54 protein-coding genes (2 of these 54 running past the window's edge) are annotated in these 55,320 nt (G+C 69.1%); 29 read left to right on the top strand and 25 right to left on the bottom strand.

Features of this window, described 5'->3' with window-relative positions:
- The 5 genes from QTI51_RS33505 to QTI51_RS33525 all read left to right on the top strand — a co-directional run.
- Positions 1 to 743, top strand: partial view of an ABC transporter permease gene (locus tag QTI51_RS33505; protein ID WP_116912758.1) — the 3' portion only. 136 nt of this gene lie to the left of the window's left edge; the window shows 743 of its 879 coding nt (coding positions 137-879); the start codon falls outside the window, past its left edge; its stop codon occupies positions 741 to 743.
- Between the two features lie 16 nt (positions 744 to 759).
- Positions 760 to 1,860, top strand: a complete 1,101-nt coding sequence (locus QTI51_RS33510; protein WP_116912910.1) for an ABC transporter ATP-binding protein — start codon at positions 760 to 762, stop codon at positions 1,858 to 1,860.
- Positions 1,861 to 1,865: 5 nt separating this feature from the next.
- The gene (locus QTI51_RS33515) at positions 1,866 to 2,912 is read left to right on the top strand and encodes an oligopeptide/dipeptide ABC transporter ATP-binding protein (protein WP_116912911.1); all 1,047 of its coding nucleotides are present in this window, start codon (positions 1,866 to 1,868) and stop codon (positions 2,910 to 2,912) included.
- Positions 2,913 to 2,965: 53 nt separating this feature from the next.
- Complete coding sequence (locus QTI51_RS33520) at positions 2,966 to 4,411, top strand: amidase (protein ID WP_116912759.1); 1,446 nt, start codon at positions 2,966 to 2,968, stop codon at positions 4,409 to 4,411.
- Between the two features lie 103 nt (positions 4,412 to 4,514).
- Positions 4,515 to 6,233 carry a thiamine pyrophosphate-dependent enzyme gene (locus QTI51_RS33525; RefSeq protein ID WP_116912760.1) on the top strand — a complete coding sequence of 573 codons (1,719 nt, stop codon included), beginning with the start codon at positions 4,515 to 4,517 and terminating at the stop codon, positions 6,231 to 6,233.
- Positions 6,234 to 6,258: 25 nt separating this feature from the next.
- Here QTI51_RS33525 and QTI51_RS33530 read toward each other — a convergent pair whose 3' ends face one another.
- Together QTI51_RS33530 and QTI51_RS33535 are read right to left on the bottom strand one after the other, a co-directional pair.
- Positions 6,259 to 7,902, bottom strand: a complete 1,644-nt coding sequence (locus QTI51_RS33530) for a class I adenylate-forming enzyme family protein (RefSeq protein ID WP_116912761.1) — start codon at positions 7,900 to 7,902, stop codon at positions 6,259 to 6,261.
- A gap of 126 nt (positions 7,903 to 8,028) precedes the next feature.
- A complete protein-coding gene (locus tag QTI51_RS33535; protein WP_116912762.1) occupies positions 8,029 to 8,874 on the bottom strand; it encodes a hypothetical protein in 846 nt (281 codons plus the stop codon).
- 252 nt (positions 8,875 to 9,126) lie between these two features.
- Between QTI51_RS33535 and QTI51_RS33540 the strand changes: the two genes are divergently transcribed.
- Positions 9,127 to 9,789, top strand: coding sequence for a DUF1345 domain-containing protein (locus QTI51_RS33540; RefSeq protein ID WP_116912763.1), 663 nt, complete (start codon positions 9,127 to 9,129; stop codon positions 9,787 to 9,789).
- A gap of 55 nt (positions 9,790 to 9,844) precedes the next feature.
- On the opposite strand, the gene QTI51_RS33545 is transcribed toward QTI51_RS33540, so the two are convergent.
- Positions 9,845 to 10,603, bottom strand: a complete 759-nt coding sequence (locus QTI51_RS33545; protein WP_116912764.1) for an SDR family oxidoreductase — start codon at positions 10,601 to 10,603, stop codon at positions 9,845 to 9,847.
- A 139-nt stretch (positions 10,604 to 10,742) separates the two neighbouring features.
- Between QTI51_RS33545 and QTI51_RS33550 the strand changes: the two genes are divergently transcribed.
- Positions 10,743 to 11,714, top strand: a complete 972-nt coding sequence (locus QTI51_RS33550; protein ID WP_116912765.1) for a LysR family transcriptional regulator — start codon at positions 10,743 to 10,745, stop codon at positions 11,712 to 11,714.
- Between the two features lie 66 nt (positions 11,715 to 11,780).
- On the opposite strand, the gene QTI51_RS33555 is transcribed toward QTI51_RS33550, so the two are convergent.
- The 3 genes from QTI51_RS33555 to QTI51_RS33565 all read right to left on the bottom strand — a co-directional run bounded on the left by QTI51_RS33555 (position 11,781) and on the right by QTI51_RS33565 (position 14,933).
- Positions 11,781 to 12,722, bottom strand: coding sequence for a DMT family transporter (locus QTI51_RS33555; RefSeq protein WP_116912766.1), 942 nt, complete (start codon positions 12,720 to 12,722; stop codon positions 11,781 to 11,783).
- 69 nt (positions 12,723 to 12,791) lie between these two features.
- On the bottom strand, positions 12,792 to 13,289 hold the full coding sequence (locus QTI51_RS33560; RefSeq protein WP_116912767.1) for a methylated-DNA--[protein]-cysteine S-methyltransferase: 498 nt from the start codon (positions 13,287 to 13,289) through the stop codon (positions 12,792 to 12,794).
- Between the two features lie 6 nt (positions 13,290 to 13,295).
- Positions 13,296 to 14,933 carry a DNA-3-methyladenine glycosylase 2 family protein gene (locus QTI51_RS33565; protein ID WP_116912768.1) on the bottom strand — a complete coding sequence of 546 codons (1,638 nt, stop codon included), beginning with the start codon at positions 14,931 to 14,933 and terminating at the stop codon, positions 13,296 to 13,298.
- A gap of 110 nt (positions 14,934 to 15,043) precedes the next feature.
- Between QTI51_RS33565 and QTI51_RS33570 the strand changes: the two genes are divergently transcribed.
- Both QTI51_RS33570 and QTI51_RS33575 read left to right on the top strand, forming a co-directional pair.
- Entirely contained in the window at positions 15,044 to 16,426 is a 1,383-nt protein-coding gene (locus QTI51_RS33570) for a phosphomannomutase/phosphoglucomutase (protein WP_116912912.1), read from the top strand.
- A gap of 19 nt (positions 16,427 to 16,445) precedes the next feature.
- A complete protein-coding gene (locus tag QTI51_RS33575; protein ID WP_116912769.1) occupies positions 16,446 to 17,831 on the top strand; it encodes a 3-deoxy-D-manno-octulosonic acid transferase in 1,386 nt (461 codons plus the stop codon).
- A 43-nt stretch (positions 17,832 to 17,874) separates the two neighbouring features.
- Here QTI51_RS33575 and QTI51_RS33580 read toward each other — a convergent pair whose 3' ends face one another.
- From QTI51_RS33580 to QTI51_RS33595, 4 genes are read right to left on the bottom strand one after another with little or no spacing between them, the layout of a single operon-like run.
- Entirely contained in the window at positions 17,875 to 19,428 is a 1,554-nt protein-coding gene (locus QTI51_RS33580) for a TolC family outer membrane protein (protein WP_116912770.1), read from the bottom strand.
- 14 nt (positions 19,429 to 19,442) lie between these two features.
- The gene (locus tag QTI51_RS33585) at positions 19,443 to 19,778 is read right to left on the bottom strand and encodes a rhodanese-like domain-containing protein (RefSeq protein ID WP_116912913.1); all 336 of its coding nucleotides are present in this window, start codon (positions 19,776 to 19,778) and stop codon (positions 19,443 to 19,445) included.
- Between the two features lie 16 nt (positions 19,779 to 19,794).
- Positions 19,795 to 20,472, bottom strand: coding sequence for a protein-L-isoaspartate O-methyltransferase family protein (locus QTI51_RS33590; protein WP_116912771.1), 678 nt, complete (start codon positions 20,470 to 20,472; stop codon positions 19,795 to 19,797).
- Between the two features lie 21 nt (positions 20,473 to 20,493).
- A complete protein-coding gene (locus QTI51_RS33595; RefSeq protein WP_116912772.1) occupies positions 20,494 to 21,216 on the bottom strand; it encodes a TetR/AcrR family transcriptional regulator in 723 nt (240 codons plus the stop codon).
- A gap of 139 nt (positions 21,217 to 21,355) precedes the next feature.
- On the opposite strand from QTI51_RS33595, the gene msrA reads away from it, so the two are divergent.
- The 6 genes from msrA to QTI51_RS33625 all read left to right on the top strand — a co-directional run bounded on the left by msrA (position 21,356) and on the right by QTI51_RS33625 (position 28,360).
- Positions 21,356 to 21,910, top strand: a complete 555-nt coding sequence (gene msrA, locus QTI51_RS33600) for a peptide-methionine (S)-S-oxide reductase MsrA (protein ID WP_116912773.1) — start codon at positions 21,356 to 21,358, stop codon at positions 21,908 to 21,910.
- 42 nt (positions 21,911 to 21,952) lie between these two features.
- Positions 21,953 to 22,372 (top strand): hypothetical protein, encoded by a 420-nt coding sequence (locus QTI51_RS33605; RefSeq protein ID WP_116912774.1) that lies wholly within the window; start codon positions 21,953 to 21,955, stop codon positions 22,370 to 22,372.
- Between the two features lie 80 nt (positions 22,373 to 22,452).
- A complete protein-coding gene (locus tag QTI51_RS33610; protein ID WP_116912775.1) occupies positions 22,453 to 24,630 on the top strand; it encodes a TonB-dependent receptor in 2,178 nt (725 codons plus the stop codon).
- 17 nt (positions 24,631 to 24,647) lie between these two features.
- The gene (locus QTI51_RS33615; protein ID WP_116912776.1) at positions 24,648 to 25,064 is read left to right on the top strand and encodes a hypothetical protein; all 417 of its coding nucleotides are present in this window, start codon (positions 24,648 to 24,650) and stop codon (positions 25,062 to 25,064) included.
- Positions 25,065 to 25,144: 80 nt separating this feature from the next.
- Complete coding sequence (locus tag QTI51_RS33620; RefSeq protein WP_116912777.1) at positions 25,145 to 27,256, top strand: TonB-dependent receptor; 2,112 nt, start codon at positions 25,145 to 25,147, stop codon at positions 27,254 to 27,256.
- Positions 27,257 to 27,409: 153 nt separating this feature from the next.
- A complete protein-coding gene (locus QTI51_RS33625) occupies positions 27,410 to 28,360 on the top strand; it encodes an AEC family transporter (protein ID WP_116912778.1) in 951 nt (316 codons plus the stop codon).
- 16 nt (positions 28,361 to 28,376) lie between these two features.
- Here QTI51_RS33625 and pdxH read toward each other — a convergent pair whose 3' ends face one another.
- Entirely contained in the window at positions 28,377 to 29,072 is a 696-nt protein-coding gene (pdxH, locus tag QTI51_RS33630) for a pyridoxamine 5'-phosphate oxidase (RefSeq protein ID WP_116912914.1), read from the bottom strand.
- Between the two features lie 29 nt (positions 29,073 to 29,101).
- On the opposite strand from pdxH, the gene QTI51_RS33635 reads away from it, so the two are divergent.
- Entirely contained in the window at positions 29,102 to 29,668 is a 567-nt protein-coding gene (locus tag QTI51_RS33635; protein ID WP_116912779.1) for a nucleotidyltransferase family protein, read from the top strand.
- 12 nt (positions 29,669 to 29,680) lie between these two features.
- Here QTI51_RS33635 and QTI51_RS33640 read toward each other — a convergent pair whose 3' ends face one another.
- The gene (locus QTI51_RS33640; protein ID WP_116912780.1) at positions 29,681 to 30,220 is read right to left on the bottom strand and encodes a superoxide dismutase family protein; all 540 of its coding nucleotides are present in this window, start codon (positions 30,218 to 30,220) and stop codon (positions 29,681 to 29,683) included.
- Positions 30,217 to 30,966, bottom strand: a complete 750-nt coding sequence (locus tag QTI51_RS33645) for a gamma-glutamylcyclotransferase (protein ID WP_116912781.1) — start codon at positions 30,964 to 30,966, stop codon at positions 30,217 to 30,219. The genes QTI51_RS33640 and QTI51_RS33645 overlap by 4 nt, the downstream gene beginning before the upstream one ends.
- A gap of 135 nt (positions 30,967 to 31,101) precedes the next feature.
- Between QTI51_RS33645 and QTI51_RS33650 the strand changes: the two genes are divergently transcribed.
- The 4 genes from QTI51_RS33650 (at position 31,102) to QTI51_RS33665 (ending at position 35,129) form a co-directional block, all read left to right on the top strand.
- Positions 31,102 to 31,662 carry an OmpA family protein gene (locus tag QTI51_RS33650; RefSeq protein ID WP_116912782.1) on the top strand — a complete coding sequence of 187 codons (561 nt, stop codon included), beginning with the start codon at positions 31,102 to 31,104 and terminating at the stop codon, positions 31,660 to 31,662.
- 207 nt (positions 31,663 to 31,869) lie between these two features.
- Positions 31,870 to 33,720: a phosphogluconate dehydratase gene (gene edd / locus QTI51_RS33655; RefSeq protein WP_286517446.1), complete on the top strand. Its 1,851-nt coding sequence runs from the start codon at positions 31,870 to 31,872 to the stop codon at positions 33,718 to 33,720.
- Between the two features lie 42 nt (positions 33,721 to 33,762).
- The gene (gene eda, locus QTI51_RS33660; RefSeq protein WP_116912784.1) at positions 33,763 to 34,398 is read left to right on the top strand and encodes a bifunctional 4-hydroxy-2-oxoglutarate aldolase/2-dehydro-3-deoxy-phosphogluconate aldolase; all 636 of its coding nucleotides are present in this window, start codon (positions 33,763 to 33,765) and stop codon (positions 34,396 to 34,398) included.
- 2 nt (positions 34,399 to 34,400) lie between these two features.
- Entirely contained in the window at positions 34,401 to 35,129 is a 729-nt protein-coding gene (locus QTI51_RS33665; RefSeq protein WP_116912785.1) for a haloacid dehalogenase type II, read from the top strand.
- A gap of 23 nt (positions 35,130 to 35,152) precedes the next feature.
- Here QTI51_RS33665 and QTI51_RS33670 read toward each other — a convergent pair whose 3' ends face one another.
- The 7 genes from QTI51_RS33670 to QTI51_RS33700 form a co-directional block, all read right to left on the bottom strand.
- Complete coding sequence (locus QTI51_RS33670) at positions 35,153 to 35,710, bottom strand: DUF1697 domain-containing protein (RefSeq protein ID WP_116912786.1); 558 nt, start codon at positions 35,708 to 35,710, stop codon at positions 35,153 to 35,155.
- 64 nt (positions 35,711 to 35,774) lie between these two features.
- Positions 35,775 to 36,188 carry a lactoylglutathione lyase gene (gloA, locus tag QTI51_RS33675; protein ID WP_116912787.1) on the bottom strand — a complete coding sequence of 138 codons (414 nt, stop codon included), beginning with the start codon at positions 36,186 to 36,188 and terminating at the stop codon, positions 35,775 to 35,777.
- Between the two features lie 72 nt (positions 36,189 to 36,260).
- Entirely contained in the window at positions 36,261 to 36,941 is a 681-nt protein-coding gene (locus tag QTI51_RS33680; protein WP_116912788.1) for a glutathione S-transferase family protein, read from the bottom strand.
- A gap of 119 nt (positions 36,942 to 37,060) precedes the next feature.
- A complete protein-coding gene (locus QTI51_RS33685; protein ID WP_116912789.1) occupies positions 37,061 to 37,744 on the bottom strand; it encodes an ABC transporter ATP-binding protein in 684 nt (227 codons plus the stop codon).
- Positions 37,741 to 39,420 (bottom strand): ABC transporter permease, encoded by a 1,680-nt coding sequence (locus QTI51_RS33690; RefSeq protein WP_116912790.1) that lies wholly within the window; start codon positions 39,418 to 39,420, stop codon positions 37,741 to 37,743. Before QTI51_RS33690 ends, QTI51_RS33685 begins: the two co-directional genes overlap by 4 nt.
- 34 nt (positions 39,421 to 39,454) lie before the next feature.
- The gene (locus tag QTI51_RS33695) at positions 39,455 to 40,432 is read right to left on the bottom strand and encodes a Fe(3+) ABC transporter substrate-binding protein (protein ID WP_286517469.1); all 978 of its coding nucleotides are present in this window, start codon (positions 40,430 to 40,432) and stop codon (positions 39,455 to 39,457) included.
- 283 nt (positions 40,433 to 40,715) lie between these two features.
- Complete coding sequence (locus QTI51_RS33700; protein WP_116912792.1) at positions 40,716 to 41,273, bottom strand: PaaI family thioesterase; 558 nt, start codon at positions 41,271 to 41,273, stop codon at positions 40,716 to 40,718.
- Between the two features lie 75 nt (positions 41,274 to 41,348).
- Here QTI51_RS33700 and QTI51_RS33705 point away from each other — a divergent pair, with 75 nt between their 5' ends.
- The 4 genes from QTI51_RS33705 to QTI51_RS33720 all read left to right on the top strand — a co-directional run bounded on the left by QTI51_RS33705 (position 41,349) and on the right by QTI51_RS33720 (position 45,546).
- Positions 41,349 to 41,840, top strand: coding sequence for a MarR family winged helix-turn-helix transcriptional regulator (locus QTI51_RS33705; protein ID WP_116912793.1), 492 nt, complete (start codon positions 41,349 to 41,351; stop codon positions 41,838 to 41,840).
- Between the two features lie 139 nt (positions 41,841 to 41,979).
- Positions 41,980 to 43,302: an MFS transporter gene (locus tag QTI51_RS33710; protein WP_116912794.1), complete on the top strand. Its 1,323-nt coding sequence runs from the start codon at positions 41,980 to 41,982 to the stop codon at positions 43,300 to 43,302.
- A 21-nt stretch (positions 43,303 to 43,323) separates the two neighbouring features.
- On the top strand, positions 43,324 to 44,799 hold the full coding sequence (locus QTI51_RS33715) for an MATE family efflux transporter (protein ID WP_286517447.1): 1,476 nt from the start codon (positions 43,324 to 43,326) through the stop codon (positions 44,797 to 44,799).
- 39 nt (positions 44,800 to 44,838) lie between these two features.
- Positions 44,839 to 45,546, top strand: a complete 708-nt coding sequence (locus QTI51_RS33720; protein WP_116912795.1) for an SDR family oxidoreductase — start codon at positions 44,839 to 44,841, stop codon at positions 45,544 to 45,546.
- 69 nt (positions 45,547 to 45,615) lie between these two features.
- On the opposite strand, the gene QTI51_RS33725 is transcribed toward QTI51_RS33720, so the two are convergent.
- The 5 genes from QTI51_RS33725 to QTI51_RS33745 all read right to left on the bottom strand — a co-directional run bounded on the left by QTI51_RS33725 (position 45,616) and on the right by QTI51_RS33745 (position 50,348).
- Positions 45,616 to 45,927: a hypothetical protein gene (locus tag QTI51_RS33725; RefSeq protein ID WP_116912796.1), complete on the bottom strand. Its 312-nt coding sequence runs from the start codon at positions 45,925 to 45,927 to the stop codon at positions 45,616 to 45,618.
- Between the two features lie 207 nt (positions 45,928 to 46,134).
- A complete protein-coding gene (locus QTI51_RS33730) occupies positions 46,135 to 46,962 on the bottom strand; it encodes an aldolase (RefSeq protein ID WP_286517448.1) in 828 nt (275 codons plus the stop codon).
- A complete protein-coding gene (locus QTI51_RS33735) occupies positions 46,955 to 47,596 on the bottom strand; it encodes a 2-dehydro-3-deoxy-6-phosphogalactonate aldolase (protein ID WP_116912798.1) in 642 nt (213 codons plus the stop codon). Before QTI51_RS33735 ends, QTI51_RS33730 begins: the two co-directional genes overlap by 8 nt.
- Positions 47,593 to 48,510: a 2-dehydro-3-deoxygalactonokinase gene (locus tag QTI51_RS33740; RefSeq protein WP_116912799.1), complete on the bottom strand. Its 918-nt coding sequence runs from the start codon at positions 48,508 to 48,510 to the stop codon at positions 47,593 to 47,595. The genes QTI51_RS33735 and QTI51_RS33740 overlap by 4 nt, the downstream gene beginning before the upstream one ends.
- Positions 48,511 to 48,611: 101 nt before the next feature.
- Entirely contained in the window at positions 48,612 to 50,348 is a 1,737-nt protein-coding gene (locus QTI51_RS33745; protein WP_116912800.1) for an IlvD/Edd family dehydratase, read from the bottom strand.
- 149 nt (positions 50,349 to 50,497) lie between these two features.
- Here QTI51_RS33745 and QTI51_RS33750 point away from each other — a divergent pair, with 149 nt between their 5' ends.
- The 5 genes from QTI51_RS33750 to QTI51_RS33770 all read left to right on the top strand — a co-directional run.
- On the top strand, positions 50,498 to 51,241 hold the full coding sequence (locus QTI51_RS33750) for a FadR/GntR family transcriptional regulator (protein WP_116912801.1): 744 nt from the start codon (positions 50,498 to 50,500) through the stop codon (positions 51,239 to 51,241).
- Between the two features lie 114 nt (positions 51,242 to 51,355).
- Entirely contained in the window at positions 51,356 to 52,738 is a 1,383-nt protein-coding gene (locus QTI51_RS33755) for an ABC transporter substrate-binding protein (RefSeq protein ID WP_108136454.1), read from the top strand.
- A 36-nt stretch (positions 52,739 to 52,774) separates the two neighbouring features.
- Entirely contained in the window at positions 52,775 to 53,674 is a 900-nt protein-coding gene (locus QTI51_RS33760) for a carbohydrate ABC transporter permease (RefSeq protein WP_116912802.1), read from the top strand.
- Positions 53,671 to 54,522: a carbohydrate ABC transporter permease gene (locus QTI51_RS33765; protein ID WP_116912803.1), complete on the top strand. Its 852-nt coding sequence runs from the start codon at positions 53,671 to 53,673 to the stop codon at positions 54,520 to 54,522. Before QTI51_RS33760 ends, QTI51_RS33765 begins: the two co-directional genes overlap by 4 nt.
- A gap of 19 nt (positions 54,523 to 54,541) precedes the next feature.
- Positions 54,542 to 55,320: the 5' portion of an ABC transporter ATP-binding protein gene (locus QTI51_RS33770; RefSeq protein WP_116912804.1), read on the top strand. It continues 292 nt past the right edge of the window; 779 of the gene's 1,071 nt are visible here — the first part of the coding sequence; it begins with the start codon at positions 54,542 to 54,544; its stop codon lies beyond the right edge, outside the window.

Here is a 55,320-nt window from a genome sequence, read left to right on the forward strand (position 1 = left end):
CGCCCTGGATCGCGACGCACGACCCGCAGGCCATCAACCCCATCGCGCGCATGAAGGCGCCTTCGGGCGAGCACCTCTTTGGCACCGACGCGCTCGGGCGCGACACCTTCAGCCGCGCGGTGTGGGGCGCGCGCGTGTCGCTCATGACGGGCGCCTCGGTCGCGCTGCTGGCCACGCTGCTCGGCGTGGCGCTGGGCCTGCTGGCGGGTTTCGTGCGCTGGACCGACGGGCCGATCATGCGGGTGATGGACGGGCTCATGGCCATCCCCGGCATCCTGCTGGCCATCGCGCTGATGGCGCTCACCAAGGCCAGCCTCACCACGGTGATCGTGGCGATCACGGTGCCCGAGATACCGCGCATGGTGCGGCTGGTGCGCGCGCTGGCGCTGTCGCTGCGCGAGCGCCTGTACGTGGAGGCGGCGCATGCGCTGGGCACGCCGCTGTGCACCATCCTGCGTCGCCATGTGCTGCCCAACATCCTGGCGCCGCTGCTGGTGCAGGCGACCTTCATCGCGGCTTCCGCGGTGCTGGCGGAGGCCGCGCTCTCATTCCTCGGCGTGGGCGTGCCGCCGCAGGTGCCGAGCTGGGGCAACATGATTTCGGAAGGCCGCAACCTGATCGCGATCGTGTTCTACCCGATCGTTTTCCCCGGCGTGCTGCTGGGCCTGACGGTGCTGGCCATCAACCTGCTGGGCGACGGGCTGCGCGACGCGCTCGACCCGCACGTGGCGCGGCAGCTGTGAGCGTACGGACATGAACATGACGACACCTCACGTGCCTTCGAACTCTGCCCCCGGTTCTGCCCCCGGCGCCGCGACCGCGCCGCTGCTCGAAATCGACGGCCTGCGCACGTACTTCGACACCCTGCAGGGCGAGGTCCGCTCGGTCAACGGCGTGTCCTACCGCGTGGAGGTCGGCCAGACCGTGGGCGTGGTGGGCGAGTCGGGCTGCGGCAAGAGCGTGACGGCGCTGTCCGTGATGCGGCTGATTCCGACGCCGCCCGGGCGCTATGCCGGCGGGGCCATCCGCTATCGCGGCACCGACCTGCTCAAGCTCTCGGAGCCCGAGATGCGCAAGATCCGCGGCAACCGCATCTCCATGATCTTCCAGGAGCCGATGACCTCGCTGAACCCGGTGCTCACCGTGGGCCGGCAGATTGCCGAGACCGTGATGCTCCACCAGCAGGTCGGCCGCAAGGAGGCGCTGGAGCGTGCGACCGACATGCTGCGCCTGGTGCAGATACCGGAGCCGCACCGCCGGGTGAACGAGTACCCGCACCAGCTCTCGGGCGGCATGCGCCAGCGCGTGATGATCGCCCTGGCGCTGGTGTGCCACCCCGAGGTGCTGATTGCCGACGAGCCCACCACCGCGCTCGACGTCACCATCCAGGCGCAGATCCTCGCGTTGCTGCGCGGCCTGCAGAAGCAGCTGGGCATGGGCATCGTGATGATCACGCACGACCTGGGCGTGGTGGCCGAGTGCTGCGACCGCGTGGTCGTCATGTATGCGGGGCGCAAGGTGGAGGAGGCCGACGTGATCGACCTGTTCGACCGCCCGTTGCACCCGTACACCCGCGCGCTGATGGCCTCGATGCCGTCGATGAACACGCACACCGCGCGGCTCACCGAAATTCCGGGCATCGTGCCCGCGCCCCATGAGCCCGAGGGCGGCTGCCCGTTCGCGCCGCGCTGCGGCTTCGCCACCGAGCGCTGCCGCAACGAGATGCCCATGCTCGAAGACCACGGCAGCGAGGGGTCGCCGCACGTGGTCGCCTGCTTCGAGGTCGACGAGGTGGTGCGCCGCACGCCGGTGCCGGTGGCGCAGGTCGAGCTCGAAGCGTTGCACGGGGAGGGCGCATGAACGGCATGAACGCCACGACGGCAACGACAGCAGCGGCAACAACGGCAGCGACTGCAGCGACTGCAGCCAAGGCCCCGCTGATCGAGGTGCGCGACCTGCGCAAGCACTACGAGTCGCCGGGCTCGTGGCTGGGCCGGCGCAAGGCCTCCAAGGTGTATGCGGTGGACGGCGTTTCGTTCTCCGTGGCGCCGGGCGAGACGCTGGCGCTGGTGGGCGAGTCGGGCTGCGGCAAGACCACCACGGGCAAGTCGATCCTGCGGCTGATCGAGCCGACCTCGGGTTCGGTGCGGCTCGAAGGCCGGGAGCTGCTGGCGCTTGACGCGCAGGCCATGCGCCAGCAGCGCAGGGCGCTGCAGATCATCTTCCAGGACCCGTACGCCTCGCTGAACCCGCGCATGCAGGCGGGCGAACTGGTGGCCGAGCCGCTGCGCAACTTTGCGCAGTCGGACCAGGCGGGCGTGTCCAGCGCCGCCGAGCGGCGCGAGCGCGTGGCGTGGCTGTTCTCCAAGGTGGGCCTGCGCCCCGAGGCGATGAAAAAGTTTCCGCACGAGTTCTCGGGCGGCCAGCGCCAGCGCCTGGGCATTGCGCGCGCACTGGCGCTGAACCCCAGGCTCATCGTGTGCGACGAGCCGGTGTCCGCGCTCGACGTGTCGGTGCAGGCGCAGGTGATCAACCTGCTGACCGACCTGCAGGCCGAGTTCGGCATTGCGTACCTGTTCGTGGCGCACGACCTGGCGGTGGTGCGCCACATCAGCCACCGCGTGGCCGTGATGTACCTCGGCAAGATCGTCGAGGTGGCAACGCGCGACGTGCTGTTCAGGAAGCCGCTGCATCCGTACACCGAGATCCTGCTGTCGGCGGTGCCCATTCCCAACCCGCGCGTGCGGGCCGAACGCATCCTGCTCAAGGGCGACCCGCCCAACCCGGCCGCCCCGCCCAGCGGCTGCCGCTTTCACACGCGCTGCCCCATGGCGCAGCCGCGCTGCAGCGCCGAAGAGCCGCTGCTGGCCGAAAAGACGACGGGCCAGTGGGTGGCCTGTCATTTCCGTTGAACGCTCCGCAGGGCGTTCTGTTGAACCGCACAACCAAGAGGAAACCGATACCGATGATTGCCGAATACGACAAGCTCGACGCAGTGGCCATGGCCGACCTGGTGCGCCGCAAGGAAGTGAAGGCCGAGGAACTGCTGGACGAGGCCATCGCCCGCACCGAGGCGCGCGACACCGTGCTCAACGCGGTGACCACGCGCTTCTTCGAGCATGCGCACGCGCGCATCGCTCAGGGTCTGCCAGACGGGCCGCTGCGCGGCGTGCCCTTTCTGCTGAAGGACCTGGGCGTGTACTACGCGGGCCTGCCGACCACCAATGCCTCGCGCCTGTTCGCGGATTTCAGCTCCCCCATCGACAGCACATTGGCCGAGCGCTATGTGCGCGCGGGCCTGGTCATCTTCGGCAAGTCGAGCCTGTCGGAGTTCGGCATCAGCGCCACCAACGAGCCCGAGATGTTCGGCCCCTGCAGAAACCCCTGGAGCCTGGAACACACCACGGGCGGCTCCAGCGGCGGTGCCTGCGCGGCGGTGGCCGGCGGCGTCATTCCCAGCGCGCACGCAGCGGACGGCGGCGGCTCCATCCGCATTCCCGCGGCGCACACCGGCCTGTTCGGCCTGAAGCCCACGCGCGGGCGCATTCCACTGGGCCCGCACATCAGCGAGAGCTGGGCCGGCATGACCATTCACCACGTCGTGACACGTTCGGTGCGCGACAGCGCCGTGCTGCTCGACGTGACGCAGGGAGCGGCACCCGGCGACCCCTACTGCGCGCCGCCGGCGGCCGCGTCGTACCTCGACCTGGTGGGGCGCGACCCGAAGAAGCTGCGCATCGCCGTGTCGCTCAAGTCCTTCGAGGGCGTGGCGCTCGACGCGCAGGTGCGCGCGGGCGTGGAGAACGCGGCCAAGCTGTGCGAGTCGCTGGGCCACCAGGTGGAGTGGGTGGACCCGGTGTTCGACGACGTGATCTCGGACGCGGAATACATCCAGTGCCGCTCCGACATCATCCACGCGAGCATGTACACCTCGCTGCTGCGCCGCAACCAGCAGCTGGGCCGCGAGTTCAGCGGGCGCGACCTGCAGCGCGTGACCGCCATGTTCGGCGAGGCCGGCAAGTCGGTCACGGCGCAGCAGTACCTGAACGCCATCCAGACGCTGCAGCGCGTGAGCCGCAACCTCGGCCAGAAGTTCGAGAACTGGGACATGCTGCTGGGCCCGGTGACCGCCACGCCGCCTCACAAGCTTGGCAAGGTGGACATGGAAGCCACCGACCTCGAGGCCTACAAGGCCAAGGCGCGCGAGCACACGGGCTACACATCGATCTGGAACGTGACCGGGCACCCGGGCATGTCGGTGCCGCTGCACGAGACCAAGGAAGGGCTGCCGGTGGGCGTGCAGTTCGTCGGCCGCTTCGGCGACGAGGCCACCATGTTCCAGCTGGCCGGCCAGCTGGAGCGCGCGGCACCGTGGGACGGGCGGCGCGCCAAGGCATTCTTGCAGGCCTGAAAGCCGCGCGCGGCGAACTCCTACCGGCGCTTCCGAAGCCCGCCCACGGGCTTCGGCCAGGCGGTGCTTAGCCTTTGCGATTTGCAGCAAAGGAAAGCACCGCATGGCCCACCGCAAAGTCGCAGACCTCGTCATCGAAACCCTGCAGCACGCAGGCGTCAAGCGCTGCTACGGCATCGTGGGCGATACCCTGAACCACGTGACCGACGCGATCCGCCGCAGCGACATCGAATGGGTGCACGTGCGCCACGAAGAAGCCGCCGCCTTCGCCGCGGGCGCGGAGTCGTACCTTTCGGGCGAGCTCACGGCCTGCGCGGGCTCTTGCGGGCCGGGCGGGCTGCACTTCATCAACGGCGTGTTCGAGGCCAACCGCAACCGCGCGCCGATGGTGCTCATCGCGAGCCAGATCGTGACGAGCGAGCTCGGCATGGACTTTCCGCAGGAGGTGGACTTCAAGTCGCTGTATGCGGGCTGCAGCGTGTTCTGCGCGCAGGTGCATTCGGCCGACCAGGCGCAGCGGGTGACGGCGCTGGCGGCGCAGGCAGCGCTGTCGCGCGGCGGCGTGGCCGTGGTGATCCTGCCGAGCGACATCGCGCAGACCGAAGTGAAAGAAGGCCTGACCTTCGCCGTGCACCGCACCGCGCCGGTGGTGCGCCCGAACGACGCCGAGCTGGCGCAGCTGGCCGCGCTGCTCGCCAAGGGAAAGAAGATTGCCATCTACGCCGGCCACGGCTGCGAAGGCGCGCACGAGATGCTGCTGGCGCTGGGCCAGTGCCTGAAGGCGCCCATTGCGCACACCTCGCGCGCGAAGGATTTCGTGGAGTACGACAACCCCTTCAACATGGGCATGACGGGCATCTTCGGCGTGGAGTCGGGCTACCGCGCGCTGCAGGAATGCGACACGCTGCTGCTGCTGGGCGCGGACTTCGCGTGGAGCCAGTTCTATCCGTCGAAGGCCACCATCCTGCAGATAGACACCGACGGCAGCCACCTGGGGCGGCGCCATCCGGTGGCGCTGGGGCTGGTGGGCGACGTGGCGCACACCATCGAGGCGCTGATTCCGCTGCTTGAAGAGCGCAGCGACCGCGCCTTCCTGGACGAGTGCCTGCGCCACCGCAAGGACGCGGTCGACACCCTTCGGCGCGACGAGCGACCCGGCAAGGAAGGGCTGATCCACCCGCAGCACCTCACGCACGTGATCGACGAGCTGGCCGCCGACGATGCGATCTTCACCGCCGACGGCGGCAGCCCGATGGTGTGGTCGTTGCGCCACCTGCACATGAACGGGCGGCGCCGCACGCTGGTGAGCCTGCTGCACGGCACCATGGCCAACGCGATGCCGCAGGCGCTGGGCGCGCAGAAGGCGTACCCGGGGCGGCAGGTGATTTCTCTCTCGGGCGACGGCGGCATCGCGATGCTGCTGGGCGACCTGATGACGGCGGTGCAGGAGAAGCTGCCGATCAAGGTGGTGGTCTACAACAACGCGAGCCTGAACTTCGTGGAGCTGGAGCAGAAGGTCGAAGGCCTGCTCGACAACTACACCGATTTGCTGAACCCCGACTTCGCGCGGCTGGCCGAGGTGATCGGCTTCTACGGCCAGAAGGTGGAGCGCGCCGAGCAGCTGCCCGACGCGGTGCGCGCCTTTCTTGCGCACCCGGGGCCGGCGCTGCTCGACGTGAAGGTCAACCGCACCGAGCTGGTGATGCCGCCGAAGGTGGAGTTCAGCCAGGTGGCGGGCACGATGCTGTATTCCGCCAAGGCGGTGCTCAGCGGTCGCGGGTCGGACGTGGTGGACCTGATCAAGGACAACTTCACGCAGTGATCCGGAGTTGTAGCGATAGGCCTCGTTACCGCTGGTACAGGTCCTGGTGCGCCTTGCGCAGCTCGAACTTCTGGATCTTGCCGGTGGACGTCATCGGCAGCGCGGGCAGGAACACGATCTCCTTCGGCACCTCGAAGCCGCCCAGGTGTTCCTTGCAGTGCGCGGTGAGCGCGGCCTCGGTGAAGTCGGCGGGCGCATCGGGCCGGCGCGTGACGAAGGCGGTGATGGCCTCGCCCCAGTGCGCATGCGGCAGGCCCACGACGGCGGCGTTCATCACGCCGGGGTGGCGCAGAAGCACCTCCTCGACCTTGATGGACGGCACGTTCTCGCCGCCGGACTTCACCATGTCCTTCAGGCGGTCGAGAAAGATGAGCTGGCCGTCGTCGTCCATCTTGCCGAGGTCGCCCGAGTGGTGCCAGCCGAAGCGCTGGGCGCTGGCGGTAGCCTCCGGGTCCTTGTAGTAGCCGAGCATCACGTTGGGGCCGCGAAAGACGATTTCGCCGACCTGGTTGGGCGCGAGCAGTTCGCCGTCGTCGCCCATGATGGCGACCTCGTTCACCAGCGTGCCCACGCCCCAGTAGGAGCCGAAGCGCTTGCGCTGCTCGTGCGCCTCGAAGATGGTGGCGCCGGGGTACATCTCGGTCTGGCCCGAGACCAGCGCGAAGTGGGGGCAGAACTCGTCGAGCAGGCGCAGCAGCAGGGTGCGCGACATGGGGGCCATCGCATACACGCACAGTCGCAGGCTCGACAGGTCGCGCGACGCGCGCTGCGGGTGCGCCAGCAGCGCGCCGTACATCATGGGCAGGCCGACCATCACGGTGATCTTGTGGCGCTCGATGGCGCCCAGCACCGCGCCGGGGTCGAAGCCGCGCAGCACCACCAGCGCGCCGCCCACCGCCAGCGCCGACATCAGCACCGTGTGCTGGCCGCAGTGGAACAGCGGCAGCACGCTGCTCCACACGTCGGCGCGCTCGGGGCTGCTAGCCCACTCGACCATGTTGCTGAGCAGCACCGAGTGCACCGACGCGTGCGAATGCATCACGCCCTTCTGGCGGCCGGTGGTGCCGCTGGTGTACATGATGAGCGCGAGCTGCGTGCTGTCGATGGGCACGTCGGGCAGCGTCTGCGGGCCGTGCGAGATGGCCTGCGGCACGGTCGCGATGCCGGGCGGCGGCGTGTCGCCGTCGAGCACGCACAGCAGCGGCGCGACGCCGGTGTCTTGCAGCAGCGCGCCCAGTTCGGGCCTGGCATGCAGCGCGGTGTCGATCACCAGGTGGCGCACCTCGGCATGCGCGAGGATGTAGCCGATGGCGTCCACCGCCAGCGCGGTGTTGATCGGCACCCACACCAGCCCCGCCTTCTGGATGCCCAGCAGCGCGACCACCATCTGGATGGAGTTGTTGCACAGCATGCCCACGCGCTCGCCGGCGAGCAGGCCGAGGCCCAGCAGGTGGTGCGCGAAGCGGTTCGACGCGGCGTCGAGCTCGCTGTACGACATGCGGTGCTCGCCCTCGATCAGCGCGGTGCGCGTGCCGAAGCGGCGTGCGCTGCGATGGATCACGTCGCCCAGTGCGACGCGCGAGATGCGCGGGTGGAAGCCCGGCGCTGCAGGGGAGGGCGAGGGGCTGGTGGGCTGGGAGGGCGCGAGGCCCGTGGCGGCTGCAGGCATGCTGGTGTCTCCGGTCTTCTGTGGTTGGAGCGCAGCCTAAGGCTGGCCCCGCACCACGTCTTGCGAAGACTGGCTACACCGGGCGCCGCGGCGCGCCCCGTGCCTTTGGCACCCGATGCGTCGGCTTTAGAAGCGTGCCTTCAGGAAAGCCGACGGACCTTGCAGCCGAACCTTCAGCCGCGAATCCGCGAAGTTGGCTTCGCGCGTCAGGTCGATGTTGGTCACGCCATAGGAGAGCACCACGCCGATGTTCTTCACCGGGAACCACTCCACGCCGGCCGAGGCGTTGTAGATGTTGCCGTGGAAGCGGCCACCGTTCTTCCACACGCCCGAGGCGTCCGCGAACAGGCGCAGGTCGGGCGTGATGGCATGGCGCACGCCAATTTCGAGCAGCGGCGCGATGGCGTTGTCGCTGGAGCTGTCGCTCACGGTGCCGACCTGGCCGTTCACCGAAGCCAGGGCCGACGCGCCCAGCGTGGCGCGGTAGTAGGCGGCACCCGCGCCCAGGCCGAGCACGGTGTTGCCCGAGCCGATCCACCACTTGTAGGACAGCTTGGCGAAGTCGAGCTTGGTGTTGACGCTGGCGTTGCCGAAGGTGTTCAGCGTGCCGAAGTTGCCGAAGGACGTGGTGTTCGCCACACCGCCCGAGTAGTCGCGCTTGTACTGGTAGTAGTCGAACGAAATGCCCTGGCTGTCGCCCAGCAGCACGTCGGCCGTGACGCGCGGCATGGTCACGCGGCCGGGCTTGATGTCACCCGACTGCAGCGTGCCGTAGGGCGTGTTCACCGAGGCATTGAACTTGGGGTCGGCGTTGAACGCCCCCACGGAAAAGCTGAAGCGGTCGAGCGCGGGCGAGGGGTCGGCCAGGGCGGGCGTGGCGGCCATGAGAAAGCCGGTGCCGACCATGGCGCCCAACGTGCCGAGCTTGCCGAGTCTTGCGGTCCGATCGAAGGGGCGGGTGCGAAGCAGCATGGAAGAAGTCCTTGATGACCTGAAGAGGGTTGGAAAAACGTGACCGCCGCGGCATGTAATGAAAATGAACGCAAGCCGTTCGGCCCTGCGTGGCGCCTGTGGGCGGAGCTCCCTGAGACGAGTGCAACGATAGGCGCGTCGCACGCGTGCTTGCATGCGCGGAATGCCGTTGTGCATGTAGGACTTTGTCGATGGCTGAACAGGCGCGAACACGCGAGTGGTCTGGCAAGGCCAGCGGCTAAAGTGGCGCGCATGCTCAGACACCTTTCCACCACCACCGGCCGCCAGCGTCTTCTCTACGGCGGCATCGCGGCCGCGGCCACCGCGGCCGCGTTGATGCCGGTGCCGCTGAGCAGCATGGCGCGCGGGCTGGCCGGCTGGTGCGTCGGCGTGCTGGTGTACCAGGTGCTCACGTGGTGGCTGGCCGACACCTTCGATGCCAGGCGCACGCGCGAACGCGCGCAGCAGCTCGACCAGCCCAACATCGTGATCCTGGTGTCGATGCTGGTGGTCGTGGCCGTCAGCGTGGTGGCCATCGCCATGATGCTGCAGCAGGTGAAGCAGCTGAGCGGCTGGGAGCGCGCCGCGCACGTCGCGCTGGGGCTGGTGGCGCTGGCGGGCTCGTGGCTGATGATGCACACCATCTATGCCTTTCACTACGCGCACCGCTACTACATCGACCAGAAGGGCGGCACGCCCGACGGCGGGCTGGACTTTCCGGGCAAGGACGACGCGCCCGAGTACTTCGACTTTCTCTACTACTCGTTCGTGATCGGCATGACCTCGCAGGTGTCCGACGTGCAGGCCACCTCGAAGGAAATGCGGCGCATCACCCTGTTCCACAGCGTGCTGGCCTTCGCGTTCAACATGCTGGTGCTGGCGCTGTCGGTCAACGTGGTGGCGGGCGCCATCTAGGGCTCATCCACAGGCCACCCACGGGCCTACGCAGTCGGTGCTCGACGCCCGGCGCTCAGGGCACCTGGCGCGTCGGGCGGAACACGATCTCGTTCACGTCCATGTCCTCGGGCTGGTCGATGGCGAAGGCGACGGCGCGCGCGAAGGCGTCGGCCGGAATGGCGACGGCCTGGTAGAAGTCCTTCATGCCGCGCGCGATGTCGGGCTCGGTGACGCTGGCCTTCAGCTCGCTGTCGACCGCGCCCGGCGACACGATGGTGGTGCGGATGTTCCAGGGTTTTGTCTCCTGCCGCAGGCCTTCGGACAGGGCCCGCACCGCATGCTTGGTCGCGCTGTAGACCGCCCCGTTGACCAGCACCTTGTGCCCCGCCACCGACGCCACGTTGACGAACTGGCCGCCCATCTGGCGCTGCATGTGCGGCAGCGCCGCGGCCACGCCGTACAGCACGCCCTTCAGGTTCACGTCGATCATGCGGTCCCAGTCGCCGATCTTCAGCCGCTCCAGCGGCGACAGCGGCATGAGCCCCGCGTTGTTCACCATGACGTCGATGCGCCCGAAGGCCTGCACGGCGGTGTCGACCAGGTGCTTGACCTGTTCGGGCACGGTGACGTCGGTGGCGACGGCCAATGCACGAGATTGTTCGGCCCCTCGTGGCCCGTTCAGCGTGTCGACCAATTCCTGCAGGCGGTCGATGCGCCGCGCGCCGAGCACGACGCGCGCGCCCTGCGCGCTCAGCAGGCGTGCCGCCGCTTCGCCCAGGCCGCTGCTGGCGCCGGTGATGACGATGACCTTGCCTTCGATGTGACTGCTCATGAATTGCTCCGGGTGTTGATGGAGCGCCCGACTGTAGGCAGCGCACTGTCAACCGACTAGAAGGCCGTTTCTTGCACCACTCGCAAGCACAGGTTGATACTGTCGGGCTCGTATATCCAGCAAATCAGGGGAGCACCACGTGGCCATCAGCGACTTTCGCGCCATCGAGACCTTCACCAAGGCGATCGAGCTCGGCAGCATCCGGCGTGCGGCGGCGGCCCAGGGCGTGAGCCCGCAGGCCGCGAGCCAGGCGCTCGCGGCGCTGGAGGCGCGTCTGGGCGTGCGCCTGCTGCACCGCACGACGCGCAGCATCGCGCTCACGTTCGAGGGGCAGCAGTTTCTCGAGGCCACCCAGCCTGCCCTGGCGGCGCTGGAACGCGCGGTGGACCGCGCGCGCACCGCCAAGGACGAGATCGCGGGGCCGCTGCGCATCGTGGCCCCCAGGTACGCGTTCTTGCCGCTGCTGTGGCCGCTGATCGAGGAGTTCTGCAGGCGCCACCCCGGCGTGCAGCCCGACCTGAAGCTCGACGACCGCATCGGCAACTGGGTGCAGGACCGCGCCGACGTCGGCTTTCGCATCGGCTCCGCGCCGCAGGACGGCGTGGCGGCGCGCCGGCTGTTCGCGATGCAGCTCATCGTCTGCGCGGCGCCGGCCTATATCGCTGCGCATGGCGCGCCGAATTCCATAGAGCAGCTGGCCTCGCACCGGTGCAGCGTGTTCCGCCAATCCGCCACCGGGCGCGTGCTGCCCTGGCTCTTCAAGGTCGGCGGCGAGGTGGTTTCGCACGACCTGCCGCCCACCTTGTCGACGAACGACGCGCAACTGGAGACCGAGGCGGTGCTCTCGGGCCAGGTGATCGGCATGTTGTCGAACCTGTCGGCCGCGCCGCTGATTCGTTCAGGGCGGCTGGTGCCGCTGCTGGTCGACCACGTCAGCGACCACATGGGCGTGCACGTTTACTACGGCAGCCGCACGGCGTTGCCGTCGCGGGTGCGTGCCTTCATCGACCTGGCGGTGGAACGGCTGGCGCAGTCGCGCGAGTACGTGCTGGACGCCAGGGAGCTCGCCGCGGCGGAGGCCAAGGGGCGCAGGAAGCCGCGCCGGCGATGAATGAACGGCACGGGCACGGCACAGGGCGCCGCACGCCGCGTTGCCGCAATGTCCGTTACCGCAAGCTCAGGCCGAAGCCTTGCGCGGCAGCCCCAGTTTGACGATGCCGGTCGACAGCGCCACGCCGCACACGATGACGGCGGCGCACATCAGCATCCACTGCGTGATGCTTTCGCCGAGGAACACCGCGCCGTAGAAGAGCGCGAACACCGGCACCAGGAAGGTCACGGTCAGCGCGCGCGCAGGGCCGGCGCGTTCGATCAGCCGAAAGAACAGGATGTACGCGACGCCGGTGCAGGCGATGCCCAGCGCCAGCAGCGCGAGCCAGGCGCGCAGGCTGGGCATTTGCGCGGGCCAGAGCCAGAGCGCCGGAATGGCCAGGAACAGGGTGGCGCCGATCTGGCTGCCGGTGGCCGTGGTGAGCGCGGGCACGCCGCCCAGGTGCGCCCGCGTGGCGCTGGCCGAAATGCCGTAGCACAGGCACGCGCCCAGGCAGGCCAGCACCGCGAAGAGCGCGGCATTGCCGCTGGCGCCCGCATGCAGGCCGGCGCTGCGGCTGGCCAGCATGGCGACGCCGGCAAAGCCGATCACCAGCCCCACGATGCGCGAGCCTGCCGGGCGCTCGCGAAACCACGCCCACGCCACCAGCGCGCCGAACATCGGCGTGGTCGCGTTGAGCACGGCGGCCAGGCCGGTGTTGATGGTCAGCAGCGCGAAGCAGAAGAGCGCGAAGGGCATGCCCGAGTTGAAGACGCCGACCGCGAAGCTGGCCTTCCAGTGCTTCGCCAGGCTGGGGCCCTGGCCGCGCAGCAGCGCGATGGGCAGCAGGAACAGCGCGGCGATCGCCACGCGCACCGCGGCCGCCGGCAGCGCGCCGAACTCGGCCGCGCCGATGCGCATGAACAGGAAGGAGGCGCCCCAGAGCGCGCCGAGCAGCACGAGGTCGACGAGCCAGGCCTTGGGGGCGAGGGGTTTGGCGGGGGTGGTGTTGTTGGTCGTGGCGGTCATGCGTCCTCTGTTTTTATGGGGTGCCCTGCACTTGCGAGCTGGTGAGCCGGTGCGCGCGAGCGTGTGAACTCAGCGCGCCTTCTCCAGCTCGAGCAGGGCGGTCTTGCGCTCCAGCCCGCCAGCGTAACCGGTCAGCGAACCGTCGGCGCCCAGCACGCGGTGGCAGGGCACGATCACGCTGATCGGGTTGCGCCCCACGGCCGCGCCCACCGCGCGCACGGCGCTCGGGTTGCCCACGTTCGCGCTGAGCGCGCCGTAGCTCACGGTGGCGCCGGCCGGAATGGCCAGCAGCTGCTGCCACACGCTCTGCTGGAAGGCAGTGCCGTGCGACAGGTCGAGCTTCATGTCGAAGCTGTCGCGCTTGCCGGCGAAGTAGTCGCGCAGCTGCGCGGCCGCCTCGACCAGCGCCGGGTGGTCGTCCCGGGTGATCCAGCCCGTGGTGTCGGGCCAGTGGCGTTGCTGGTCGAACCAGACGCCGGCCAGGCCCTGGTCGGTGGCCGCCATCGTCATGCCGCCCAGCGGCGTGTCGAGGTGCGAGCTGTAGATGACTTTGCTCTTGAACTTCATGGCGTTTCAGGCGGCAAGGCCTGCCGTGGTGACGAGGGGGAGTGCCGTGGCGGTTGCGTCCGCACCCGGCAACGAGGAAGAAGGAGAAGAAAGGGAAGGGGAGGCCGTGGGCGCATGCCACGCGCGCAGCACCGCATAGCTGCGCCACGGCCGCCAGGCCTGCGAGGCCTCGCTGGCGGCGCGCGCCGTGCTCACGCCCAGCGCCTTCTGCAGCGCGACGTCGCCGGCCGGAAAGGCGTCGGGCCAGCGCAGCGCGCGCATGGCGATGTACTGCGCGGTCCAGGCGCCGATGCCCGGCAGCTCTTGCAGGGCCGCGATGGTCGAGGGCACGTCGGCACCCGCATGCAGCGCCAGCTTGCCGTCCAGCACCTGCTGGGCAATGGCGTGCAGCGCGGTCTGCCGCTGCCGCACGATGCCGAGCTGGCCCAGCGCGTCACCGCTGGCCGCCGCGATGGCGGCGGGCGTGGGAAACAGCCGGGCCAGGCCGTCGATGGGCGTGGCCAGCGGCTCGCCGAAGGCCTCGACCAGCCGCGAGCCCAGCGTGCGCGCCGCGGCCACCGTGACCTGCTGGCCCAGCACCGCGCGCACCGCCAGCTCGAAGCCGTCGACCGCGCCGGGCACGCGCAGCCCGTCGCCGTGCGGAAACGCCGCGTGCAGCGCCGCGTTGATGGCCATCGGCTCGGCGTCGAGGTCGAACAGCGCCCGCGCGCGGCTGATGACGATCGGCAGCACGGGCGCGAGCGAGTCGCTGACCGACAGCAGCACCTGCTCGCGCTCCAGGTCGAAGCGCAGCTGCAGCCAGCCGGCATGCGCCTGCGCGCCCTGCTGGATGCGCAGCGTGCGCGACAGCTTCACATAGGTGGGCGTGCTGCCCTTGGCGGGCTCCTTGCCGTCCGCCGTCGACACGGCTTCGATGCCCCGCAGCGCGCGGCGCGCGAAGAAGCCGAGCATGGCGTTGGCGTCGTAGGGCGGCCGAAAACCCAGCCGCACCTCGATGGGCCTGGCGGGGCCGCCTTCACCGTCGGCCGCGGTGCCGCCGGCGCGGCGCAGGGCGCTGGGGTTCAGACCGTAGTGTTCGAGAAAGGCCGCGTTGAAGCGCCGCACGCTCGCGAAGCCGCTGGCCAGCGCCACCTGCGTCATCGGCAGGCGCGTGTCGGCGATGAGCTGTTTGGCGGCCAGCAGGCGGCGCGTCTGCAGGTACTGCAGCGGCGACACGCCGAACTGCACCTCGAAGATGCGCCGCAGGTGGCGGTCGCTCACGCCCAGCCGCGCGGCGATCTGCGCGGCGCCGGGGCCGTCTTCGGCCCATGCGTCGGGCTCGTCGATGAGCCGTGCCGCCTGCAGCGCGAGGATGCGCGAGGCGTCTTCGGTCGACCAGCTGGCCGCGCCGTTCGCGCGGGGGGCCAGCTCGGGCCGGCAGCGCAGGCAGGGGCGAAAGCCCGCGGCCTCGGCCTGCGCCGCGTGGCGGAAGAAGCGGCAGTTCTCGCGCCGCGGCAGCTTCACGCGGCACACCGGGCGGCAGTAGATGCCGGTGGAGGTCACCGCGGTGAAGAACGACCCGTCGAAGCGCGCGTCGTGCGTCTTCATCGCCAGGTAGCAGGCGTCGCTCTCGAGCGCTTCGGTGGGGGCGTGGGTGGTAGGCATGGGGAAATCATAAGGTTTCGAGTCGTTTCAACTGGCCGTTTTCGGACATGTGCCTGCCCGGTGCCTTGCCTACAATGCCCCGTTCGCAAAACCAACGGGAATCGCACTTCATGCAGCTCAGCGCGTCGATCTTCAAGGCCTATGACATCCGCGGCGTGGTGCCCACAACCCTCGATGCCGACGTGGCCGAAGCGCTCGGCCGGGCCTTCGGCAGCGCCGCGCGCGCCGCCGGCGAGAAGTCGGTGGCGGTGGGGCGCGACGGACGCCTGTCGGGCCCCGCGCTGGCCGAGGCGCTGATCAAGGGCCTGGTGGCCACCGGCGTCGAGGTGATCGACGTGGGCGCGGTCACCACCCCCATGCTGTACTTCGCGGCCCACACGCTGTGCACGAGCGGCATCCAGGTCACGGGCAGCCACAACCCCAAGGACTACAACGGCTTCAAGATGGTGCTGGCCGGCCGCGCGATCTACGGCGAAGAAATCCAGGGCCTGCGCAAGACCATGGAAGCCGGCAGCGCCCAGCTAGCGCCCGGCGGCAGCGTGCGCAGGGTCGACGTGACCGAGGCCTACGTGAAGCGCATTGCCGGCGACATCAAGCTGGCGCGCCCCATGAAGATCGTGGTCGATTCGGGCAACGGCATTGCCGGCGCCTCGGCCCCGGCCATCTTCCGCGCCATCGGCTGCGACGTGACCGAGCTGTACAGCGAGGTCGACGGCAACTTCCCCAACCACCATCCCGACCCGAGCAAGCCCGAGAACCTGAAGGACCTGATGGCCGCGCTGGCCGCCGGCGACGCCGAACTGGGCCTGGCCTTCGACGGCGACGGCGACCGCCTGGGCATCGTCACCAAGGACGGCCAGAACATCTTCCCCGACCGCCAGATGCAGCTCTTCGCGCAGGACGTGCTGTCGCGCGTGCCGGGCGGCACCATCATCTTCGACGTGAAGTGCTCGCAGCGGCTGGCGCCGGCCATCGAGGCGGCCGGCGGCAAGGCCATGATCTACAAGACCGGCCACTCGCTCATCAAGGCGAAGATGAAGGAAATCGATTCGCCGCTGGGCGGCGAAATGAGCGGCCACATCTTCTTCAAGGAGCGCTGGTTCGGCTTCGACGACGGCACCTACGCGGGCTGCCGCCTGCTCGAGATACTGAGCAAGAGCCCCGACGCCAACGCCGTGCTCAACGGGCTGCCCACCAGCTTCTCTACGCCCGAGCTGAACGTGGCCTGCGCCGAAGGCGAGCCGCACACCGTGGTCGAGCAGCTCGTGAAGGGCGCCAGCTTCGCGGCGCCCGCGAAGGTCTCGACCATCGACGGCCTGCGCGTGGACTGGCCCGATGGCTTCGGGCTGATTCGCGCATCCAACACCACCCCCGTGCTCGTGCTTCGCTTCGAAGGCCAGACCGATGCCGCGCTGAAGCGCATCGAAGCCGAGATGCTCGCGCTGCTGCGCACGGCCAAGCCCGACGCCAGGCTGGCCGAAGCCAGCCACTGAACTGAAACGAACCGACCCTGTGCGTTCCTTGTTGCTGCGCCTGTACGGCGTCTTCACCACCGTTGTGCAACCGCTGGTGCGCCGCAAGCTGCGGCGCCGTGCGCAGGCCGAGCCGGGCTATGGCGTGGCCGTGGAGGAGCGCTTCGGCCACTACGACGCGGCCACCACCGGCCAGGCGCAGTGCTGGGTGCACGCCGTGTCGCTCGGCGAGACGCGTGCCGCCGCCATCCTGATCGCCGAGCTGCGCCGCCAGTACCCGGGCGTGCCCATTCTGCTGACGCACGGCACCGCCACCGGCCGCGAAGAGGGCGCCAAGCTGCTCGAACCCGGCGACACGCAGGTGTGGCAGCCCTGGGACACGCCGGGCGCCGTGAAGCGTTTCCTGGACAAGTTCGAGCCGCGCATCGGCGTGCTGATGGAAACCGAGGTCTGGCCCGTGATGGCCGCCGCCTGCGCCGAGCGCCGCATTCCGCTGGTGCTGGCTAATGCGCGGCTCAGCGAAAAGTCGCTGGCCGCGGCCGAGCGCCTGGCCTGGCTGTCGCGCCCCGCGTATTCGGCGCTGACGGCCGTGTGGGCGCAAACAGAGGCCGACGCGCACCGGCTGGTGTCGCTGGGCGCCAAGGTGGCCGGCGTGTACGGCAACCTGAAGTTCGACGCCACGCCCGACGAGCGCCAGCTCACCGCGGCCGTGTCGCTGCGCGAGCGGCTGCCCAAGCCGATGGTGGTGCTCGCGAGCTCGCGCGACGGCGAGGAGCGCATGCTGCTCGAAGTGCTCAAGCGCTTCGGCGCCACGCAGCCGGTGCCGCCGGAGCAGGGCGCGATCCGCTCGATTGCCAAGCGCGTGCACGACGTGCAATGGATGATCGTGCCGCGCCACCCGCAGCGCTTCGACGAAGTGGCCGCGCTGATCGAGGCCGAGGGCTTCGCCGTGGCGCGCCGCAGCGCCGCGGGGCAGCCGGCCGAGGCCGAGATCTGGCTGGGCGATTCGCTCGGTGAAATGGCGCTGTACTACGGCCTGGCCGACGTGGCGCTGCTGGGCGGCAGCTTCGAGCCGCTGGGCGGGCAGAACCTGATCGAGCCGGCCGCCTGCGGCTGCCCGGTGGTGATGGGCCCGTCGACCTTCAATTTCGCCGAGGCTTCGCAGCTGTCGCTGCAGGCGGGTGCGTCGCTGCGTGTCGAGGGCATGGAGCAGGCGGTGACGGCGGCGCTGAAGCTGGTCGAGAACCCCGAGCGCCGCGCCGTGATGGCACAGGCCGCGCTGGGCTTTTCGTCGTCGAACCGCGGGGCCGCCGAGCGCACGGCGACGGCGGTGCTGGCGATTGCGCAGGCCGCGGAACCGGTCGCGACCGCGGCCGCGCCGCTGGACGACACCGAACCGCCGCGCGCGGAACCCACGCTGGACTGAGTTTTGTATTTGCTCCTTCCCCCTCCGGGGGAAGGAAAACACCTCAGCGCACCGGCGGATTCAGGATCACAGGCGGCACGGGCGCCGTCGGCATCACCGGCGCCGGCGGATTGAACGGCTGCACCGGCACCGGCGGAATCACCGGAATGCTGCGCGGCGCGACCGGCACCGCCGACGAGGGGGTGCTGCTGCTACCCCGGTCCGGCGCCGTGGCCGCCGGCACCGCGGGCACGCTGCCGTTGCTCGCCAGCGTCGCGTTGATCGCATTCATGTCGTCCGTCGTCAGCGTGCCGTTGGCCTGGCGCAGCTTCAGGTTGCCCAGCAGCACGTTGTAGCGCGCCTGTGCCAGATCGCGCTTGGTCTGGAACAGCTGGCTCTGCGAGTTCAGCACGTCGATGTTGATGCGCACGCCCACCTGGTAGCCCAGGCGGTTGGCGTCCAGCGCGCTCTGGCTCGACGACTCGGCCGCCTCCAGCGCCTTCACCTGGCCCGCGCCCGACACCAGCCCCAGGTACGCCGCGCGCGTCGACTGCGCCACGTTGCGGCGCGTGCCTTCGAGCACGCTGCGCGACTGGTCTTCGAGCGCCAGCGTTTCCTTGATGCGGTTCTCGGTCGCGAAGCCGGCGAACAGCGGCAGGTTGAAGACCACGCCCACCGTGGCCGCGTTGGCCCGCGTGCCCACCGTGCTGGTGGTGGTGCCGGTCGGGTTTCGCGTCACGTTGTAGCCCAGGTTGGCGTCCAGCGTGGGCTTGTGGCCGGCCTTGGCCTTCTCGACCTCGAGCCCGGCCACGTCCACGCCCAGGCGGGCCTGCTGGATGGCGGGGTGCACGTTGTCGGCCTGCGCGACCCAGGCGTTGATGTCCGCGGGCATGGCCACGGGCAGCACCACCGGCACCTGCAGCGGCACCGGCACGCTGCCCGGCCGGCCGACCAGCTGGTCGAGCACCACCTTCTTCACCTGCAGGTCGTTCTCGGCCGCGATTTCCTGCGCGATCACCAGGTCGTAGCGGGCCTGGGCCTCGCGCGAGTCGGTGATGGTCGAGGTGCCGACCTCGAAGTTGCGCTTGGCCGAGGCCAGCTGCTCGGCCACGGCCACCTTCTGCGCGCGCACCAGCGCCAGGCTGTCCTGGCTGGCGAGCACGTCGAAGTAGGCCTGGCTCACGCGCACGATCAGGTCCTGCTCGGCGATGGTGAACACCGCCTGCGCGATGTCGGCCTGGCGCTTGCCCTGCTCGTAGGTGGCCCAGTTGGCGGGCCGGTACAGCGGCTGCGTGGCGTTGATGCCCACGTTCTGCGTGTTGAAGTCGCGCGGCGTGGTGGTGCCGCGGCCGGCACCGGTGAGGGTGTCGATCTCGATGTCGCTGCGCGTCACGCCGGCCGTGAGGCCCACCGCCGGCAGGATGCCCGCCTTGGCCTGCGCGGCGCGCGCCACGTTGGCGTCGTACTGGGCCCGGGCCCCCTGGTACGTGGCGTCGTAGCCGCGGGCGGCGTCGTAGAGTTCGTTCAGTGTCTGGCCCTGGGCCGGCAATGCGAGCAGGGCTGCGAAGGTGCTTGCGAGCGCTGCGGTAAGGGGCGAAAGCCGGGGCCTGGGAGGCATTGAACGTCCTTGAATCAGTAGCGTGGGACCGTGGGGTCGTGGGAAGACCAGGCGTCGATGCCGCCCGCCACGTTGGCGAGCTCGGCAAAGCCGTTCTGGTTCAGGAAGGCGGCCACGCGCTGGCTGCGCGCGCCGTGATGGCAAAGGCAGGCGATGCGATGGTCCTCGCCCAGCTCGGCGAGCCGGCCGGGGATTTCGTTCATCGGAATCGCCAGCAGGGTGAAGCCCTGGGGCGTCACGCTCGCCGTCTGCAGTTCCCACGGCTCGCGCACGTCGAGCAGCACCGGAATGGCCGCGGGGTCCTGGGCGAACCAGGCGGCGAGGTCGGCGGGGCGGACTTGGTCGATCATGTCGGTCAACCGCCGCTCAGAACGAGAAGCGCGAAGGCTCGGGAAAGTTCAGCAGGCGCGGCGCCACGATGTCCCAGGGCTGGATGGTGTCCCACTTGCTTTCGCTGGTGCGGGTGACGAAATGGGCACGCATCATCGGCTCTTCGCCCACGATGGCCGCGAGGCGACCGCCGACCTTCAGCGAACCCAGCAGGTTCTGCGGAATGCGGGCCACCGAGCCGCTGAGCACGATCACGTCGAAGCTCGGGCCGCTGGCCAGGGGCACGGCGCCGTCGGCGTGGCGCACTTCGACGTTGGTCACGCCGTTCTGGCGCAGCGTTTGCGCGGCGCGGGCGGCCAGCACGGGGTTGATCTCGAGCGACAGCACCTGGGCGGCACGGGCGCCGAGCAGGGCGGCCATGAAGCCGGAGCCGGTGCCGATCTCGAGCACCGATTCGTGCTTCTGCACATGCAGGTCCTGCAAGGTGCGGGCCTCGACCTTGGGCGACAGCATGAATTCGCCGGGCACCGAGCCGTCCAGCAGCGGCAGTTCCATGTCGAAGAACGACAGGGTGCGGTGCTCTTCGGGCACGTAGTCTTCGCGGTGGATCTGGGCCAGCAGTTCGAGGATGTCGGTTTCAAGCACATCCCAGGGGCGGATCTGCTGTTCGATCATGTTGAAGCGCAAGCGCTCGAGGGTGGGGGTGGGGTTCATGGCGTGGTTTTCCTAGTGGGCTCAGGACAAACCTTCAATTTTAGGTGGCACCGGTGACGCCAGCGGCGCGCTCGGCCTTCCGGGGTGCGCGCTGAGCCCGTTGATGACCACGTCGGCCTGGATCGCGACGTATTTTTCGGGGTCGAGCGTCGACACGCCGTCGACGCAGACCATGGCCGAATGCTTCCAGAGCATGAGGAAGACCATGGGCGCCACCACCGAATAAATGGCGTGGTCGACGTCCATGGGCGCGAACTCGCCGCTGTCGATGCCGCGCTGGAAAATGCGTCGCAGCAGGTCGTGGCCGGGGCGCACCACCTCGCGGCGGTAGAACTCCGCCAGCTCGGGAAAGTTGGCACCTTCGCCCATCATGAGCTTGGTGAGGCCCGAGGCCTGGGTGTTGCCCACGCGCTCCCACCACACGTTCATGCAATAGCGCAGCATGTCGGACGTGGTGCCCTCAAAGGCCTCGAACTCGGCGTTCCACTCGGTGAAGCGGCCGCCGAGGTTCTCGATGACCACGGCCTTGAACAGCTCTTCCTTGCTCGGAAAGTAGAGAAAAAGCGTGCCCTTGGACACCCCGGCGCGCACCGCCACTTCTTCGGAGCGGGTGGCGGCGAAGCCTTTTTCCACGAACAGGTCGAGCGCAGCGGCCAGCAGTTCGCCGGGGCGCGCTTCTTTCCGGCGCTCGCGCTTGGAGCGCACCGGGCAGATCTTGTCGACGAAGGAACGGGGGGTTGGCATGGGGTTAATGACTCGCGGGTTAGTAATGTAGTGACCGGCATCCGTCACGTCAAGCCGCGACAATATCGGGTTCGTCTTTTGCCAACCTGCCGGAACAGTGCCCTTGTCTTCCTCTGCGCCTTCTTCCTTTCCACCGTCTTTGCCGCCTTCGCCCCCTTCCACCGACACCATCGTCCTCGGCGGTGGCTGCTTCTGGTGCACCGAAGCGGTGTTCGACCGGGTGCAGGGCGTGCTGGACGTGGAGTCGGGTTATTGCAACGGCCAGGTCGTGAACCCGACCTACGAGCAGGTCTGCACCGGCCGCACCGGGCACAACGAGGTGGTGAAGCTGCAGTTCGACCCGGCGCAGATCGGCCTGCGCGAGCTGCTGGAGATCTTCTTCGTGGTGCACGACCCGACCACGCCCGACCGCCAGGGCAACGATGTCGGCACCCAGTACCGCAGCGGCATCTACGTGACGAGCGACGCGCAGAAGCAGGTGGCGCAGGCGGTCATCGCCGAGCTCGAGGCGAGCAAGGCCTACCGCGCTCCCGTGGTCACCGAGGTGGCCACGCTGGCCAACTACTCGGCGGCCGAGGCCTACCACCAGGACTACTTCCTGAACCATCCCAGGCAGGGCTACTGCGCGTTCGTGGTCGGCCCGAAGGTCGAGAAATTCCAAAAGACCTTCGCCTCGCGCGTCAAGAAGGCCTGACCGAGGCCCGAGCCGAGACCTGAGCCCACCGCCCTGCGCACCATGCTGACAGCCCGCCGTTCCCCTTCCCGTTCCGCCCGCGCGATCCTCGTCGCGCTGGCGTTCGCGTTGTGGATCGCCGGCACGCTGGGCGTGATGCACCGTTCGCTGCACGTGCCCGGCCTGGCCGAAGCCGCGACCGCCTCGGCCCCCCTCGTCGGTGCCACTGCCACTGCCACCGCGGCACAGGCCCAGGGCGACGTGCACAAGCACGCCCACGGCCTGGGCAGCCTCTTCGGCGAGCACACCGACGCCGAGTGCCGCCTGTACGACCAGCTCGGCGACGGCAGCGCCACGCCGAACGTGCCGCTGGTGGTGCTGCCGATCTTGCTGCCGGCGGCCACCTTCGCCTGGCTGCAGGGCGAGGCCATCGCCCGATGGGTCGCGCTGTTCGACGCGCGCGGCCCGCCTTCCTCTCGCTGAATCCCCCTGTGTTCCGGCTGCCGCCACCCGCCTTGCGCGGGCGGCGGCGGACGTTCATTGATTCAACGAGTGCCCCATCCATGATTCCCAATTTCCGTCGCAACGCCATCGGCGTCGCCGTTCTTTCCCTTTTGTCCTGGCCCGCGCTGGCGCAGGACGCCACCGTCACCGTGTCGCCCGACGCGGCCAGCACGCCGCCCGGCACCTTGTCCACGGTCGAGATCCAGTCCCAGTCCGAGCGCCTGAAGAAGGCGCGCATGGAGCTCTCGCCCGAGGTCGGCGCCACCGTCTACCGCATCGACCGCGCCGCCATCGACGCGCTCGGCAAGGGCGACGCCACCCCGCTGGACGACGTGCTGCTCACCCTGCCGGGCGTCGCCAAGGACTCCAAGGCCTCCGGCTCCCTGCACGTGCGCGACGACCACGGCAACGTGCAGTACCGCATCAACGGCGTGCAGCTGCCCGAGGGCATCTCTGGCTTCGGCCAGTCGCTGGACACGCGCTACATCGACTCGGTCGACTTCCTCACCGGCGCCTTGCCCGCGCAGTACGGCCTGCGCACCGCCGGCGTGGTCGACATCCAGACCAAGCAGGGCCTGGGCAAGCCGGGCGGCTCGCTCGGCTTCACCTTCGGCAGCCACAACACGCTGGAGGAAAGCGCCTCGGTCTACGGCACCACCGGCAACCTGAGCTACTACCTGTCGGGCAGCCTGGTGTCGAACACCAACGGCATCGAGAACCCGCAGCCCACGCTCACCGCGCAGAACGACCGCACGCGCCAGGGCAAGACCTTCGGCAACCTGTCTTACTACCTGGACGCCGACACCCGCCTGGGCCTGATGTTCGGCACGTACAACGGCAAGTTCCAGATCCCGACCAACCCGAACCAGGCGCCGGCCTTCTCGCTGGCGGGCTACAGCGACCTGGGCAGCGGTTACAACGGGCTGCCTTCGTCGGACGTGCGCGAGCGCCAGACCGAGGCCACGCGCTTCGTGGCGTTGTCGTTCCAGAAGACGCTGGGCGCGCTCGACTTCCAGGTCTCGGCCTTTCACCAGTACTCCAACCTGCACTACGTGCCGGACGCCGTCGGCGACCTGGTCTACAACGGCGTGGCCTCCGACACCCTGCGCTCCAACAGCTCGAACGGCCTGCAGGCCGATGCCTCGTACAAGCTGAGCGACGCCCACACGCTGCGCTTCGGCGGGGCCTACACGCGGCAGAGCACGCGCAGCATCAATGCGGTGAACGTGTTTCCGGTGGACGACAGCGGCGCGCAGGCCGGCAATACGCCGGTGCTGATCAACGACAACTCCGGCAAGGTCGGCCAGCTCGCCAGCCTGTACGTGCAGGACGAATGGCGCATCGACCCCCAACTGACCTTCAACTACGGCCTGCGCTACGACAGCGTCGACGCGTTCACCAAGGAGCACCAGTGGAGCCCGCGCCTGAACCTGGCGTACAAGCTCACCGGCGACACCGCGCTGCACGCGGGCTATGCCCGCTACTTCACGCCGCCGCCGCAGGAGCTGGCCTCGCAGCAGAGCATCGACCTGTATGCGGGCACCACCAACCAGCCGGAGATCGCCAACTCCGACCCGGTGAAGGCCGAGCGCACGCACTACTTCGACCTGGGCCTGGACCACAAGGTGAACGACAACCTGTCGCTGTCGGCCGACGTGTACTACAAGAACATCACCAACCTGCTCGACGAAGGGCAGTTCGGCCAGGCGCTGATCCTGTCGCCCTTCAACTACGCCAAGGGCTTCGCGCGCGGGCTGGAAATGTCGGCGCGCTACAACGACGAGCACTGGTCGGCCTACGCCAACTTCGCTTACCAGAAGGCGATGGGCAGGAACATCGTGTCGAGCCAGTCGCTGTTCGGCGCCGACGAGCTGAGCTACATCGCCAACCACTACGTGTACCTGGACCATGACCAGACGTACACGCTGTCGGGCGGCGCGAGCTACCGCTTCGGCGACAACCAGGTCAGCGGCGACCTGGTCTTCGGCAGCGGCCTGCGCCGCACGCCCGACGACGGCGCGCCCAACAGCGCCGCGCTGCCGCACTACGCGGTGGTGAACGCCGCCTACTCGCACACGTGGAAGGAGGCCTCGGGCGGCGACATCGTCGGCCGCGTCGCCATCCTGAACCTGTTCGACAAGGGCTACCTGCTGCGCGACGGCACGGGCGTGGGCGTGGGCGCGCCGCAGTACGGCACCCGGCGCAGCCTGTACGTCAGCATGACCACGCACTTCTGAAGCACCGAGGCCTGACGATGCACACGAGGCTGTTGCGCTCCGTCGCTTCCACACTGCTGCTTGCGGTGTGGCTGGCGTCGACGCTCGGCCTCGTGCATGCCACGCTGCATGTGCCGGGCGACCAGGCGCGCGCGCTCGCCGAAGTGCGCGCCGTGCTGGCCACGGCCGGCCAGGGCAATGTGCAGGCCCAGGCCCAGGCCGAAGCCAGCCCCGCGTTATCTCGGCACGGCTGGATCCACGCGCTGTTCGGCGACAAGACCGATGCGCAATGCCGCCTGTACGACCAGCTCGCGCACGGCGCCAGCGCGCCGGGCGTGCCGCTGGTCGTGCTGCCGATGCTGCTGCCGGCAGCCACCTTCGCTTTCCTGGAGGGCGAGGCCGTCGCCCGCTGGGTCTCGCTGTTCGAGGCGCGCGGGCCGCCTCCTGTTCGCTGAATTTCCTGAGTGCCGGTTGCTTTCCCTCGCATCACGCGGGGCGCGGCCGGTCGTTCCTCGATTCAACGAATGTTTTTTTCATGACCCCCAATTTCCGCCGCAACGCCGTGGGCGCTGCCATTCTTTCGCTCGCTTCGTTCGCGGGTATCGCGCACGCGCAAGCCCAGGCCCAGGTTCCAACCCAGGTCCAAGCCGTCCCTGCCGACCCCGCCAGCCTGCGCGAAGTCACCGTCACCGGCAACCCGCTCGGCGCCTCCGACCTCATCGCGCCCACCACCACGCTGTCGGGCGACAGGCTGCTGCTGCGTTCCGAATCGACGCTGGGCGAAACGCTCAACAACGTGCCCGGCGTGAGCAGCAGCTACTTCGGCCCCAACGCGAGCCGACCGATCATTCGCGGCCAGGACGGCGACCGCATCCGCATCCTGCAGAACGGCGGCGGCGCGCCCGACGCCTCGGCGCTCAGCTACGACCATGCGGTGCCGGTCGACGCGCTGGTCACCGAGCGCATCGAGGTGCTGCGCGGCCCGTCGGCGCTGCAGTACGGCGGCAGCGCCGTGGGCGGCGTGGTGAACGTGATCGACAACCGCATTCCCACCGAACCCCTCAACGGCTTCGGCGGCCGTGCCGACCTGGGCTATGCCACCGGCAACAAGGAGAAGAACGGCGGCGTGGTGCTCGAAGGCGGCAACGACCGCATCGCGGTACACGTCGACGCCTTCAACCGCGACTCGAAAGACGTGTCGGTGCCCATCACGCTCGAATGCAGCAAGCCCGGCTCGCCGTGGTCGGCGCGCAAGATCTGCAACTCGGCCAACGAGGCGCACGGCGGCGCGGTCGGCGGCACGCTGTTCTTCGACCAGGGCTACATCGGCGCCTCGGTCAGCACCTACCGCAGCACCTACGGCACCGTGGCGGAAGACGACGTGACCATCGGCATGAAGTCGGACCGCTACGCCATCGAGGGCGAGTGGCGCCCGGGCGGCTTCATCAGCAGCATCCACGCCAAGCTGAGCCACACCGACTACCGCCACACCGAGTTCGAAGGCGGCCAGGCCGGCACCGCCTTCTCGAACATGAGCAACGACCTGCGCATCGAGGCGCGCCACCAGAAGATCGGCAACTTCGAAGGCCTGGTGGGCTTCAGCAGCGAGACCAACCGCTTCGCCGCCGACGGCGAGGAGGCCTTTGCGCCGCACAGCCGCACGCGCTCGAACGCCTTCTTCCTGCACGAAGAGCTCGGCACCTCGTGGGGCCGGCTGAGCTTCGGCGCGCGCACCGAGCAGGTCCGCATTCGGTCGCTGGGCTACCCGGACGACCCGAGCGTGACGCGCTTCGCCATCGGCGAGCGCACCTTCAACCCGCACAGCGCGGCCTTCGGGGCGCTGGTCAACCTGGCGCCGCAGTGGCAGCTGACCTCGAACCTGGCCTACACCGAGCGCGCGCCCAAGGACTACGAGCTGCTGGCCAACGGCCCGCACGTGGCCACGGCCGCGTGGGAGGTGGGCGACCCGAACCTGAAGAAGGAGAAGTCGACCGGCTTCGACCTGGGCGCGCAATGGAAGTCGGGGCCGAACACGGCGCGCGTCAACGCGTACGTCACGCGCTTCCAGAACTACATCGGCCTCACGGCGTCGGGGCGCAACCTCGACGAGGAGGGCAACGTGGCCGAGCCGGGCGCCACCGACACGCTGGCCGAGTACGTCTACGGCGGCGTGCGTGCGCGCTTCACCGGCATCGAGGCCAACGGCAACCTGCGGCTCTTGGGCGCGGACGGTTTCGGGCGCCTGCGCGACGCGGACACGCTCGACCTCGAATGGCGCGGCGACATCGTGCGCGCGAAGAACCTCGACACCGGCGAGCCGCTGCCGCGCATCGCGCCGTTGCGGATGGGTGCGACGCTGGCCTACGGCAGCGGTCCGTGGAGCGCGCGCGTGGGCTTCGACTACAACGCGGCGCAGCGCCGCATTCCGACGGTGGGCGCGCGCGAGACCGAGGCGTACACGCTGTGGAACGCGGCCATCACGTACCGCATGAAGGTGCAGCGCGCCAACCTGACCTGGTATGCGCGCATGGACAACATCGGCAACAAGCTGGCGTACAGCCCGACGTCGATCCTGACGACGACGGTGTACCCGAATGCGCCGCTGCCGGGGCGCACGTTGAAGGTGGGTTTGCGCGTGACGTTCTGAGTTTGGTTTTCTCCCTCCCCTTCCGGGGGAGGGCGGGGGCTCGCGGCCTTTGATGAGGCAGCGGCTTTTGCAAACGCCGCTTGCCCCCATCCCAGCCTTCCCCCAGAGGGGGAAGGAGCAAGACAGCAGAAATCCCTCGGCTATCCTCGCCGCGTGAATTCCTTCGTCATCTCTTCGCTTCTCCCCGTTGTTCTTCTCATCGCCGCCGGCTACCTCGCCGGGCGCCGCCGCTGGATCGGCGGCAATGCCGTGAAAGACCTGTCGAACCTCATCTTTTTACTGCTCGCGCCCGCGCTGCTCTTCCGCGCGATGAGCACGGTGCACGTCGAGCAGCTCAGCCTGAAGCCGGTGGCGGCTTACTTCATTGCCTCGGGCCTGCTGTTCGCGGGCACCCTGGCCCTGCGCGGCTTCAACCGCACGGCGGCGGTGATCGCGCTGGCCAACACCTACAGCAACACCGTGATGATCGGCATCGTGCTGGTGGACCTCGCGTATGGCGAGCCCGGCATGGTGGTGCTGCTCACGCTGATCTCGCTGCATTCGCTGGTGCTGTTGACCAGCGCCACCGTGGTGCTCGAACTGGCGGTGGCGCGTGAGCACGCCGCGGTCGGCGGGGCCGACAGGCGCTCGATGTCTCGCACCGTTCTGCGCGCCCTGCGCAACGCCATCGTGCACCCGGTGCCGCTGCCGATCATGGCGGGCCTGCTGTTCGCGCAGACCGGCTGGACCATGCCCGAGGTGATCGACAAGCCGATCCAGCTGCTGGGCCAGGCTTTCGGCCCGGTGGCGCTGGTGATGGTGGGCATCACGCTGGCGCTCACGCCCATCGGGCGGCACTGGCGTGGCGCGCTCGCGCAGGCGCTGGTGAAGAACCTGCTGCATCCGCTGCTGGTGGCCGGCATCGGCTGGCTGCTGGGCGTGCGCGGCATTCCGCTCACGGTGATGGTGGTGGCCGCGGCGCTGCCCATCGGCGCCAACGTGTTTCTGTTTTCGCAGCGCTATCGCACGGCCGAAGACCTGGTGACGGCCAGCGTCGCGGTGTCCACGGTGCTGGCGCTGGGCACGCTCACGCTGGTGATGGTGTGCGTGCGGTACCTTCCTTGAGACCGGCCCCGGGCGGTCAGGGCGCGAGGCGTTCGCGCACCCAGTCGCTGCCTTCGGCGCCCGCACCTGCACCCGCATCCACACCTGTACCTGCTTCGCGCCGGTAGCGCAGCCGGTCGTGCAGCCGGCTCTTGCGGCCCTGCCAGAACTCCCAGCGGTCGGGCACCAGCCGGTAGCCGCCCCAGTGCGGCGGGCGCGGCGGCGACAGCAGGTGCTTGGCCGCGAACAGGGCCGCGTTCTTCACCAGCACGTCGCGCCCGCTGATCACCTCGCTCTGCGGGCTGGCCCAGGCGCCGATGCGCGAGTCGAGCGGGCGGCTCTTGAAGTAGGCGTCGCTCTCGTCGGCGCCGGCCTTCTCGACGCGGCCTTCGATGCGCACCACGCGCTCCAGCTCGACCCAGTGGAACTGCAGCGACGCATAGGGGTTGCCCGACAGCTCGCGGCCCTTGCGGCTTTCGTAGTTTGTGTACCAGACGAGGCCGCGCGCGTCGTAGCCCTTGATGAGCACGATGCGGCTGGACGGCCGCAGGTCGCTGCCCACGGTGCACAGCGTCATGGCATTGGGCTCGGGCACCTGCGCGTCGATGGCTTCGGTGAGCCAGCGCTCGAACTGCTTCAGCGGATCGCCCGCGCTGTGCGCCTCGCCGAGTTCCGCGCGCTCGTAGCTCTTGCGCAGCGCGGCCAGCGCGTCATTGGAGAGAGGGGAAGTCATGGCGGGATTGTTGCGCACATACTCGCGCGATGACGACGAAGGCAAATTCCCCCGTGGTGATCGTGCTGGCTTCGGGCCGCGGCGAGCGGTTCGTGGCGGCCGGGGGCTCGGGCTCCAAGCTGAAGGCGCTGCTCGCCGGCAAGCCGGTGCTGGAGCGCACGCTCGATGCCGTGCGCGCCAGCGGCCTGCCATGGCATGTGGAAGACGCAGGGCATCCGGGCATGGGCGATTCGATTGCCGCGGCGGTGCGCGCCACGCGCGACGCGCCGGGCTGGCTGGTCTTGCCGGGTGATTTGCCGCTGGTGCAGGCGGCCACGCTGCGGGCGGTGGCGGCGGCGCTCGACGGCCGGGTGAACGCCGTGCAGCCGAACTACCAGGGGGAGCGTGGCCACCCGGTCGGCTTCGCGGCCGGCTGCGGCCCGCAGCTCGCGGCCCTGGCGGGGAACCTGGGCGCATCGCCGGTCCTGAAATCGATGCGCGCCATCGCCTCGGTGGCCGACCTGGCGGTGGACGACATCGGCGTGGTCACCGATGTCGACACGCCCGCCGCGCTGGCGCAGGCCGAGGCGCTCTGGCTGGCGCGCCGGGGCGGCTAGCTTTTTTCTCGCTCAGGGCTTGGGGATGACCGCGCAGGCGATGCGCGGGCCCGAGTTGCCCGAGGGCTGCGTCGTGAAGTCGTCGCGGTCGCGGTGCACCACCAGCGCGCGGCCGGCCACGTTGTTGACGGCGCCGTCGGTCAGCGAGATGGAATGGTCTTCCACGCTGAAACGGGCCACGCCGCCGGCGTCGGCCACCAGGCTCGGCAGTTCGCCGGCATGGCTGCCGGGCGCGGCGAACTTGCCGTGCGTGCCGCCGGTCGGGTTGAAGTGGCCGCCCGAGGCATCGCCGTTGTTGCCGCAGTCGCCCTTTTCATGGATGTGGAAGCCGTGCTCGCTGCCCGGCACCAGGCCGCGCACCTCGCCCGACACGCGCAGGCCGTGCTCCAGCGCGGTGAAGTTCACCGTGCCGCGGGTCGGGTTGGGCGTGATGGCGCCGGTGGGCACCAGTTCGACGGCCGTGCTGGGCTTGCCGCCCATGCTGCCGCAGGCGGCGAGGAGGGCGGAGGCGAGCACGAGGCTGCCGGTGGCGATGAGACGGCTTTGGTTCATGTGTGGTCCTTGGACGGGTTGGACGGTTGGGAAGGGTGGGAGGGAACAGGGGCCGCAGCGGGGGACGAAGTTTCCGCGGAACCCGGAACGTATACCGGAGGCGGCGGCGCATCGCAATCGGCGGCGGCCTCGGCCTCTGCACCGGTCTGCTGCTGGCGCTGCTGTTCCTGCGCCGCGGCCAGCGCCACCAGCCGGGCCAGCGCGGCGTCGTGGATGGCGTGGCGCTGCAGTTCCAGCAGCGTCTGGCGCGCGTAGTCGAGCGAGCTGCCGTAGCGGCCCACCGCGTTGGCGAAGATGTGGCGGTAGCGCTCGTCGGTGAGTTCGCCGGTGAAGTTGGGGCTGCGCCGCGAGAGCGTGAAGGCCAGCGCGCGCACCGGGCCGTCGGCCGTGCCGCAAGTCAGCCACTTCGGGTCGTACACGCCCGTGGGCATTTCGCGCAGCCAGAGCCGGCGCAGCGTGGCCAGGCCGTCGGCCTTCGGCACGCGAAACACCATGCCCCGGCAACTGCCGCCCGAAAGCAGGCCGAACACCAGGCCGGGCACCTGCACGCTGCCGCGGTTTACGCGGCTCCACATCTTCAGCGCCCGGTGCCAGCCGCGCACCCAGGCCTGGCGCCGCTCGATGAAATCGAACTCCGGCCGCCAGATGAGCGAGCCGTAGCCGAAGAGCCACAGGTCCTCATGCCCGCCCCAGTCGGCAATGGCGCGCTCGAGCATCGGCTGTGGATCGCGCAGCGGGGTGGGCATGGGGTCGAGTCCCGGCGGACCGGGATCCGGCGCGGGGTCCGACACGGAAGTGCCGGGGCCGACGCCTACAATTTCCTGATCATGGTTCACCGTACCATTATTTACCGCCCTCTTTCCTACGGAGCAAGACCCCCGATGAGCGACGACGACAGCCAGCAGAATTTCATCCTCGGATTCGTCATGGCGCTGATCGCCCTGGTGATCTTCTTCGTGATCGGCATCGTGCTCTGGCACAAGGGCCACAACCCGGCCACCGTCGCGCAGGCCGCGGCGGCCCAGCCGGCGGTGGTCATCTCCACGCCCGCCCCCGGCGCCGAGCCCAAGGTGGCCGAGGTGACCGAGACGGTGACCGTGACCATTCCCGACGGCGCGAGCATCCGCGTGGCCAACGGCGTGGTGAACTTCTACTTCGCCACCGGCAGCGCCGACCTGGCGCCCGGCGCCGCCGAGGCGCTGGCCGCGGTCATCAAGGGCGTGGAAAGCGGCCGCAAGGCAGTCGTTTCGGGCTACCACGACACCACCGGCGACCCCGCCGTGAACGAGTCGCTCGCCAAGAAGCGCGCCGAAATGATCCGCGACGTGCTGGTGGGCCTGGGCGTGCCGGCCGCGAAGATCGACCTGCAGAAGCCCGAAGTCACGGCCGGCTCGGGCAACAATGCCGAGGCGCGCCGGGTCGAGGTGAAGCTGGTCGACTGAGCTCGGCGTCACCTTCGGTTGCAAGAAAAGCCCGGTGATGCCGGGCTTTTTCATGGGTGCCGCGCCCGGCGGCGCGGATGGGTAAATTCGTATTGCCAGCCGGCCGGATTTCATCGGGCTTTCGCGCATCGCTTGGTACGATGGGCCCCCAGGCCCACCGTCGCCCTGGCGACACGCAGCAAGACGCAGCAAGAGCCCACGACCCCCATGAGCAGCAGCACACACCCCACCGTACGCGACGTCACCGATCGCATCCGCGAGCGCAGCGAGGGGCTGCGCAGCGCCTACCTCGCCCGCCTCGCAGAAATCCGCAACCGCGACCGCGGCTCCGACCGCATGGGCTGCGCCAACGTGGCGCACGCGGTGGCCGGCATTCCGGCCAACGACAAGTTCCGCGTGGTGACCGAGCGCGCACCCAACATCGGCATCGTCACCGCCTACAACGACATGCTCTCGGCCCACGCGCCGTACCAGGGCTACCCGGACATCATCAAGCAGGAGGCCCGCCGCCTCGGCGCCACCGCCCAGGTGGCCGGCGGCGTGCCCGCCATGTGCGACGGGGTGACGCAGGGCACGCCCGGCATGGAGCTGAGCCTGTTCAGCCGCGACCTCATCGCCATGAGCACCGCCGTCGCGCTCACGCACGACATGTTCGACGCGGCGCTGCTGCTGGGCGTGTGCGACAAGATCGTGCCCGGCCTGCTGATCGGCGCGCTGCACTTCGGCCATCTGCCCACCGTGTTCGTGCCCGCCGGCCCGATGGCCTCGGGCCTGTCGAACGGCGCCAAGTCGAAGGTGCGCGAGCAGGCCGCGCAGGGGCTCGTGGGCCGCCAGGGCCTGCTCGACGCCGAAATGGCCGCGTACCACTCGGTGGGCACCTGCACCTTCTACGGCACGGCCAACAGCAACCAGATGCTGCTCGAGGCCATGGGCCTGCACGTGCCCGGCACGGCCTTCATCCAGCCCGGCGACGCGATGCGCGACACGCTCACGCGCGAAGCCGTGCGCACGGTGCTCGGCAAGGCGAGCGACGCCGCGTTCAACTGTCCGCCGATTGGCGAAATGGTCGACGAGCGCTGCATCGTCAACGCCATGGTCGCGCTGCTGGCCACCGGCGGCTCCACCAACCACCTGATCCACTGGGTGGCCGTGGCCCGCGCCGCGGGCGTCGTGATCGACTGGGACGACTTCTCGAAGCTTTCGGACATCGTTCCGCTGCTGACCCGCGTGTACCCCAACGGCAGCGCCGACGTGAACGAGTTCCAGGCCGCAGGCGGTCCGGGCTTCGTCATCGGCGAGCTGGTCGACGCGGGTCTGATGCACGGCGACGTGCTCACGGTGCGCGCCGGCGGCATCCACGAGTTCGCGAACATTCCCCACCCTGTGGATGCCGCGGGCGATGCACAGGCGCAGCGCCTGCAATGGACGCCCGCCGCGCCGCTGAAGAACGAAGCCATCACGCGCACGGTGGCCAGCCCCTTCAGCGCCACCGGCGGCCTGAAGCTGCTGAGCGGCAACCTGGGGCGCAGCGTGATCAAGGTGTCTTCGGTGCCCGACGACCGCCACGTCATCGAGGCGCCCGCGCGCGTGTTCGACTCGCAGGCCGCGCTGCAGAAGGCCTTCACCGCCGGCGAGCTGGAGCGCGACGTGGTCTGCGTGGTGCGCTGGCAGGGCCCGCAGGCCAATGGCATGCCCGAGCTGCACAAGCTCACGCCGCCGCTGTCGGTGCTGCAGGGCAAGGGCTTTCGCGTGGCGCTGGTGACCGACGGGCGCATGAGCGGTGCCTCCGGCAAGATCCCGGCCGCCATCCACGTGTCGCCCGAGGCGGCCGCCGGTGGCCCGCTGGCCAAGGTGCGCGACGGCGACCTGATTCGCCTGGACGCCATAGCGGGTACGCTCGCCGTGCTGCTTCCCGAAGACGAATGGGCCGCGCGCGAGACCGCGACGCTGTCCGAAGCACAACGCATCGCGGACGGGCACGGCCTGGGCCGCGAGCTGTTCGCCGGCATGCGCCGCAATGCGCTGACCGCCGAAGAAGGCGCCTGCACCTGGATGTGACCGGGCCCTGCGCGGGCCGCAAGAAATTTTTGGAGCCATGAGATGACAGACAGACTCACCCCCCTCGACGTGATGCGCGACGCACCCGTCATTCCGGTCATCGTGCTGAACGACGTGAAAGACGCCGTGCCCCTGGCGCGCGCGCTGGTCGCCGGCGGCATCCGCATGCTCGAGGTGACGCTGCGCACGCCGCAGGCGCTGCAGTGCATCGAGGCCATCGCCAGGGACGTGCCCGAGGCCGTGGCCGGCGCGGGCACCATCCGCAGCGCTGCCGACGCGCAGGCCTCCGCGCTGGCCGGCGCCAAGTTCGGCGTGAGCCCGGGCTACACGCGCTCGGTCGGCAAGGCCTGCCACGACCTCGGCCTGCCGCTGCTGCCCGGCGTGGCCACCGGCAGCGAGATCATGACGGCGCAGGAAGACGGCTACACCCAGCTGAAGTTCTTCCCCGCGCTGCAGGCCGGCGGCCTGCCGATGCTGAAGGCCTGGCAAGGTCCGTTCGGCGACGTCACCTTCTGCCCCACGGGCGGCATCCATGCGGGCAACGCGGCGGAGTTTCTCGCGCTGTCGAACGTGGCCTGCGTGGGCGGTTCGTGGATCGTGCCGGCCGACGCCATCCGCGACGGCGACTGGGCCCGCATCGAGCAACTGGCACGCGCCGCGAGCCAGCTGCCGCGCTGAGCATGCGCACCGATTTCGACGCGAGCGACCTGAAGGTCATCGCGTTCGACGTCTTCGGCACGGTGGTCGACTGGCACAGCGGCATTGCCGCGGAGGCCCAGAGCGCCTTGCCGGGCGTGGACGGCGCGGCCTTCGCGCTGGCCTGGCGCGCGGGCTACCAGCCCGCCATGAAGGCCGTGATGGAGCGCATCGCCGCGGGCGAGGGCGGCTTCACGCTGCTCGACGAACTGCACCTGAGCATGCTCGAGCAGGTGCTGCGCGACTTCGGCCTGGGCGACCGGCTCGACACCGCCGCCAAGCGCGACCTGAGCCGCGCCTGGCACCGCCTGCCGGCCTGGCCCGATGCGGTCGCCGGGCTCACGCGGCTGAAGAAGAAGTTCACCATCTGCACGCTGTCGAACGGCAACATCGGCCTGCTCACCGAAATGGCCAAGCGCGCCGGCCTGCCCTGGGACTGCGTGCTGTCGGCCGAAGTGTTCAAGGCCTACAAGCCCGACCCGCGCACCTACCTGGGCGTGGCGGGCGTGTTCGACGCGACGCCCGGGCAGGTGATGCTGGCCGCCGCGCACCACGACGACCTGGCCGCCGCGCGCGTGTGCGGCCTGAAGTCCGCGTATATCGAGCGGCCGTACGAGTTCGGCCGCGCGCAGCCGAAAGACGTGTCGCCGCAGCCGGACAACCACCTGCACGCGCGCGACATCAACGCGCTGGCGGACCTGCTGGGGTGCTGACCCGCCGGGTGATCAGCCGCTGATCAGCCGGTGACCAGCTTTTCGACCGTGCGCAGGTTGCGCGTGGTGGTGCTCGACTTGTAGCGCGTTTTCGCGAGCAGCTTGGCCACCGGGGTGTCCAGGCTTTCGCCGCGCGGGCATTGCCAGTACAGCACGCCCTTGCCGCGCTTCAGTTGCTCGACGTCGGCGTCGACGGCGCCGGCCTTCTCCAACACTTCGTCGAGCATCGCCGCGTCGGAGCCGAACACGATGTACGGATGCCGCTCGTCGTCGATGCGCTCGAAGGGGTAGCCCTTGGCCATGGCCGCCACCTGCTTCTGCGTGAGCAGCACGATCCATGCGTCGTAGCCGAAGCGCTTGCGCAGCGCCTGCTCGATGCGCGTGCGCAGCGCAGCGGCATCGCTGGTGTCGGTGTCGAACAGCACGTTGCCGCTGGCGAGCACGGTGCGCACCGCGCCGAAGCCGAGGTCATCGGCGAACAGCGCCTTCAGCTCGGCGCTCTTGATCGCGATGCCGTTGACGTTCACGCCGCGCAGCAGCGCGACGTGGCGCGTGGCGGCGGGTTGCTTCGCACTGGCCATGGTGCTACCGGGTGTTGTTCGTGTTGCTGGTGCTGCCCGTGCCGCCCGTGCCGCTCGTGGAGACTCAGCGCAGCCCGCCGCCGGCGGCGTCTTCGTCGCGCTGGATCAGCTCGATCTTGTAGCCGTCGGGGTCCGTCACGAACGCGATCACGGTAGTGCCGCCCTTCACCGGGCCGGCTTCGCGCGTCACGTTGCCGCCGCTGGCCTTGATCTTCTCGCAGGCCGCATACGCATCGGGCACGCCGAGCGCGATGTGGCCATAGGCGGTACCGAGCTCGTAGCTCTCGGTGCCCCAGTTGTAGGTGAGCTCGATCTCGGCCTGCCCGGGGTTGCCCTTGTCGAAGCCGAGGAAGGCGAGGCTGTACTTGTACTCGGGGTTTTCCGAGGTGCGCAGCAGGTTCATGCCGAGCACCTTGGTATAGAAGTCGATGGAGCGCTGGAGGTTGCCGACGCGCAGCATGGTGTGGAGGAATCGCATCTCGTGGTGCCGTGTAGTTATGGAGTGATCGAAAAAGGGGAGGCCGCTATTGTCCGCCTCCCGGCGCGCCGATCAAGCCGCCAGCGTCAGCAGGTGGGCCTGGTGGCGCTCCAGGAACGCCATGAGGTGCTGCGGGTACTCGGGCACCACCGCCGCGCGCACGCTGGGCCGCGCGGCCAGCGCCTTGCGCCAGGCGTTCACCTTGGGCAACGTGTCGAAAACGTGCGAATCGGTGATGGCGTCGAACACCTCGAAGTAGCGGAACACGGGCGCGAAGACCGCGTCGACCAGGCTGAAGTTCGTGCCCGCGAAGTAGGGGCCTTCGCCCAACGCGGCTTCCACGCGCTCGAACTTGGCGACCAGGGCGAGCCGCTTCTGCTCGAACACGGCAGCGTCCTGCGTGGTTTCGTAGCCCCAGAGGTCGGCCAGCGTGGCCGAGCCGAACTCCATCCACGCGCGATGCTGCGCACGTGCGAGCGGGTCTTCGGGGTGCAGGCGGGCGCCGGACTGCGTTTCTTCGAGGTACTCGCAGATCACGTTGCTTTCGAACAGCACGGTTTCGTTGCCGTCGGGCTGGCGTACTTTCAGCAGCGGCACCTTGCCCAGCGGCGAGATGTCGAGGAACCACTGGGGCTTGTTCGCGAGGTCGATGACGACGCGCTCGAAGGGCACGCCTTTTTCATGCAGCGCGATGGCGGCGCGCTGCACGTACGGGCACAGCAGGTGGCTGACGAGGGTGAGGGCTTGCGGCATGGGGCTTTCCGTTCTCGGGTGTGCTGGTGCGGGGATGTGGGAACCATGGATCGCCGCGATTCTTGCGATACCGAACAACCTTTTCCCGCGAAGCCCATTCGCCGAACGGGCGCCTTGTGCTATGCCTCGGTGTCCAGCCAGTGCGTGATGCGCCCGCCGTGCATCACGCCGATGCGGTCGGCCATGGCGTGCGCTTCGGCCTCGTTGTGCGTGACCAGCACCGCGGTCTGGCCCGCCTGCTTCAGGATGCCGCGCACCTCGGCCGTGAGCCGTTCGCGCGTGCCGCCGTCGAGGTTGGAGAAGGGCTCGTCGAGCAGCAGCAAGGAAGGCGAGGGCGCCAGCGCGCGGGCCAGCGCGATGCGTTGCTGCTGGCCGCCGGAAAGCTCGTGCGGGTAACGCTCGCCGGCCTCGGCCAGCCCCACGAGCGCCAGCATCTCGGCCACGCGCGACTGCTGCGCGGCGCGGTCGAGGCGGCGCAGCCCGAAGGCCACGTTCTTCGCCGCCGACAGGTGCGGGAACAGCGCGTACTCCTGGAACATCATGCCCACGCGCCGTTGCTCGGGCGGCAGGTGCGTGTGCGTGGACGACAGCAGCACCTCGCCCAGGCGGACCGTGCCCGCGCGCACCGGCTCGAAGCCCGCGATGGCGCGCAGCACCGTCGTCTTGCCGCAGCCCGAGGGGCCGAACAGGCAGGCGATGTCGCCCGCCTTCAGTGCGAGCGAGAAGCCGTCGACGACCGTGTGCGGGCCGCGCGAGGTGTCGTATGCGAGCTGGACCGCATCGATGTTCAGGGGAGCGCTCATGTCTTGTCGGGTACGGGGGTGTTCGAAGGCGTGCCCAGCGGGTTGCGCGCGAGCAGCACCACGGGCAGCAGGCCGGCCAGCACGATGGCGAGCGCGGCGATGGCGCCTTCTTCGTAGGTGCCGCGCGCGGCCTCGGCGTAGAGCCAGGTGGCGAGGGTGTCGAAATTGGCGGGGCGCAGCAGCAGCGTGGCCGGCAGCTCCTTCATGGCATCGACAAACACCAGCAGCGCGCCGGCCGCCAATGCGGGCCGCAGCAGTGGCAGGTGCACGCGGCGCAGCGTGCCGGCGGTGGTTTCGCCGAGCAGGCGCGAGGCTTGTTCGATGGCCGGCGGAATGCGCGCCAGCCCGGCCTCGATGCCGCCGACCGGCATCGCCAGGAAGCGGATCACGCAGGCCACGACCAGCACGACGCCCGCGCCCATCAGCGGCAGGCCTTGCCAGCCCATCGCCGTGGCCAGCGCCCCGTCGAAGGCGAGCGCGGGCGTGAGCAGCCCGATGGCCAGCACCGTGCCCGGCACCGCGTAGCCCAGCGCAGCCACGCGCGCCTGCCAGCGCGCGCGGTTGGGCCGCGAGCCCTGGCCGCGCGCGGCCCAGGCGACGACCAGCCCGGCGGCCACGGCGACGACCGTGACACCGGCGGCCAGCGCCAGCGTGTTGCCCAGGCTTGCGACCAGCCCGCGGGAAATGCCGCCGCCCTGGTACAGCCGCTTGGCGCTTTCCCAGACCAGGTACAGCGCGGGCGCGACGAAGCCGACCAGCACCGGCAGCGAGGCTGTCGCGGTCGCGGCCCAGGCGGCGCCACCACGCAGCCGGCGCGGCTGCACGGCCCGCATGCGCTGCGCCGAGCCGAAGCGCTGGTGCTGCCGGCCATGGCGCTCCAGCCACACCAGCGCCACCACCACGAACAGCATGGCGCAGGCGATCTGCGCCGCGCCCGCGAGGTCGGAGCGCGTGATCCACGTGGTGTAGACGGCCACGGTGAGCGTGTTCACGCCCAGGAATTCGGAGGCGCCGATGTCGTTGAGCGTCTCCAGCAGCGCCAGGCTCAGCCCCACGGCCAGCGCGGGCCGGGCCAGCGGCAGCGCCACCCTGAAGAACGCGCCACGCCGGCTTTCGCCGAGCATGCGCGCGGCTTCCATCAGGTGCGCGGGCTGCGTCATGAACATCGCGCGCGCCGTCAGGTAGACGTACGGGTACAGCACGAAGCCCAGCACGAAGACGGCGCCCGGCAGCGAGCGCAGGTCGGGCAGGCGGAACTGGCGCGGGCTGTCGAAGCCCAGCATCCAGCGGATGGCGCCCTGCACCGGGCCGATGGGGTGCAGCAGGTCGAGGTAGGCGAAGGCGACGATGTAGGTCGGCATGGCCAGCGGCAGCAGCAGCGCCCAGTGCAGCACGCCGCGCCCCGGAAAGTCGTGCGCCGTCACCAGCCAGGCGCAGCCGGTGCCGATCAGCAGCACCAGCGCGCCGACGCCCGCCAGCAGCAAGGCCGTGTTGAGCGCCGCCTGCGGCAGCACATGCGCCAGCAGCGGCCCCCAGTGCCCCACGCCCGAGCCAAATGCGAGCCACGCCAGCGTGAGCACCGGCGCAAGCACGCCGAGGGCGATCAGCAACGACGCGCAGCGCCAGGCCGGGCCCGCTGCGCGCAGGCCCGGCGGCTGGCGCCGGAGCAGGTTCATTCAGTCGCCGGCAAGGCGTGCCCGGCCCGCGTGGTCACTGGTCGAAGCCGACCTTGTCGACCAGCGCGCTGGCCTGCTTGCGGTACTTGGCGATGTCTGTGAGCGGCAGCGGATCGACCTTCAGCTCGCCGATGCTCTGGCCGATGATCGGGTCCAGCGCCACGCCCTTGCGCACCGGGTATTCGAAGTTGGCCTGCGCATACAGCGACTGCGCCGGCTCCGACACCAAAAACTCGAGCAGCTTGACCGCGTTGGCGCGCTGCGGCGCATTCCTGGCGACCGACGCGCCGCTGATGTTCACGTGCGTGCCGCCGCTCCTGGCGAAGGTCGGGCGCACGACCTTGATGCCGTCGCCCCACTTGCGCGCGTCGGTGCCTTCCTTCGCGCTCTTCATCTGGCCCACGTAGTACGAATTTGCCAGGCCCACGTCGCAGATGCCGCCCAGGATGTCGCGCGCCACGTCGCGGTCGCCGCCCGTGGCCTTGCGTGCCAGGTTGGCCTTCACGCCGCGCAGCCATTGCTCGGCCTTGGCCTCGCCGTCGTGCGCGATGAGCGAAGCGACCAGCGCGGTGTTGTACGGGTGCTGGCCCGCGCGGATGCAGACCTTGCCCTTGTACTTGGGGTTGGCCAGGTCTTCGTAGCGGAAGCTGTTCAGCGGCAGGCCCTTGTCGGCGTACAGCACGCGCGCGCGCATCGACAGCGAGAACCACTGGCCGTCGGCGCCGCGCAGGTTGGCCGGAATGGCCGATTCGAGCGCGGCCGACTTCACCGGCTGCGTGACGCCGCCGTCGACCAGGTCCATGAGGTTGCCGATGTCGACCGTCATCAATACGTCGGCGGGCGAGCGCGCGCCCTCGGCCTTCACGCGCTCCAGCAGGCCGTCTTTCACGAACACGGTGTTGACCTTGATGTTGCTCTGCGCGCTGAAGGCGGAGATCAGCGGCTGGATCAGCGCGGGCTCGCGCGTGGTGTACAGCGTGAGTTCGTCGGCGGCGGCGGCCTGAGCAGGCAGGGCCGTGACGGCGAGTCAGGCGGCGATGGCGGTGCTGGTGCCAAACAGTGCGCGCGCGGCGCGGCCGTGGACGCGGGAGCGTTCGGTCATGAAGATCCTCCGGGGGAGCAGTGAAATGTTCTGGAAACGCCGGCGCTTGTTGTTGTCGTCGTTCTGGCCGCGATGAGAATAATTATCACTGGGAGGATCGGGCGGGGAGGCCTTTGCACTTACGTGGCAAAGGCCTACTTTGCCCCGTTGCGCACCGGCGCGCCCCGCGTTGCGCCCTGTCGCGCGGCTTGGCTCAGCGCGCTGGAGGGATCTCAAACACCAGGCAGGTCGTCGTGGCATGCGCGTACAGCGTGCCGTCCGGGCCGTACAGCCGCGCCTCGGCGGTGGCCAGCTGCTTGCCGCAATGGATCACCTTGCCCTCGGCGCGCACGCGCTGCACCTTGGGCGTGAGGCCCTTCACGTAGTTCACGCCCAGTTCGGCGGTGGTGTAGGCGCGACCGGGCGGCATCATGGTGTGCACCGAGCAGCCCAGGGCGGAGTCGAGCATGGTCGCGACCCAGCCGCCATGGATGGTGCCCAGCGGGTTCAGGTGCCGGGGCAGCGGCGTGCCCTGGAAAACGGCCACGCCCTGGCGCACTTCCAGGATGGTGAAGTCCAGCGTCTTGGCGATGGCGGCGTAGGGAATGTCGCCGTTCAGCATGGCCTGCATGATCTCCAGGCCGGTCTTGCCGGCGAGCTGGTCGGGGCGGGCCAGGCCGGGGCCCGGGCCGGCGTCGAGCCGCTCGGCGATGTGGCGTTCTTCGGCAATCCAGGCTTCGAGCTGGTTCGGGGTCTCGGCGGTTGGGGTCATGCCTGCGTTCCTTCTGGGGGCTTTGTCGGGAGGTGTTTATTGCATATGCAATAGTTGCACATACAATAATATCCCATGGAAACCGCCGCCACCGTCACCCCAGTCGCCAACACGACGACCGCCGCCAAGCCGCGCGGCTGCACCAGCTTCAAGGTGCGCCAGCTCTCGCGCCGCCTGTCGCAGCACTACGACGCCGAGGTGTCGCAAAGCGGCCTGAAGACCACGCAGTACTCGCTGCTGTCGCACCTGGCGCGGCTGGGCCCCTCGCGGCCGGTCGACCTGGCGGGCGAACTCAAGATGACCGCCTCCACCCTCAGCCGCAACCTGCAGCCGCTGATTGCCGCGGGCTTCATCGCGCAAAGTGCCGGCGCCGATGCGCGCAGCCTGCTGGTGCAGCTCACCGAGGCGGGCGAGGCCAAGCGCCGCGAAGCGCAGCAGTACTGGAAGTCGGCGCAGCAGAAGATCAATGCGCTTCTGGGCGTGGAGCGCGTGCTCGCGCTGCACCAGCTGATCGACGACGCGATGGAACTGCTGGGCGCCGACGACGAGCCCGCCATCGAAGACTGAGCGTTTCCCGCCCCAGCGATACCCGAGACACCCCCTTTATTCATCGCCGCGCAGAGGCTGCGCGCGCGACCGCGTCTTTCGTGTTTTTGCGTTTTGTATTCGCGTTTTTCCTCCATTCAATTCCAACAGCAGAGGTCCCATGTTCGCCACCCAAGTCTCCGCATGGCTGCAGCGCCGCGGCATTCACTACGGATGGATCGTCGCCGCCATCACCTTCCTGACCATGCTGACCATGTCGGCGGCGCTGGGCCTGCCGGGCGCCATGCTCAAGCCGCTGGGGCAGGAGTTCGGCTGGAGCACCGAGCAGATCTCCTCGGCGCTGGCGCTGCGCTTCGCGCTGTTCGGCCTCATGGGCCCGTTCGCCGCGGTGCTGATGGAGCGCTACGGCCTGCGCGCCGTCATCTGCACCGGCCTCACGCTGGTGGGCCTGGGCATGGCGCTGGTCACCATGGCCTCGCAGCTGTGGCAACTGTTCGTGCTGTGGAGCCTGATGCTGGGCCTGGGCACCGGCATGACGGCGCTGGTGCTCGGCGCGGTGGTGGCCAACCGCTGGTTCGTGGCGCGGCGCGGCCTGGTCATCGGCATGCTCACGGCCAGCTCGGCCACCGGGCAGCTGGCCTTCCTGCCGTTCGCGGCCTGGATGATCGAGCACTGGGGCTGGCGCTCGGCCATCGTGCCTATCGTGATCGGCAGCGTGCTCATCGGCGTGCTGGCCCTGTGCCTGATGCGCAACCGCCCGTCGGACATCGGCCTGCTGCCCTACGGTGAAAAGCCCGGCACGCAGCCCGCTGCCCCTGCCGCCGCCGTGCCCATGATGAACTTCGCCACGCCGTTCCGCGTGCTGAAGGAAGTCTCGACCAACCGCACCTTCTGGATCCTGGCGGGCACCTTCTTCATCTGCGGGCTGAGCACCAACGGCTTGGTGCAGACCCACTTCATCTCGCTGTGCGGCGACAACGGCATGGGCGCCGTGCCGGCCGCCTCGGTGCTCGCGATGATGGGCGCCTTCGACTTCGTGGGCACCATCCTGTCGGGCTGGCTGTCGGACCGCTACGACAACCGCAAGCTGCTGTTCTGGTACTACGGCCTGCGCGGGCTGTCGCTGTTCTGGCTGCCGCATTCGGAGTTCACCATCTACGGCCTGGGCATCTTCGCGATGTTCTACGGCCTCGACTGGATCGCCACCGTGCCGCCCACCGTCAAGCTCGCGGGCGCCGCCTTCGGCCCGGCCAAGGTCGGCCTGGTGTTCGGCTGGGTCTTTGCCGCGCACCAGCTCGGCGCCGCCACCGCCGCCTACGGCGCCGGCTTTGCCCGCACGCTGCTGCTGACCTACACCCCCGCGCTGTACGCCGCCGGTGCCGCCTGCCTGGTGGCCGCGGTGATCGTGATGATGATCCGCCGCCCCGCGGCCAAGTCCGGCACGCCGGCCGCCAGCACCGGTGCCGCCGCGGCGCGCGCCTGAACCCACGAGACGCACGCCGCCATGACAAGCACCACGACCCCTTCGGCACCGGCATCGCCAACGCCATCGCCGCCATCGCCGCCACCGCCGCTCCAGGGCGACCTCGACCCGCGCACCCGCCGCCTGCTCGAGGCGCCCATCGTGCCCACGCTGCTGCGCCTGGCCGCGCCCAACGTGCTGGTGATGGTGGCGCAGGCCTGCGTCGGCCTCATCGAGACCTACTTCGTGGGCAAGCTGGGCACCGATGCGCTCGCGGGCATGGCGCTGGTGTTTCCCATCGTCATGCTGATGCAGATGACCTCCAGCGGCGCCATGGGCGGCGGCATCGCCTCGTCGATTGCCCGCGCGCTGGGCGCGCGCCGCCGCGCCGATGCCGACGCGCTGGTGTGGCACGCCATCGTCATCGCGCTGGGCTTCGGCCTGTGCTTCTCGCTGGCGCTGCTGCTGGGCGGGCGCTGGCTCTACGGGATCATGGGCGGCACCGGGCCCGCGCTGGAGGCCGCGCTCACGTACTCGAACTGGGTGTTCGCGGGCGCGGTGCTGGTGTGGCTCTTCAACTCGCTGTCGGCCATCATCCGCGGCACCGGCAACATGTCGGTGCCGGCCAACGTGACGGTGGTGGGCGTGGTGTTCCTCATCCCCGCGTCGCCGCTGCTGATCTTCGGCATCGGCCCGCTGCCGGGCATGGGCATCGCGGGCGGCGCGATGGCGCTGCTGCTGTACTACCTGCTGGGCTCGGTGGCGCTCATCGTCTACCTGCGCTCGCCGCGCAGCCTGCTGCGGCCCACGCTGGCCGCGCTGAAGCTGCGCTGGCCGATGTTCCGCGACATCCTGCGCATCGGGCTCATCGGCGCGGTGTCGACGGTGGCCACCAACCTGTCGATCGGCATCGCCACCGCGCTCACGGGCCACTTCGGTTCCGGCGCGCTGGCGGGCTACGGCACGGCGTCGCGGCTCGAGTACCTGCTGGTGCCGCTGGTGTTCGGCCTGGGCGCGCCGCTGGTGGCCATGGTCGGCACCTGCATGGGCGCGGGCCAGCGCGAGCGCGCGCTGCGCGCCACCTGGGCCGGCGCGGCGCTGGCCTTTGCGCTCACCGAAACCATCGGCCTGGCCGCGGCGCTGTTCCCGCGCCCCTGGCTGATGCTGTTCGGCCATGACGCGGCCATGCTCGAAACGGGCGCGCACTACCTGCGCGTGGTCGGGCCGCTGTATGGCTTCTTCGGCGTCGGGCTGGTGCTGTACTTCGCGTCGCAGGGCGCGGGCCGGCTGATGTGGCCGGTGCTGGGCAACATCGCGCGCCTGGTGGTGGCGGGCACCGGCGGCTGGCTGGCGCTGCGCTGGGGCGGCGGGCTGGGCGGCGTGTTTGCCGCACAGGGCGTGGCGCTGGTGGTGTACGGTGTGGTGAGCGCGTCGGCCATCGCGGGCGGCGCCTGGTTCGGTCGCGTGGGCTGGCCGCGCACCACCAGCGGTTTGCTGCGCCGGGTGGCGCAGGCCTGAAGCAATTTTCAACAACCTCGTTCAACGAAAAGGCTCGTCATGAAAATCAAGGACTCCGTGGTCTTCATCACCGGTGCGAACCGGGGGCTCGGCCTGGCGTTCGCCAAGGCCGCGCTGGCCGCCGGCGCGCGCAAGGTCTATGGCGCGGCGCGCGACCCGAACAGCATCACGCTGGCCGGCGTGACGCCGGTGGCGCTCGACGTGACGCAGCCCGCGCAGATCGAGGCGGCCGCGCGCGCCTGCGGCGACGTCACGCTGCTGGTCAACAACGCGGGCATCTCGCGCGGCTCCAGCTTCCTGGGCTCGCCCGATGCCGTGGCCGCCGCGCGGGCCGAGCTGGAAACCAACTTCTTCGGCCCCTGGGCGGTCACGCAGGCCTTCGCGCCGGTGCTCGCGGCCAACGGCGGCGGCGCGGTGCTCAATGCGCTGTCGGTGCTGAGCTGGGCGACCTTCCCGAGCGTGGCGACCTACTGCGCGAGCAAGTCGGCGGCCTGGTCGCTGAGCAACGGCCTGCGCAACGAGCTCGCGGGGCAGGGCACGCAGGTCACGAGCCTGCACATGGCGCTGATGGACACCGACATGGCGCGCAACGTGCCCGGCGACAAGGTCTCGCCCGACGACGTGGCGCGCCAGGCGCTCGAAGGCGTGGAGGCCGGCCAGATCGAGGTGCTGGCGGACGACACGTCGCGCCACGTGAAGCAGGGCCTGTCGAGCGCCACGCCGCCTTACGCATCGGCACCGGGCTGAGCGCGGCAACCGCAGCACACGCGGGCTGCGCCCCAAACGACAACCCGGGCCTGGCCCGGGTTTTTTGTATCAGTAGCGGTACGGATTGTTCGGCCGGCGGTCGTAGCGGTTGGGCACGCCGTCGCGGTCGTTGTCGCGGCGGCCGTAGTGGCGGCGGTCGTCCCAGCGGCGGTCGCGGTAATGGCGGTCGGGTCCGTAGTGGCGCGGGCCGTAGTACCGCGGCGGAGGCGGCGGTGCGTAGTAACGGCGCGGCGGCGGCGGTGGCACGACGTACACCTGCGCCTGGATGATGGGGCCGCCTCGCTGGGCCTGTGCCGGTGCGCTGAGCGCGGCCAGCGACAGCAGGACTGCGGCGCCGAATGCGAAAGTAAGCTTTTTCATGTGATCCCCCGGTTTGTGGTTGGAAGCCTCATCCTCGCGGCCTTGTGTGAAGCGCTTGTAAGGCTGGAGCGAAATCGGATGAAGAGCTGTAAGCCCGTGCGCGCCGCTTTTCTTGTGCGTTGCGGCATCACGACCGAGGCTCGATGCTAAAGGCGCACGGCGGCCGGCGCGCCTCATGAGGCGCGCCATTGGTTGTAGGCCGTTGGCTCAGACGCGCAGGGCTGCCGCGGCCGTCCTGGCCGCCGGATCGGGCAGCATGCGCCGCAGCGCCTCGAAGAACAGGTCCGACTGTTCGCGCTCGCCCTGGATCTGCGCGGCCACGTGCGCGGCCAGCTTCGCATCGACCGGCACCAGCGGGCGCCCGGTCGACTGCGCGATCACCTGGTGCAGGCAGGCGCGTTCCAGGTAGTACAGGTCGTCGTAGGCGTGCGCGATGGTGCCGCCCGCGACGATCACGCCGTGGTTCGCCAGGAAGGCCACGTCCTTGCCGGCCATGGCGCGCGCGATGCGCTCGCCTTCAGCGTCGTCGAGCGCCAGTCCGTTGTACTGGGCGTCGATGGCGATGCGGTTCATGTAGCGCATCGCGTTCTGGCTCGCGGTCGGGTCCAGCGCGCGGTCGACCGTGAGCGTGAGCGCGGTGGCGTAGGGCATGTGGCAGTGCAGCACCACAGCGTGACCGGTGAGCCGGTGCACCGCGCCGTGGATGAACAGCGCCGTGGGCTCCACGCGGTGGCGGCCCGCGAGCACCTCGCCGTGCACGTCGATCAGCACGATGTCGTCCGCGCCGATCTCGCTCCAGTGCAGCCCGCGCGGGTTGATGAGGTAGCGGTCTTGCGCGCCCGGCAGCATCACGCTGAAGTGGTTGCACACGCCTTCGGACAGCCCGTGGTGGGCGGCCGCGCGCAGGGCGAGGGCGAGGTCTTCGCGCAGCTTGCGCACGGTGGGGCTGGCGTAGTCGGAATCGGCGGACATGGTGGGGTTCTCCGTTGTTCTTGTGAGGGAAAAAAGCGAAAAGGCCGCGGCCTTGTCAGGCAAGCTTCGTGCCGGTCCACGCGGCAATGAACTGCTTCGCGTCCTCGCGCACCGCCGAGGCCTGCTTGCCGGGCTTGTACAGCGCTGAGCCGATGCCGAAGCCGGTCGCGCCCGCGGCGCGCCACTCGTTCATGTTCGACGGCGTGATGCCGCCCACGGGCATCACCGGCGTGCCCTTGGGCAGCACGGCCAGCAGCGCCTTCACCACGGCGGGCGAGGCCAGTTCGGCCGGGAACAGCTTGAGCCCGGTGGCGCCCGATGCGAGCGCGCCGAAAGCCTCGGTCGGCGTCATCACGCCGGGCAGGCAGACCAGGCCCAGGCGCGCGGCTTCGCTCACCACCTCGGCGTTGTAGTTGGGCGAGACGATCAGCTCGCCGCCGGCCGCGTGCACGTCGCGCACCTGCTGCGCCGACAGCACCGTGCCCGCGCCCACCAGCGCCCGCGGAAAGCGCTGGCGCATCAGCGCGATGCTCTCCAGCGGCTGCGGCGAATTGAGCGGCACCTCGAGCAGCCGGAAGCCGGGCTCGACGATGGCGTCGCCCACGTCGGCCGCTTCCGCCGGCGTGAGCCCGCGCAGGATGGCCACCAGCGGCAGCGTGCGCACGGCGGCGTTGAATTTGTCGAGGGGCGTGGTCATGCGGGCGTTCGTTCGGTGCGGTCGGTGTCGAGAAAGCCGGACAGCGCGTGCAATCCGGCCCAGGTGGCTTCGGCGCCCAGCGTGCGCGTGGCGACGCCGGTGGCGCGCAGGGCCAGTGTGTAGCGCTGGGTGAGGGCGGAGGAGCCGATGAGCACTACCTCGCCCACGGCCTGCAGCGACTGCGTGAACAGTTCTTCGCCAATCAGCAGGCCCGAGAGGTAGCTGGCCAGCTCCTGCTTCGGCATGCGCTCGAACAGCGCCAGCGTGCGCGTGCCGAAGGCGTTGTGCAGCAGGCCGTGGCCTTTCTCGGAGCGCGTGACGCCCTCGAGGAACGATGCCTCGTCGAGCGGCGCCGACGCATCGAGCGTGCGCGCGAGGATCGAATGCTGGCTCAGCAGCGCGTAGAACTCGCCGGTCATGTAGGTGCGAAAGCCCGCCACGCGGCCCTTCTTCACCGTGACCCATTTGTTGTGCGTGCCGGGCAGCACGAACACGCCGTCGTCCAGCGCGGTGATCGACATGGCGCCGAAGATCTGCACTTCTTCGCCGCGCATCACGTCGGGCACGCCGGCATGCTCGTCGCTCAGCCCCGGCACGATCGCGATGCGCGAGCCCGGAACGGCGTCGATGTCGATGATCTTGCGGCCCACTTCCACGCGGCCCGCGGGGCAGGCGCAGTAGGGCGCCTCGACCCAGCCCTGCTTGCTGCCGGCCATGCCGGAGATGAGGCACCGCGCGCCGTCGAGGCGCATCCAGTCGCCGAACAGCGCCTCGAAGACGGCGGGGAAACCGCCTTCAGGCACGGTGAGGATGCCGCGCGCGTCGCTGCGTTCTTCGAGCACCTTGCCGGCTTCGTCCAGCAGGGCGCCTCGCAGGGAGCTTGTGCCCCAGTCGATTGCTACCAGTCTTGTCATTTCAATGGTCGGATTTGTTCGAGGCTTGGTTGTTCGTTGCGCGCTTGTTCAGGGCGTGGTCGCACCCCGAACACGACACCCCTCGCCACAAACCCTGAACCCTAGTGATTGTCGCGCGGCACGAAAGACCCGCGACGACCGCGCAGGAAGTTCAGGTCGGCCCCCTGGTCGGCCTGCAGCACCGTGTCGACATACAGCTTCCAGTACCCCGAGTCGAGCGGCGCAACCGGCGCGACCCACTTCGAACGGCGTTCGGCGAGCTCCTCGTCGCTCACGTGCAGGTGCAGCCTGCGGTTGGGCACGTCGAGCTCCACGATGTCGCCGTTCTGCACCAATGCCAGCGGTCCGCCGGCCGCGGCCTCGGGCGACGTGTGCAGCACCACCGTGCCGTAGGCCGTGCCGCTCATGCGGGCATCGCTGATGCGGACCATGTCGGTGATGCCCTTGCGCAGCACCTTCGGCGGCAGCGGCATGTTGCCCGCCTCGGCCATGCCGGGGTAGCCCTTGGGGCCGCAGTTCTTCAGCACCATGATGCAGTGCTCGTCGATGTCCAGGCTCTCGTCGTCGATGCGCTTGTGCAGGTCTTCGGCGCTTTCGAACACCACCGCGCGGCCCTTGTGCACCAGCAGTTCCGGCGTGGCCGCGCTGGGCTTGATGATGGCGCCGTTGGGCGCGAGGTTGCCGCGCAGCACGCAGATGCCGGCCTTTTCCTTGAAGGGCTCGGCCACCGTGCGGATGACCTGCGGGCCATAGTTTTCGGCGTCCTTCACGTTGTTCCACAGGCTGTCGCCGGTGACCGTGAGCACATCCTTGTGCAGGTGCTCGGCGATTTCCTTGATGACCACCGGCAGGCCGCCCGCGTAGCAGAAGTCTTCCATCAGGTACTGGCCCGAGGGCTGCAGGTTGACCAGGCAGGGCAGCTCGGAGGCCAGGCGGTCGAAGTCGTCGAGCGTCAGGTCGACGCCGATGCGCCCGGCAATCGCCAGCAGGTGGATCACCAGGTTGGTCGAGCCGCCGATGGCCGCGTTGACCTTGATGGCGTTCTCGATGGCCTCGCGCGTGAGGATCTTCGACATGTTCATGTCTTCATGCACCATGCCGACGATGCGCCGGCCCGCCTGGCGCGCCAGCACGTTGCGCCGGCCGTCGACCGCGGGGTAGGCCGCGTTGCCCGGCAGGCCGATGCCCAGCGACTCGACCATGCAGGCCATGGTGCTGGCGGTGCCCATCGTCATGCAGTGGCCGTGGCTGCGGTGCATGCAGCTCTCGGCCTCGAAAAATTCCTGCAGCTTCAGCGTGCCGGCGCGCACCTGCTCGCTCATCTGCCACACGCCGGTGCCCGAGCCCAGCTCCTGGCCGCGCCACTTGCCCGAGAGCATCGGGCCACCGGACACGCCGATGGTGGGGAGGTCGACGCTGGCCGCGCCCATCATCAGTGCGGGGGTTGTCTTGTCGCAGCCCATGAGCAGCACCACGCCGTCGAGCGGGTTGCCGCGAATGCTTTCCTCGACGTCCATGCTCGCGAGGTTGCGGTACAGCATGGCGGTGGGGCGCAGCAGCGTCTCGCCGAGCGACATCACCGGGAACTCGAGCGGAAAGCCGCCGGCCTCGTACACGCCGATCTTCACCTGCTCGGCCAGCGTGCGGAAATGCGAGTTGCAGGGCGTGAGCTCGCTGAAGGTGTTGCAGATGCCGATGACCGGACGACCGTCGAACTGGTCGTGCGGCACGCCCTTGCCCTTCATCCAGCTGCGGTAGATGAAACCGTCGCGGTCGTTGCGGCCGAACCATTGCTGGCTGCGCAGCTCTCCGGGTTTTTTCTTCGGGGGAATGCTCATGGGGTGTCTCCGTTTTATTGGCTCCAGCAGCCCCAAGGCTCAGGGTTTGTCCTGCCGAAGGTCGATTTCAATCATCATATGATAAGCGCGAACGACTCGCCGAGCACCCCCATTTTCAGAGCGCAGAGATAGCAAATTTCGCATCGCACATGATCAAGAACATCCACGGTCGAACGCTCGAACTGCTCGGTGAAGCAGTGGTGGCGGGACGCTATGCGATCGGTGCGTCGATACCCGCGGAACCCATCCTCGGCGAAGAGCTGGGCGTGAGCCGCACCGTGGTGCGCGAGGCCATCAAGTCGCTCGCGGCCAAGGGCCTGATCGTGACCGGCCCGAAGGTCGGCACGCGCGTGCTGCCCAAGGACAAGTGGAACTGGTTTGACCCCGACGTCATCACTTGGCAGGCGCGCGCCGGGCTCACGCCCGAGTTCTTGCGCGACCTGCAGGACCTGCGCCGCGTGGTGGAGCCCGCGGCCGTGCGCCTCGCGGCCGAACGCGCCACCGACACGGACATCGCCGAAATCGAAAGCGCCTTCGCCGGCATGAAGGAAGCCGTGGAAAACGGCGGCGACTACGTCACCTTCGACCTGCGCTTTCACAACGGCCTGCTGAGCGCCGCGGGCAACCGCATGCTGTCGCAGATGAGCAAGGTGCTCAATGCGCTGCTGCGCACCAGCTTCGAGATTTCGACCACCAAGCCCGACGGCCCCGCGCTCTCGCTGCCGCTGCACCGCGCGGTGCTCGACGCGGTGATTGCGCACGACCCGGCCAAGGCCGAGCTTGCGATCATCCGGCTCATCGACGGCGCGCGCCAGGACATCGAGGACGTGCTGGGCTCCCGCCGGCGCCTGCCGCGCCTGAGCAGGCCGCCGCCACGGCTGAAGGCGAGCTAGCCGCTCAGGCCGCCCGCGTCCGCCTTCGCGTTTGTCCGCAGTTCGCATCCGGTTCTTTCACCCTACGCTCGCCCCCCGAGCCAATTCCACCAGAGAAGAGAAGGAGACAAACCCATGAAACTCGTCAAATCGCTCATTGCGCCGACGCTCGTCGCGCTGGGCCTGATCGCGTCAGGCAACGCCGCCGCACAAGAAAAGCTCACCGTCTGGTGGGTCAAGGGCTTCTACAAGGCGGAGGACGACGCGCTGTTTGCCGCCATCAAGAAGTTCGAGGAAAAGCACAAGGACGTGAAGGTCGAGCTGTCGCAGTACCCGGTGCAGGACATGATCCCCAAGACCGTGTCCGCGCTCGACTCCGGCAGCCCGCCCGATGTGGCCTATGCCGACGTGTACGACTTCCAGGTCACGGGCAAGTGGGCGTTCGACGGCAAGCTCGAAGACATCGGCAGCGTGCTCACGCCCATGAAGGACCGCTTCGCGACCAACACCATCGAGACCACGTTCCTCTACAACGACCAGACCAAGAAGAAGGCGTACTACGCCTTCCCCATCAAGCAGCAGACGATGCACATCGAGTACTGGCTCGACATGCTCGCGGAAGCCGGCTTCAAGGAGTCCGACATCCCAACGACGTGGAAGGAGTACTGGCCCTTCTGGTGCGAGAAGGTGCAGCCCGCCAGCCGGCAGAAGAGCGGCAAGCGCACCTTCGGCATCGGCATGCCGATGGGCGTGGATTCGAGCGACGCGTTCTATTCGTTCCTGACCTTCATGGACGCCTACAACGTGAAGCTGGTGGACGACAACGGCAAGCTGCTGGTGGACGACCCCAAGGTGCGCACCGGCCTCATCGCGGCCATGACCGATTACACCAAGCCCTACCTCACGGGCTGCACGCCGCCTTCGTCCACCAGCTGGAAAGACCCGGACAACAACGTCGCGTTCCACAACAAGACCACCGTGATGACGCACAACGCGACCATCTCGCTGCCGGCGAAGTGGCTCGACGATTCGAACAACGCCACGCTCACGCCCGAGCAGCGTGAAGAGGCCAAGAAGAACTACACCGAGCGCATTCGCACGGCCGGTTTTCCGACCAAGCCCGACGGCACCAAGATGGTCTACCGCACGGCGGTGAAGACCGGCGTGGTGTTCAAGGACGGCAAGAACAAGGCGCGCGCCAAGGAGTTCGTGACCTTCCTGCTGCAGGAAGAAAACCTCACGCCGTACGTCGAGGGTTCGCTGGGCCGCTGGTTCCCGGTGACCAAGGCCGGGCAGGCCAGCCCGTTCTGGCAGGCCGACTCGCATCGCAAGTCGGTGTTCAACCAGTACGCGGCCGGCACCGTGACCTTCGAGTTCACGAAGAACTACCGCTTCACCGTGATCAACAACGAGAACGTCTGGGCCAAGGCCATGAGCCGCATCGTGACCGACAAGCTGCCGGTGGACAAGGCGGTGGACGAGATGATCGCGCGCATCAAGACGGTGGCGGCGCAGTAAGCGCGCAGCGCCCGCGAACGCACAGCAGTTGACGCCATGAGCTCGACCGTTACCGTCTCCGACACCGCTGTCGATGCCGCGGCCCCCGCCGCGGCACCGGTGGCGAACCTGGGTGCGCGCCACGCGCGCTGGCAGTTCTGGGGCGCGGTGATGGTCGTGCCCTACCTGCTGGTGTTCGTGGTGTTCGTGCTCTACCCGGTGGGCTACGGGCTGTGGCTCGCCCGCCATCCGCAGAGCTACGTGAAGCTGGTGGAAGACCCGATCTTCTTCCGCTCCGTGATCAACACGGCCGTGTTCCTGGTCGTGGCCATCAACATCAAGATGCTCGTGGCGCTGGTGCTGTCGGGCTTCTTCGTGACCTCGCGCTGGTGGATCAAGATCGTCTCGGCGATCTTCATCCTGCCGTGGGCGATGCCTTCGATTCCGACCATCCTGTCGTTCCGCTTCATGCTGAACCCGGAGTGGGGCGTGATCAACACCACCATCTTCCGCCTCACCGGCGCCGATGGTCCCAACTGGCTCAACGACCCGTCGCTGGCGCTGGGCTTCGCGATGCTGGTACACGTGTGGAAGTCGCTGCCGTTCTGGACACTCATCCTCGTGGCCGGCCGGCTGGCCATTCCGGGCGAGCAGTACGAGGCGGCGTCTGTCGACGGCGCCTCGTCGTGGCAGAAGTTCCGCTTCGTGAGCTGGCCGGCGCTGAAGACGCTGTACGTCACCTCGCTCATCCTGTCGATGATCTGGACGCTGGGCGACTTCAACAGCGTGTACCTGCTGACCGGTGGCGGCCCTGCCGACCTGACGCACGTGCTCGCCACGCTGGGCATTCGCTACCTGCGGCTGGACCAGGTCGACTTGTCGATGGCGTCCATCGTCGTGGCCATGCCGCTGGTGTTGCCCCTTGTGTACTTCATGATGAAGAGGCTCTCGAAATGAAGCGCTGGACCCCCAAGGCCGTGCTGACCGAGGCCAAGCTGCTGCTCATCGGCATTCCGGTGCTGCTGTGGACGCTGGTGCCGGTCTATCACATGGCGCTGTTCGCGTTCTCGAGCAAGGACTCGGCCACCAGCGGCCACCTGTGGCCCACGCACCCGACGCTGAACAACTTTGCCACGGTGTTCCAGCAGAAGCACTTCTACCTGAGCCACTTCTGGGTGCAGCTGGGCAACTCGCTGGTCATCGCGCTGTCGGTGGGCGCGATCACGCTGTTCGTGGCGACCACCGCCGCGTTCGCCATCAGCCGGCTGCGCGTGCGCGGCGGGCGCACGGTGATGAACCTGGCGCTGTTCACGTACTTCATTCCGGCGGCCTTCCTGGCGGTGCCCATGTACAAGACCATGGGCAACTACGGGCTGCTGAACAGCCAGTGGGCGCTCATTCTTGCCATGGTGACCATCGCCTCGCCCTACTGCATATGGGTGCTGAAGCAGGCGTCGGACAAGCTGCCCTACGAGCTCGACGAGGCCGCGCGCATGGACGGCGCCTCGCCGCTGCAGCTGTTCCGCCTGGTGTACCTGCCGCTGATGGTGCCTTCGCTGGTGGCCGTGGGCACGTACTCGCTGCTGCTCGCGTGGAACGAGTACCTCTATGCCTTCCTGCTGCTGTCGAACGACAAGAGCGTGACGCTGGCGGTGGCGCTGGGCAACTTCCTGTCGGCCGACGATTCGCCATGGGAGCTGCTGATGGCCACGGGCCTGATCTACGCGTTGCCTCCGGCGGCGATCTACTACGCATTCAAGCGCTACATGGTCGGCGGGCTGACCGCCGGCGCCGTCAAGAGCTGAACGATTTCAGGGACTACACATGGCATCCGTTTCCTTTCGCAATATCGAGAAATCCTTCGGCAAGGTCCAGATCATCAAGGGCCTGGGCTTCGACATCACCGACGGCGAGTTCGTGGTGCTGGTCGGTCCGTCGGGCTGCGGCAAGTCGACGCTGCTGCGCATGCTCGCGGGGCTGGAAGACATCAGCGGCGGCGAGATCGTGATCGACGGCCGGGTGGTCAACGACCTGGAGTCGAAGGACCGCGACATCGCCATGGTGTTCCAGAGCTATGCGCTCTACCCGCACATGACGGTGGGCGAGAACATGGGCTTCAGCCTGCGCCTGCGCAACGCCGAGAAATCGGTGACCGACGAACGCGTGTCGCGCGCCGCCAAGATCCTCAACCTCGACGCGCTGCTGGGCCGCTACCCGCGCGAACTCTCGGGCGGGCAGCGCCAGCGCGTGGCCATGGGGCGCGCCATCGTGCGCGACCCGAAGGTGTTTCTGTTCGACGAGCCGCTGTCCAACCTGGACGCCAAGCTGCGCGTGGCGATGCGCGCGGAGATCAAGGCGCTGCACCAGCGCCTGAAGACCACCACCGTGTACGTCACCCACGACCAGATCGAGGCCATGACCATGGCCGACCGCATCGTGGTGATGCACGACGGCATCGTCGAGCAGATCGGCACGCCGCTGGACCTGTACGACCGGCCCGACAACCTGTTCGTGGCGCAGTTCATCGGCTCGCCGTCGATGAACGTCATCGAGGGCACGGTGCGGCGTTCGGGCGGCGAGTGCTGGGTCGAGGCGCAGGGTGC

The organism is Variovorax sp. J22G73 (genome assembly GCF_030317035.1).
Lineage (GTDB): Bacteria > Pseudomonadota > Gammaproteobacteria > Burkholderiales > Burkholderiaceae_C > Variovorax.

Coding starts and splice junctions, on each gene's coding strand:
- QTI51_RS33740 (WP_116912799.1), bottom strand. CDS start 48,510: ATGACAAGACTGGTAGCAATCGACTGGGGCACAAGCTCCCTGCGAGGC.
- QTI51_RS33615 (WP_116912776.1), top strand. CDS start 24,648: ATGCACACGAGGCTGTTGCGCTCCGTCGCTTCCACACTGCTGCTTGCG.
- QTI51_RS33685 (WP_116912789.1), bottom strand. CDS start 37,744: ATGAGCGCTCCCCTGAACATCGATGCGGTCCAGCTCGCATACGACACC.
- QTI51_RS33560 (WP_116912767.1), bottom strand. CDS start 13,289: ATGAAGTTCAAGAGCAAAGTCATCTACAGCTCGCACCTCGACACGCCG.
- QTI51_RS33735 (WP_116912798.1), bottom strand. CDS start 47,596: ATGACCACGCCCCTCGACAAATTCAACGCCGCCGTGCGCACGCTGCCG.
- gloA (WP_116912787.1), bottom strand. CDS start 36,188: ATGCGATTCCTCCACACCATGCTGCGCGTCGGCAACCTCCAGCGCTCC.
- QTI51_RS33565 (WP_116912768.1), bottom strand. CDS start 14,933: ATGCCTACCACCCACGCCCCCACCGAAGCGCTCGAGAGCGACGCCTGC.
- QTI51_RS33580 (WP_116912770.1), bottom strand. CDS start 19,428: ATGCCTCCCAGGCCCCGGCTTTCGCCCCTTACCGCAGCGCTCGCAAGC.
- QTI51_RS33605 (WP_116912774.1), top strand. CDS start 21,953: ATGCTGACAGCCCGCCGTTCCCCTTCCCGTTCCGCCCGCGCGATCCTC.
- eda (WP_116912784.1), top strand. CDS start 33,763: ATGACAGACAGACTCACCCCCCTCGACGTGATGCGCGACGCACCCGTC.
- QTI51_RS33705 (WP_116912793.1), top strand. CDS start 41,349: ATGGAAACCGCCGCCACCGTCACCCCAGTCGCCAACACGACGACCGCC.
- QTI51_RS33690 (WP_116912790.1), bottom strand. CDS start 39,420: ATGAACCTGCTCCGGCGCCAGCCGCCGGGCCTGCGCGCAGCGGGCCCG.
- QTI51_RS33515 (WP_116912911.1), top strand. CDS start 1,866: ATGAACGCCACGACGGCAACGACAGCAGCGGCAACAACGGCAGCGACT.
- QTI51_RS33635 (WP_116912779.1), top strand. CDS start 29,102: ATGACGACGAAGGCAAATTCCCCCGTGGTGATCGTGCTGGCTTCGGGC.
- QTI51_RS33765 (WP_116912803.1), top strand. CDS start 53,671: ATGAAGCGCTGGACCCCCAAGGCCGTGCTGACCGAGGCCAAGCTGCTG.
- QTI51_RS33720 (WP_116912795.1), top strand. CDS start 44,839: ATGAAAATCAAGGACTCCGTGGTCTTCATCACCGGTGCGAACCGGGGG.
- QTI51_RS33755 (WP_108136454.1), top strand. CDS start 51,356: ATGAAACTCGTCAAATCGCTCATTGCGCCGACGCTCGTCGCGCTGGGC.
- QTI51_RS33530 (WP_116912761.1), bottom strand. CDS start 7,902: ATGCCTGCAGCCGCCACGGGCCTCGCGCCCTCCCAGCCCACCAGCCCC.
- QTI51_RS33590 (WP_116912771.1), bottom strand. CDS start 20,472: ATGAACCCCACCCCCACCCTCGAGCGCTTGCGCTTCAACATGATCGAA.
- QTI51_RS33715 (WP_286517447.1), top strand. CDS start 43,324: ATGACAAGCACCACGACCCCTTCGGCACCGGCATCGCCAACGCCATCG.
- QTI51_RS33540 (WP_116912763.1), top strand. CDS start 9,127: ATGCTCAGACACCTTTCCACCACCACCGGCCGCCAGCGTCTTCTCTAC.
- QTI51_RS33700 (WP_116912792.1), bottom strand. CDS start 41,273: ATGACCCCAACCGCCGAGACCCCGAACCAGCTCGAAGCCTGGATTGCC.
- QTI51_RS33510 (WP_116912910.1), top strand. CDS start 760: ATGACGACACCTCACGTGCCTTCGAACTCTGCCCCCGGTTCTGCCCCC.
- QTI51_RS33535 (WP_116912762.1), bottom strand. CDS start 8,874: ATGCTGCTTCGCACCCGCCCCTTCGATCGGACCGCAAGACTCGGCAAG.
- QTI51_RS33620 (WP_116912777.1), top strand. CDS start 25,145: ATGACCCCCAATTTCCGCCGCAACGCCGTGGGCGCTGCCATTCTTTCG.
- QTI51_RS33670 (WP_116912786.1), bottom strand. CDS start 35,710: ATGGCCAGTGCGAAGCAACCCGCCGCCACGCGCCACGTCGCGCTGCTG.
- QTI51_RS33760 (WP_116912802.1), top strand. CDS start 52,775: ATGAGCTCGACCGTTACCGTCTCCGACACCGCTGTCGATGCCGCGGCC.
- QTI51_RS33750 (WP_116912801.1), top strand. CDS start 50,498: ATGATCAAGAACATCCACGGTCGAACGCTCGAACTGCTCGGTGAAGCA.
- QTI51_RS33665 (WP_116912785.1), top strand. CDS start 34,401: ATGCGCACCGATTTCGACGCGAGCGACCTGAAGGTCATCGCGTTCGAC.
- QTI51_RS33650 (WP_116912782.1), top strand. CDS start 31,102: ATGAGCGACGACGACAGCCAGCAGAATTTCATCCTCGGATTCGTCATG.
- QTI51_RS33520 (WP_116912759.1), top strand. CDS start 2,966: ATGATTGCCGAATACGACAAGCTCGACGCAGTGGCCATGGCCGACCTG.
- QTI51_RS33725 (WP_116912796.1), bottom strand. CDS start 45,927: ATGAAAAAGCTTACTTTCGCATTCGGCGCCGCAGTCCTGCTGTCGCTG.
- QTI51_RS33640 (WP_116912780.1), bottom strand. CDS start 30,220: ATGAACCAAAGCCGTCTCATCGCCACCGGCAGCCTCGTGCTCGCCTCC.
- QTI51_RS33595 (WP_116912772.1), bottom strand. CDS start 21,216: ATGCCAACCCCCCGTTCCTTCGTCGACAAGATCTGCCCGGTGCGCTCC.
- QTI51_RS33645 (WP_116912781.1), bottom strand. CDS start 30,966: ATGCCCACCCCGCTGCGCGATCCACAGCCGATGCTCGAGCGCGCCATT.
- edd (WP_286517446.1), top strand. CDS start 31,870: ATGAGCAGCAGCACACACCCCACCGTACGCGACGTCACCGATCGCATC.
- QTI51_RS33525 (WP_116912760.1), top strand. CDS start 4,515: ATGGCCCACCGCAAAGTCGCAGACCTCGTCATCGAAACCCTGCAGCAC.
- QTI51_RS33545 (WP_116912764.1), bottom strand. CDS start 10,603: ATGAGCAGTCACATCGAAGGCAAGGTCATCGTCATCACCGGCGCCAGC.
- QTI51_RS33710 (WP_116912794.1), top strand. CDS start 41,980: ATGTTCGCCACCCAAGTCTCCGCATGGCTGCAGCGCCGCGGCATTCAC.
- pdxH (WP_116912914.1), bottom strand. CDS start 29,072: ATGACTTCCCCTCTCTCCAATGACGCGCTGGCCGCGCTGCGCAAGAGC.
- QTI51_RS33680 (WP_116912788.1), bottom strand. CDS start 36,941: ATGCCGCAAGCCCTCACCCTCGTCAGCCACCTGCTGTGCCCGTACGTG.
- QTI51_RS33570 (WP_116912912.1), top strand. CDS start 15,044: ATGCAGCTCAGCGCGTCGATCTTCAAGGCCTATGACATCCGCGGCGTG.
- QTI51_RS33585 (WP_116912913.1), bottom strand. CDS start 19,778: ATGATCGACCAAGTCCGCCCCGCCGACCTCGCCGCCTGGTTCGCCCAG.
- QTI51_RS33745 (WP_116912800.1), bottom strand. CDS start 50,348: ATGAGCATTCCCCCGAAGAAAAAACCCGGAGAGCTGCGCAGCCAGCAA.
- QTI51_RS33555 (WP_116912766.1), bottom strand. CDS start 12,722: ATGACCGCCACGACCAACAACACCACCCCCGCCAAACCCCTCGCCCCC.
- QTI51_RS33610 (WP_116912775.1), top strand. CDS start 22,453: ATGATTCCCAATTTCCGTCGCAACGCCATCGGCGTCGCCGTTCTTTCC.